Raw genomic sequence first — 55173 nt, 5'->3', positions numbered from 1 at the left:
GCCACGCGGGCGCCTTCGGCTTCGCCGCGCACCACCTTGATCAGGTCCTTGCGGCGCTCTTCGGTCAGCATCGGCATCGGCACGCGGATGATCTCGCCCATCGAGGCCGGATTCAGGCCCAGATCGCAATCGCGGATAGCCTTTTCGATCTTGGCCAGCATCGGTTTTTCCCACGGCTGCACGCCGATGGTGCGGGCATCGATCAGGGTGACGTTGGCTACTTGATTGACCGGCACGTCGCTGCCGTAATAGTCAACCATGACATGATCCAGAATGCCGGTATGGGCGCGTCCGGTACGAACCTTGGCCAGGTCGTTCTTGAACGCTTCCTGCGTCTTCTGCATTTTTTGTTCGGCCGATTTTTTGATTTCGTTAATCATGTCGCACTCCCGGAATACTTCAAATGACAAGGCGAAAACGGCCATTGCCGTTTTCGCCCTCAGCAATTTTCAAACTCAGCAGTGTACCAGCGTGCCTTCGTCTTCGCCAAGCACGACGCGGCGCAGCGCGCCGTTCTTGAAGATGCTGAACACCTTGATATTGAGGTGCTGATCGCGGCACAAGGCGAAGGCGGTGGCATCCATCACCTTCAGGTTCCGCGAGATCGCCTCGTCGAAAGTCACGCTCTGGTAGCGGACCGCATCGGGATTCTTTTTCGGATCATCGGTATACACGCCATCCACCTTGGTGGCCTTCAGCATGATGTCGACGTTCATTTCCATGCCGCGCAGCGCGGCGGCGGTATCCGTGGTGAAGAAGGGGTTGCCGGTGCCGGCGGCGAAGATCACCACTTTGCCCTCTTCCAGGTACTGCATCGCCTTGCCGCGAACATAGGGCTCGGCGATCTGCTGCATGGTCAGAGCCGACTGCACGCGCGCGATCAGGCCAACCTTGGTCATCGCATCCTTCAACGCCAGCGCGTTCATCACGGTGGCCATCATGCCCATATAGTCCGCCGTCGCGCGATCCATGCCCGCCGCCGCCGGCGCCACGCCGCGGAAAATATTGCCGCCGCCGATCACAATGCCCACTTCAACGCCCAGACCCACCACTTCTTTGATCTGGCCCACGATCTGCTCGATGGTCGAGCGGTTGATGCCGTAGCTGTCATCCCCCATCAGGGCTTCGCCGGAAAGTTTCAACAGGATGCGTTTATAGGCGGGAGCTTGGCTCATGATGTCCTCGGATTGGCGGTTATGGTGTGTTCAGTTTGCAAAACGGCACCCTGCAGGCAGGGTGCCGTTGGTAAAGCGGTAAGTCGAAACTTACAGCTTGGCAGCCGCAGCCACTTCAGCTGCGTAGTCTACTACTTTCTTCTCGATGCCTTCGCCCACTACGAACATGGCGAACGCCTTGACCGAGGCTTTTTGCTCGGCCAGCAGCTTCTCGACGGTCACATCCGGGTTCTTGACGAAAGGCTGACCCAGCAGGGTCACTTCGGCCAGGAACTTGTTGATGCGGCCTTCAACCATCTTGGCGACGATATCAGCCGGCTTGCCGGACTCGGCAGCCTGGGCGCTGTAGATCTTGCGCTCTTGATCCAGGGTTTCGGAAGAAACCTGATCCTTGGACACGCAGATCGGCTTGGAGGCGGCGATGTGCATGGCCACGTCCTTGCCCACGCTTTCGGCGCCGGCGTAGTCGACGATCACGCCGATCTTGGCACCGTGCAGGTAGGTGGCGATCGCGCCTTCGGTCTGGTAGCGAACGAAACGACGGATGGTCATGTTCTCGCCCAGCTTGGCGATGGCAGCCTTGCGGATGTCTTCCACGGACACGCCGTCGACTTCCACTGCGGACAGCGCTTCGACATCAGCCGGATTGGCGATGACGGCAGCCTTGGCGGCGGCGGCGGCCAAAGCCAGGAAGGTCGGATCCTTAGCGACGAAGTCGGTTTCGCAGTTCACTTCAACCAGGGCGCCAACGCCGGCTTCCACGTGGGAGCCGATGATGCCTTCGGCGGCCAGGCGGCCAGCCATCTTGGAAGCCTTGTTGCCGGACTTGATGCGCAGGATTTCTTCAGCCTTGGCCGCGTCGCCTTCAGCTTCAACCAGAGCCTTCTTGCACTCCATCATGCCGAGGCCGGTGGCCACGCGCAGATCCGAAACCATTTTTGCGGTGATTTCCGCCATCTTGCTACTCCTGAATGATTTAGATTACGTGAATGTTCGGGTCCAAAAAAAGGGGCTTTCGCCCCTTTTCTGCTTACTCGGCCTGGGCCGTCTCAGCAGCTGCGACGATCTCTTGCAGAGAGTTCGCGCGACCTTCCAGTACCGCGTCGGCGATGCCGCGAGCGTACAGACGGATGGCGCGGGAGGAGTCGTCGTTGCCCGGAACCACGTAATCGATGCCGTCCGGGGAGTTGTTGGTATCAACAACGCCGATAACCGGGATACCCAGTTTCTTGGCTTCGACAATGGTGCCCTTCTGGTAGCCAGTATCGATAACGAAGATGGCGTCCGGCAGGCCCTTCATATCCTTGATACCGCCCAGCGAGCGTTCCAGCTTGTCAACTTCGCGTTGCAGGTCCAACAGTTCTTTCTTGTTGTAACCGGTGTCAGCGCCTTCCAGGATGGCACGCTTCTCTTCAAGACGCTTGATGGACTGCTTCACGGTCTTGTAGTTGGTCAGCATGCCGCCGAGCCAGCGGTGATCAACAAACGGCATGCCAGCGCGGGCAGCTTCTTCACGGACGATCTCACGCGCCTGACGCTTGGTACCAACAAACATTACGGTACCCTTGTTGGCGGCCAGACGACGCACATATTCCTGGGCGCTGATGAACAGCGGCAGAGTCTTTTCCAGGTTGATGATGTGGATCTTGTTGCGGCTGCCAAAGATGTACTGAGCCATCTTCGGGTTCCAGAAACGGGTTTGGTGGCCGAAGTGAACGCCGGCCTCAAGCATTTGACGCATGGTAACGTTGGTGGACATGCAAAAACTCCTAAAAGGGTTAAGCCTCCATCCGCGCAGACAACCCTGAAGGCTTCAGCCTTCGGGCACCCTTTGGCGCGGATGTGCGTAGTTTTGGATTAACAATTCCCCGCCAACACGGTGGGGAACACGAGATTGTAGCATTCCCGAATAGCCTGACTCAAGCCTTTCCCTCGCCCTCAGCGGCCCGCCGCCGCTTGCGCAGCCTGTTGCGTGCCGCCCACGCCACAAACCAGACAGGCAGCACGCCCAGAAAGAAGAACACCGCCGCGCCGGCAGCCACGCTGCGCTGCCCCGCAGCCAGCATCAACACCGCGTACAACCATCCCATCAGAACTATGATCAGCGCCATGGATTAAAACATTCGTTTGAAATTCAGGACAAATACATCAACAATGAAGCGTCATTGTAAACCACCCGCTCCCGCTTCCATGCAAACCGCCATCACCCGCCTGTTCGGCATCCAGCTCCCCCTGCTCTGCCCCGGCATGAGCTACATCGCCACCCCGGAACTGGTCGCGGCGGTCAGCAACGCCGGCGGCCTGGGCATACTCGCCACCGGGCCACTGACCGCCGAAGCCACCCGCGCCGCCATCCGCCGCATACGCGAGCTCACCGACAAGCCCTTCGGCATCGGCTGCACGCTGATGATGCCCGGCGCGGCCGACAACGCCAAAGCCGCGCTGGAGGAGCAAGTGCCGGTGATCAACTACTCGCTGGGCAAAGGCGACTGGATAGCCGAAGCCGCGCACCGCTACGGCGGCAAGGTGCTAGCCACCGTAGTGACGGAAAAACACGCCAAATCGGCCGAAAAATGCGGCGCGGACGCCTTGCTGGTCACCGGCCACGAGGCTGCGGCCCACGGCGGCAGCGTGACCTCGCTGGTGCTGATTCCCGCCATCCGCCGCGCAAGCTCGCTGCCCATCGTCGCGGCGGGAGGCTTCGCCGATGGCGCCGGCCTGGTGGCGGCGCTGGCCCTGGGCGCCGATGCGGTGGCCATGGGCTCCCGAATGGCCATGACCCGGGAAAGCCCGGTCCACGCCTCCACCAAGGACATGGTGCTGCAGCGCGGCGTCAGCGATACGCTGTACTCGAAGAATTTCGACGGCCTGTGGTGCCGGATGATGGACACCCCCGCCGCGCGCCGCGCCTGCCGCAAGCCGCTTGGGCTGATCCCCGCCGCCTTCCGCGCCAGCCGGATGGCGCGCCGGATGGGCATGCCGGTGATGAAGGTGGCGATAGGCGGCATGCTCAGCCAACCGCAAGCGCTGCGCCAGTTGGCACTGTTCGGCGCCGCCACCGAATCCATCCGCCTGGCGATACAGGAGGGAAACCATGAAAAAGGCGTGCAATTGATCGGCCAGGCTCAAGGACTGATCGACGATCTGCCCAGCGTGGCCGAATTGTTCGACAGAATCATGTCCGAGGCGCGAACCTGCCGGGAGCGCGTCGCAGGTTTCTAAGCTTCTGCGGCAAAACAGCCCGCCGATTTCTCGACGGGCTGTTCGACTTCAACATGCAGGGAAGCTTACTTCCACAGCTTCCACCACGGCATCTCTTCGACCGTCCACGACTTGCTCAGGTACTGGCTCTGCGGATAGTTGAGCGCCAGCACGCGGCGCGCGTCGTCGCGCAGCTTCGGCAGCTGCAGCTTGTCGTAGGCCGACACCATGATGGCCAGCGCCTCTTCCGGATACTTGGTGTTGGAGTAGTCCTTGACCACGCCCTGGGCGCGGTTGGCCGCGGCCAGATAGGCGCCGCGCTTCATGTAGTAGCGCGCCACATGCATCTCGTTGCCGCCCAGCGCGTCCACCAGGCGGATCATCTTCGCCTTGGCGTCCGGAGCGTAGGTGCTGTTGGGGAAACGGGTAGTCAGCTCGCGGAAAGCGGAGAAGGCCTCGCGGGCGGCGCGCGGATCGCGCTCGCTCATGTCCTGGCCAGCCCATTTGGCGAGCAGGCCGGAATCATCGTTGTAATACACCAAACCCTTCAGATAATAGATGTAGTCGATGTTCGGATGTGTAGGATGCAGCTTGATGAAGCGATCGGCGGAGGCGATGGCCAGCTCGGGCTCGCCGTCCTTGTAATGGGTGTAGGCCAGGTCCATTTGGGCCTGCTGCGCGTAGCGTCCGTAGGGAAAACGCGCTTCCAGCGTTTCATACAGCTTGACTGCGCGGGTATAATTGCCGCTGTTCAACTCATCGTGAGCTTCCGAATAGAGCTTCTCCACGGTCCAACCGCGCGTTTCGTCGTAGGTTTCCGTGGTTGCACACCCGGCAAGCCCCACCATCACCAACATAGCTGCAACAACGTATCTTTTCATGACTGATCCTTACATTGACCCGGACGATTATAGCGACATCTCGGAAAACGAGGTATCCGCCACGCAACTTCTTGAGGTGCCGCTCTCGCTGTGCGGCGAACGGCTTGACGCCGCGCTCGCCAAATTGCTGCCCGATTACTCCCGCAGCCGGCTGACTCAATGGGTCAAGGACGGGCTGGTGAAGGTGGACGGCCAGGTGGTCGCGCCCAAGACCAAGATGCTCGGCGGCGAGAAGCTGGAGGTGACGCTGCAGCTCACCAATGAGGAAATGGCCTTCCAGCCCGAGCCGATGGATCTGCCCATCGTGTTCGAGGACGACCACATCCTGGTGATCAACAAGCCCTCCGGCCTGGTGGTGCATCCCGCCTCCGGCAACTGGAGCGGCACCCTGCTCAACGGCCTGCTGCACCACTGCCCGTCGCTGGCCAACGTGCCGCGCGCCGGCATCGTCCACCGCCTGGACAAGGACACCTCCGGCCTGATGGTGGTGGCCAAGACCGTGCCGGCCCAAACCGAGCTGGTCCGCCAGATGCAGGCCCGCACCGTCAAACGCGTCTACCGCGCCATCGCCGACGGCGTGGTGCCCTTCGACGGCACCATCGACGCCAACATCGGCCGCGACCCGCATAACCGGCTGAAAATGGCGGTGCTGAAATTCGGCGGCAAACCGGCCATCACCCACCTGCGGGTGCTGGAGCGCTTCGCCAGCCACTCCTATGTGGAATGCAAACTGGAAACCGGCCGCACCCACCAGATCCGCGTCCACATGCGCGAAGCGGGCCACCCGCTGGCCGGCGACCCGGTCTACGGCAATCCGCGCCACAAGATGGACGAGGATGCCGCCGCGGCGGTGAAGGCGCTGGGCCGCCAGGCGCTGCACGCCTTCGCGCTGGCGCTGATCCACCCGGCCACCGGCGAAGAGCGCAGCTGGAAGGCGCCGCTGCCCGACGACTTCCGCGCGCTGCTGGACCTGTTGCGCGGTGACGGCGCGGCGACGGACGACGAAGCCTTCGTCCATGGAGACGGCAGCGACGAGAACGATGACGACTGGGACGACGACGACGACGATGACAGCGACGTCGAGGTGATCTATGCCCGATAAGGACTGGATCGAGGCCGACTGGCCCGCCCCATCCCAGGTCCGCACGCTGGTCACCACGCGCAACGGCGGCGTCAGCCAGCCGCCCTACGCCAGCCTGAACCTGGGCGCGCATGTCGGCGACGACCCGGAGGCCGTGGCGGCCAACCGCGCGCGGCTGCGCGATGAGCTGCCCGCCGAGCCGGCATGGCTCAACCAGGTGCACGGCATCATCGCGGCCGACGCGGCAACGATCGGCGACGCCGCGCCTGATGCCGACGCCAGTTTCGCCCGCGCGCCGGGCGTCGTCTGCGCGGTCATGACCGCCGACTGCCTGCCGGTGCTGCTGTGCGACGAGCAGGGCCGGGCGGTGGCCGCGACCCACGCCGGTTGGCGCGGGCTGTGCGACGGCGTGATCGAGGCGACCGTGGCCGCGATGGACTTGCCCCCATCGGAACTGATGGCCTGGCTGGGCCCGGCCATCGGCCCGGACGCCTTCGAAGTCGGCCCGGAGGTGCGCGAAGCCTTCGTCGCGAAAAACGCCGAGGCCGATCAGGCCTTCGTCGATATCGGCGAAGGAAAATACCTGGCCGACATCTATGCGCTGGCGCGGCAGCGGCTGGAAAAGCTGGGAGTATCCCGCATCCATGGCGGCGACTTCTGCACCGTGATCGACCGCGATCGCTTCTTCTCCTACCGCCGCGACCGCGAGACCGGCCGCATGGCTTCGCTGATCTGGCTGGAAGACTGACCCCGCCCGCCCCGCCGCCCGGCGGGGCCCTCCCTCCCCGCAATTGACCCCGCAGCCCAATGCGAACAACATAGGCCGACGCATTCACGCAACGGAACCGCCCCTATGGATATCGCCATCGTCACACTGGACTGTTTCAACGAGCTGGACTCCATGATCGCCGCCGGCATTCTTGGCCGGATGAGCCCGCAGGGATGGAACGTGCGCATCTGCTCTCCAGCGCCCTTCGTCCAATCCCGCAGCGGCACGCGCGTGGAGCGCCAGGAAGACCTGTCCTACGCCAATCGCGCCGACGCGGTGTTGATAGGCAGCGGCTGGCGCACCCGCGACTGGGTGGCCGACGACGCGATCATGAGCCAGCTGAGGCTGGACCCGTCCCGCCAGCTGATAGGCTCCCAATGTTCGGGCGCGCTGGTGCTGCATCGGCTGGGCCTGCTCCCTGACGGCGTCGCCTGTACCGACGGCATGACCCGGCCGATGCTGGAACAACTTGGCATCCGCGTGCTGTCCGCAGCTTTCCGGGTTGCCGGCAATATCGCCACCGCCGGCGGCTGCCTGTCCTCGCAATATCTGGCGGCCTGGGTGCTGCTGCGCCTGGCCGGCGAGGCGAAAACCCGCGAGATCCTGTCCTACATCGCGCCGGTCGGAGAAGAAGACGCCTTCGTTCAGCACGCGCTGTCCATCGTCGCCCCCGCCTCCGAGCCCGCCCTCCGATGAAGATCGCATCGCTGGCGGGGCTGGCGCCTGAAGACCTTCACCCCTGTTTTCTCGACGCCTTCAGCGACTACCTGGTGCCCGCCCAGCCCGGCCTGCCGCAGCTGGCCGCCATGTTGCGCCGGCGCGGCTGGGCGCCCGAACTGAGCGCCGGCGCCTGGCTGGATGGCAGCCTGGCCGGGTTCTGGCTATGCGCGACGCCTGAGATCGATGGCGAACGGGAAGGCTATTGCATCGCCGCCGGGGTCACGCCCGCCGCGCGGCGGCGCCACGCGCTGACCGATATGGCGGGGTTGGTCAGCCGGCTGCTGGCCGCCCACGGCATCCGCCGCCAGCGCCTGGAAGTGATAGACGGCAACCAGCGGGCGCGCGACGCCTACGCCTCGCTGGGCTTCGCGCCGCTGCGCAAGCTGGACTGCTACCAGCTGACGGCGCAGGTTCAGACCCGCCGCGCATGGCCGGTGACCATTCATTCGGCCCACGATCCGGCGCGATGGCCGGCGCCCGACGCCCTCTCCTACCCCCAGGCGGTGCCCAATCGGCGCGAATCGTTGCTGCGGGCTGACCCGCCGCTGCGCTGGCTGACCGTCGACCTCGACGGACAAAGCCTGGGCTCGCTGCTGATGTCGCCGGACGGCGAGGTCGCCGAGCTGCAGGTGGATCCGGCCTTCCGCCGCCAGGGCGTCGCCAGCCAGTTGCTGCTGGCCGCGCAGGGCTTGAGCGCCTGCGGCCGGCTGGGTTTCAACAACGTCGACAGCCGCGACCTGCCCCTGGTTTCCCTGTTGCTGCGCCACCAGGCCGTCTACCGCCTGTCCCAATGGGAAATGGCGCTTTCCGCTGCGCGCTAGCCGGCGATTCCGCCAGCGGGTGTTAAAATGACAATACGGATTGTTTTCAATCAGTCATTTTCGCCGCTCCCCAGCGGACGGCGCGCGCAACCCCGCCACGCCGGCGCACCGCCGGCGCGCGCAAACATCAGGATCTGCCGCATGACCCCGCAGCAACAGACCGAATGGCAGCAACGCCTGATCGCCTTGCTGGAAAGCCAGCCGCCGGACGACGACGGCGCCCATGACCTCAGCCACCTCCATCGCGTCTGGGCCGTCGCGCGCAAGCTGCTGGTCCACTACCCCGAGGCCGACCCCATCGTCGTCATGGCCGGCAGCTACCTGCACGACCTGGTCAACCTGCCCAAAAACCATCCTCAACGCCAGCTCGCCTCGCACTGGTCGGCCGAGCGCGCGCGCCAGTTGCTGGCCGACAGCGGCCTGTCCGGCGCCCAGCTGGACAACCTGGCCCACGCCATCGAGGCGCACAGCTACTCCGCCGCCATTCCGCCTCGCACCTTGGAAGCCAAGATCGTGCAAGACGCAGACCGGATGGACGCGCTGGGACCGGTGGGCCTGGCCCGCATGTTCTACGTGTCCGGCCGCATGGGCCGCGCGCTGGCCCACCCGCTCGACCCGATGGCCGAGCAGCGCGGCCTGGACGACCAGGCCTGGGCGATCGACCATATCGACGTCAAGCTGGCCAGGCTGCCCGGCATGATGCAGACCGAGGCCGGACGCGACATGGCCGAGCGGAAGCTGGAGTGGCTGATCCACTTCCGCGACGAGTTCTGCCGGGACTGGATGGCCCGCTGAGAAAACCGCCTGGAGCGCGCCGCCATGCTGATCGAAAAACTGCCTCGCAACACCCAAGGCCGGGACTGGGCAGTCGGCGACGTGCATGGCTGCTTCGCCCAGCTGTCCCGCCTGCTCAAGATCGTCGCCTTCGATCCCGCTCGCGACCGGCTGCTGTCGGTGGGCGACCTGGTGGATAGAGGGCCGGACAGCCCGATGGTGACGGAATGGCTGGCCCAGCCCTGGTTTTACGCGGTGCGCGGCAACCATGAGCAGATGGCGCTCGACGCGATGCGCAACCCTCTGGAGGATCAGGAGCGCCATCTGCGCAATGGCGGCCGCTGGCTGGCCGAACTGAGCCCGGCCGAGCTGGACGCCTGCGCCGCAGCCCTGTCCCGGCTGCCGCTGGCGCTGGAAGTGGAGGTAGAGGGAGGCAAAATCGGCGTGCTCCACGCCGATTGCCCCGGCAACGACTGGACCGCGCTGGCCGCCCGCCTGGAGGCCGGCGATCTCGACGAGCAGGACCGCGACGCGCTGCTGTGGTCCCGCGAGCGCGCCCGGAACGGCGGCGCCGGCACGGTGGCCGGCATCGATCTGGTCCTGGCGGGCCATACGCCCCAGCCTGACGCCGTTCTCTACGACAACGTGATGCATCTGGACACCGGGGCCGTCTACGGCGGCAAGCTCACGCTGTTCTGTCTTCAGGATTTCGTCGAGGTGTCGCTGCCCTCCGGCTTCGACCATCTGGCCCGATTCGAACTGCATGAATTAGACGCCAGCCTCGCCCGCCGCTAGAATGCGCGCTCAGCAGACCAAGGACACGACAATGGCCGAGCGCAACAAGAAAACCGCCGCCCCGAAACCGGGACAACAGCAACGCCGCGTGCAAGAGCAGCGCAACGCCCAGGCCGAGGAAGCTTGCCGCCAACTGGTCGGACTGCTGGAAACACTGGCGGAGGAAGGCCGGCTGGACGGCCAGGAGACCGCCGCCCAGTATCTGAACTCCACCCGCGCCTACTATCGCCGCATCCGCAACGGCAAGGTGATGGGCCCCGCCGACTTCACCGCCGCCGCAGATGTCTGCGCCAGCGTCCGCCGCGCGCTGGCCGCGCTGGACCCATCGCTGGAGTTTGCCGGCCTGCCGCAAGCCGACGGGCTGCGGGAGGCGCTGCGCCAGGGCGCGCTGGTGATGGAGGAAATGAAGCGCATCAAGGCGGGGAAAGCTGGCTGAGCGTCCTCCCTCATGCCATGATGAAGGCATCCCCAAACCACCCGCCTCCATCGCCATGTACAAGCACACGCCCCAGTTGCGCATCGCCCGCCCGGTCGGCAATCTCAACCTCAGCAAGGCGATGTATTGCGAAGGCCTGAATCTGCAGCAGTTGGGCAGCTTCAAGGATCATGAAGGTTTCGACGGCGTAATGCTGGGCCTGCCCGGCGCCGGCTACCATCTGGAATTCGTCGTCAGCCATCGCCACCCGGCGCACCCCAGCCCGACAGTTGAAGATCTGCTGGTGCTCTACCTCCCCGACCACGCCGAATGGGAGGCCGCCTGCGCCTGCATGCGCGCAGCCGGCTTTGCCCAGCAGCCCTCGGCCAATCCTTACTGGAACGTCCACGGCGCCACATTCGTCGACCACGACGGCTACCGCACCGTGCTGCAAAACACGGCCAGCCCCGTCTAAGAGGTGGCCAAGCGCCGCCGGCCGGCCCGCGAAAACGAGGCCCTCTCCGCGTCCTACTTAGACGTCTGGGCCTCTAGCTTTTCCAATAGCCCCGCCTTGCGCATTTTCTCGATGACCTTGTTGAATTCGGCGACCCACCTGTCCGCTCCCGACGCCTTGGAAAATCCAAACGCGGCGTAGGACAGCTTGCCGATCGGCACATCGGAAACGCCTATCGCGTCAGCGACGCCCTGCTGATTGACCAGATACTTCCCGACGTTGGAGTCTATGGTGGCGAGATCGATGCGGCCTGAATCCATCATCTTCATCAAGGTTATGGAATCCGCCGCCCGTTCGATCGGATGAGCGGACTCGAATATCGCCTCCATATCCTTGTCGACGACCGAGCCGATTTCCATTCCCAGGTGATGATCTTTCAAAGCCTGATAATCGGTCCAATCCACCCGGCCGCGGAATGCGCTTTTTTTATAAAGAAAACAGTTGTATTGCCGCATGACGGGCAAGGAGAACGCCATGAATTGCTCCCGCTCAGGCGTCTTGTATAGCGGAAGAATGCCATCCACCAGGCCATCCTTGGCCGCGCTCAGGCAACGCTTCCAAGGCAGTATCTTGACCGCGACCAGAATATCGAGCTGCTTGCCGATATCCTGCAGCAATTTCACCTTGATGCCGCCGCTGGCCGCCTCGCCGAACTCGCCTATCGCATACGGCGGATATTTGTCGTAGCACAGCGTCAGCTTTCGGCCTTCCGCGTGCGACATCCCGGCAAAGAGCACAACAACCGATAGCAGCGCATATCTGTACGCCATACACCTCCCACCGATTCCACTGGGATGCCGGCTGCGGCTGGCTGGAAAATCGCCGCCGCAAGCAAAAACCATCCATCTTCAGGCAAGCCAGTCAAATCACTCTCTCCCTGGCGCCCCCATCCAGGCGGGACAAACGCCTTAGCATCGATCCAGGCCGCGGCGATGACGTGAAAATAAAAGACAATATACTTGCCCGATATCAATTTCGCCGCCGTCCCCGGCTTGCTACCCTGACTGCGCGCAATGCATCGAGAGAGAGTAAACATGCCGTATCTATGCCTGATCCTGGCCGCCTGCTTCTGGGGCGGAAACTACGTCATCGGCCATATCCTGGTGGAAAGCATGGACCCGATATTCCTGTCCGCCGCGCGCTGGCTATTGACCGCCGCCCTGTTGCTGGCCCTATACCGCCGTCAGGTCGCGGCGCAATGGCCGGCAATGAAGCGCTCCATGGGCACCGTCGTGTTTCTGGCGCTTTGCGGCCAGGTTTTATTTCCCATCACGCTATATATCGGCCTGCAATACACATCTTCGCTGAATGCCGCCATCTATCTATCCACCACGCCCGCGCTGGTGCTGATCATCAACAAGATATTCTTCAAGGAAAGAATAGCGCAGCAAAGCATATGGGGCGTCGTTCTCAGCTCGATCGGAGTCGCCTATCTGGTTCTTCAGGGCAACCTTACCCATGCGGAAGCGCTGCGCTCGCTTAACCGCGGCGACCTTTGGACCATGGGCTCCGCCATCAGCTGGGCCCTGTACTGCGCCTTCCTGCGCATCAAGCCCAAGGAAATAAATGGCAATGCCTTTGTCGCCGTCAGCGCGACCATCGGCGCCATCGCCTTGCTGCCCATTCTGTTTTTCAGCCTGGGCGGAAAAATGCCCGCCATCGCCGATGGCCATTGGCAATATGGCCTGATCGCCGGCGTGGCCTACCTGGTCATCTTCCCTTCCTGGCTGTCCTATTTGCTTTGGAACAAGGGCATCCTCGCCATCGGCTCCACCCGGGGCGAAATCTATTCCCACCTGATACCGCTCAGCGGCGGCCTGCTCAGCATAGTCTTCCTGCAGACGCCCACCCATCCATTCCATCTGATCAGCGCCTTGTTGATCGCCGGCGGGATCGCGCTGTGCTCGTTGGCCAAGCATGGCCAGGCCTCGCCCGTGCCGCAGCCTGGCCGATGACGCCGGACGCAGGCTCGCCTCGAGCCCCTAGTCCGCCACCGCCTCGCCCTCCTGCTGCAGCCGCCACATTTCAGCGTAGCGGCCGCCCTGTTCCAACAGTTCGCGATGGCTACCCTGTTCCACCACCCGGCCGGCGTCCAGCACCAGGATGCGGTCGGCGTCGACGATGGTGGACAGCCGGTGGGCAATGATCAGCGTGGTACGGTCGGCGGAGATGGCGGTCAGCTCGCGCTGGATCGCCTTTTCGGTGCGCGAATCCAGCGCGCTGGTGGCCTCGTCGAAGATCAGTATCGGCGGATTCTTCAGAATGGTGCGCGCGATGGCGACGCGCTGCTTCTCGCCGCCCGACAATTTCAACCCGCGCTCGCCGACCATGGTGTCGTAGCCGTCCGGCAGACTGCTGACGAAATCATGGATATGGGCGGAACGCGCCGCCTCGATCACCTCGTCACGCGTCGCGCCGGGCTTGCCGTAAGCGATGTTGTAATAGACGGTATCGTTGAACAGCACGGTGTCCTGCGGCACGATGCCGATATGGGCGCGCAGCGAATCCTGCGTCAGCGCGCGGATGTCCTCGCCGTTGATCCTGACCGCGCCTGACGTGGCGTCGTAGAAGCGGAACATCAGCCGCGACAGCGTGGACTTGCCGGCGCCGCTGGCGCCGACCACCGCCAGCGTCTGGCCTGCCGGGATGGCGAAGTCCACATCATGCAGGATCTGCCGCTTGGATTCGTAGGCGAAGCCGACCCGCTCGAAACGTATCGTCGCGGCCCGGGTGGCCAAGGCCTTGGCGTCGGCAGAATCCGCCACCTCCAAGCCCACGCCCAGCAACTTGAACATCCGCTCGATGTCGGCCAGCGAATGCTTGATCTCGCGGTAGACGAAACCCAGGAAGTTCAGCGGCGCGTACAGCTGGGTGATGAAGGTGGCCACCAGCACCACGTCGCCCACCGTCATCCGGTGCGCCGCCACGTCGCGCGCCGCCAGCACCATCACCAGCGTGACGCCGATGGCGATGATGGCCGCCTGGCCGGCGTTCAGCAGCGAAAGCGATACCTGGTTCTTGATCGCCGACGCCTCCCAGGCCTCCAGATTGCGGTCATAGCGCTTGGACTCGTATTCCTCGTTGTTGAAGTATTTGACCGTTTCGTAATTCAGCAGCGCGTCTATCGCCTTGGAGTTGGCCTTGGAGTCCAGGTCGTTCATCGTGCGGCGGTAGACGGTGCGCCATTCGGTGACCAGCAGCGTGAACCCGATATAGAAACCGATGGTGCCCAGCGTCACCACCGCGAACTCCCACGAGTAGCGGTGCAGCAAAATGGCCGACACCATGCCGATTTCCAGCAGCGTGGGCAGGATGTTGAACACGGTGAAATTCAGCAGAAAGCCTATGCCCTTGGTGCCGCGCTCGATGTCGCGGCTCATGCCGCCGGTGTGCCGCTCCAGGTGGAAGCGCAGCGACAGCTTGAACAGGTGGCGGAACACATTGCGCGCCACGCTGCGCACCGCGCCCTGGATCACGCGGGCGAAGATCGCGTCGCGCAGTTCGCCCAGCACGCCGGACAGCAGCCGCGCCACGCCGTAGCCGGTCAGCGCCAGCACCGGGATGGCCAGCAGCGTGGCCGGCACCGACAGCTGGTCGACGATGTCCTTCAAGTACAAGGGCACCGTCACCGCCGCTACCTTGGCCAGCACCATGCAGGCCAGGGCCAGGGAAACTCGCCACTTGAACGCCCACAGATAGGGCAGCAGGGTCTGGATGGTTTGCCAATCGTTGCGGCCGGACGGCACCGGGCCGCTATGGGTGATACGCATAAATAAGGTTTGCCTGTGACTAAGACCTATCCCAAAGTGAAATAGCACTTCACTTCATAAAGGGGCGGACATCATGTGGATTCTGTTGCTGGAAGCGCTGGGAGCGGGCGGGCTCGCCACCTTCATCGTCTGGTGGACCTGGCCGCGCGACGACAAGGACCCTTCCTGTAAAAGCGATTAGTGCAGCACCCGCGGCGCCACCAGCGTCATTTCGGGAATGGACGCCTCGAAACGCTGGCCGTCGTCCGCCATCATCTGGTAGACGCCCTTCATGCTGCCGTACGGCGTGGTGATATGCGCGGCGCTGGAATATTCGAACACCTGGCCGGGATCGAGATGCGGCTGCTCGCCCACCACGCCCATGCCGCGCACTTCCTGCACCTGCTGGTTGGCGTCGGTGATGATCCAGTGGCGGCTGATCAGTTGCGCCGGCTCGCTGCCGGTATTGGTGATGCGGACGCGATAGGCGAACACATAGACATCATTGGCGACGCTGGACTGGTCCGCCACGTATTGCGGCTCCGCCCGCACCTCCATCTGGTAGAGTTTGTCGGCCATTTCGGCTTCTCCTGATTGATCTTGGTTTTCATTTTATCCGGCCAAACCGCTTTTGGCGCGGTAGAATGCCGGGCATTCCTCGTTTATCGATGTCAGAGCAATCGCCATGCGCACTTTCCGTATCGCCCCCAGCATTCTGTCCGCCGATTTCGCCCGCCTGGGCCAGGAAGTCAGCGATGTCATCGCCGCCGGCGCCGACATCATCCACTTCGATGTGATGGACAACCACTACGTCCCCAATCTGACCATGGGCCCGATGTTCTGCGAAGCCATCCGCCCCCACAGCAGCGCCCCGATCGACGTCCACCTGATGGTGAAGCCCGTGGATGCGCTGGCCGCCGCCTTCGCCAAGGCCGGCGCGGACATCATCACCTTCCATCCGGAAGGCTCGGAACACATCGACCGCACGCTGGGCCTGATCAAGGACGCCGGCTGTAAGGCCGGCCTGGTGTTCAACCCCGCCACGCCGCTCTCTTACCTGGACCACGTGATGGACAAGCTGGACATGATCCTGATCATGTCGGTGAACCCGGGCTTCGGCGGACAATCGTTCATTCCGCACGCGCTGGAAAAGATCCGGCAGGTCCGTCAGCGCATCGACGAATACACCGCCAAGCGCGGCGGCGAAATCTGGCTGGAAGTGGACGGCGGCGTCAAGGTGGACAACATCGCCCAAGTGGCCGCCGCCGGCGCCGACACCTTCGTGGCCGGCTCCGCCATCTACGGCCAGAAAGACTACAAGGCCGTCATCGACGCGATGCGCGCCGAGCTGGCCCGCGTCCAGGCATGAGAGCGCGGCTGGCCTCCGCCACCATCAAGGGGTAAAGCAATGCATGCATTCATCGTCACCGGCGCCTCGCGCGGCCTGGGTTACGCCATCTGCGAAACGCTGCTGAGCGACGGCTATTTCGTCGTCGGCATCGCCCGCAACGCCGGCCCAGCGCTGGAAGGGCTGGCCGCCCGCCATCCGGAGCGGCTGCTGGCCGTCAACGCCGACCTGGCAGACGCCGCGCAGGCCGCCGCCTCGGTCCACACGGCTTTGCAGCAGTTGCCGCTGCCGGAGTGCGCGACGATCACGCTGATCAACAACGCCGGCGTGGTGACGCCCATCGCCCAGGCCGGCCATTATCCGGCCGACGAGGTGGTGAAAGCTGTCGCCGTCAACGTCACCGCGCCGCTGCTGGCGACAGACGCTCTGCTGTCCGCCACCGATCATCTGCCGGCGCGCCGCCGCATCCTGAACATCTCCTCCGGCGCCGCCGCCAAGGCCTACCCGGGCTGGAGCGTGTACTGCGCCACCAAGGCCAGCCTGGATCACTTCAGCCGCAGCGTGGCCGTGGAGCAGGAAGGCAAGGCCAATCCGGCGCGCATCGTCGCGCTGTACCCTGGCGTGGTGGACACCGACATGCAGGGCAATATCCGCGCCAGCGACGAGGGCCAGTTTCCACAGAAGGCCCGCTTCGACGCGCTGAAGTCCGACGGCGCGCTGAGCAGCCCGGGCGACGCCGCGCGCAAGATCGTCGACTATCTGGTTTCGCCAGCCTTCGGCCAGTTGCAAGTCGTCGACATCCGCGAGCTCTAGGCACTCCGCATCACCCATTCCGCCGCGGCCCGCCGGCCGCGGCAGCAAAGCAGACATATGAATCTCAAGCACATCAAAGCCGTCGCCTTCGATCTGGACGGCACCCTGGTCGACTCCATTCCCGATCTCGCCGACGCCGCCAACGCGATGCGCGAGCACCTGGGCCTGCCGCCGCTCGATCCCGAACGGATCAAGAGCCACGTCGGCGACGGCATCGCCAGCCTGGTGCACCGCGCCATCACCGACGAGCGCCACGCCGAGGCCGACGGCCCGCTGTGGGAGCGCGGCTACCGCTTCTTCGTCCAGCGCTACAGCGAGCGTCTGGCGGTCCGCACCACGGTCTATCCCGGCGTGCTGGACGGCCTCGCCCTGCTGCGCGCCCTCAAGCTGCCGCTGGTCATGATCACCAATAAATCCGAACGCCTGGCCGTGCCATTAACCGAGCAACTGGGCCTGCGCGACCTGTTCAGCCTGATCCTCGGCGGCGATACGCTACCGGAGAAGAAACCATCGGCGCTGCCGCTGCTGCATTGCTGCCAGGTGCTGGGGATTCAGCCGCAGGAACTGGCGATGGTGGGCGACTCCGCCAACGACGTGGCCGCCGCGCGCGCAGCCGGCAGCGCGGCCATCGCCGTCAGCTACGGCTACGCCGACGCGTCCACGCTGGGCGCGGACCTGACGGTAAACAGTGTTGCCGAGCTCTACGATTTGATGAAGAATGACTGAATCCCGTCAACCCTGAAGGAACTCAAACGCCCATGGCCTTTCTTCCCTGCCCCGCCAGCTGGCGATGGCGTCGCCCGGACCACGCCCCGCACGACCCCGCCCAAACTGACAAGACACAGGAAGAACCGCATGCAAGCGCAAGAGTTTGACCAGCTGGCCGCCGCCGGCTACAACCGCATCCCCGTCACCCAGGAACTGCTGGCCGACCTGGACAGCCCGCTGTCCATCTACCTGAAGCTCGCCAACCAGCCGTACAGCTACCTGCTGGAATCGGTGGTGGGCGGCGAGCGCCACGGCCGCTATTCCATCATCGGCCTGCCGGCCGACACCCGCTTGCGCGTCAACAGCCAGCGGGTGCAGGTGGAATGCGGCGACAAGGTGATAGAGCGCCACGACGGCGACCCGCTGGCCTTCATCGAAGCCTTCCAGCACCGTTTCCGCATCCCGGAGTTGCCCGGCCTGCCGCGCTATTCCGGCGGTCTGGTCGGCTACTTCGGCTACGACACCATACGCTATGTGGAGCGTCGCCTGGCCGACGTCCAGAAACCGGACCCGGTGGGCACGCCGGACATTCTGCTGATGCTGTCGGAAGAAATCGCCGTGGTGGACAACCTGTCCGGCAAGCTCTACCTGGTGGTTTACGCCGATCCCGAAGTGCCCAACGCGCTGCAGAAAGCCAAGGCGCGGCTGGCCCAGCTGCGCGCCAAGCTGCGCGAGCCGCTGGCCATCCCGCTGTCGCTGCCACAGCCCCATGAAGGCGAGGCGGTATCGGAATACGGAGAGGACGCGTTCAAGGAAGCCGTGGCGTCCTGTCAGCGCTATATCCACGACGGCGACATCATGCAGGTAGTGCTGGCCCAGCGCATGCAGCAGCCCTACCACGGCTCGCCGATCGCGCTGTACCGCGCGCTGCGCAACCTCAACCCGTCGCCGTACATGTTCTTTTATCACTTCGACGACTTCCACGTGGTGGGCGCGTCGCCGGAAATCCTGGTGCGGCGCGAAGGCGAAACCGTGACCGTGCGTCCGATCGCCGGCACCCGCCCCCGTGGCCATAGCCGCGAGCACGACGAAGCGCTGGCGGCCGAGCTGCTGGCCGATCCCAAGGAAATCGCCGAGCACGTGATGCTGATGGACCTGGGCCGCAACGATGTCGGCCGCGTCGCCGACATCGGCACCGTGAAAATCACCGACAATATGGCGATCGAGCGCTATTCCCACGTGATGCACATCGTGTCCAACGTGGAGGGCCAGGTGGACCGCAAGATCAGCAATATCGACGTGATCAAGGCCACCTTTCCGGCCGGCACGCTGTCCGGCGCGCCCAAAGTGCGGGCGATGCAGATCATCGACGAGTTCGAGCCGACCAAACGCGGCGTCTACGGCGGCGCAGTGGGCTACCTGGGCTTCAACGGCGACATGGATCTCGCCATCGCCATCCGCACCGCGGTGTTGAAGAACGGCATGCTCTACGTGCAGTCCGGCGCCGGCATCGTCGCCGACTCGGTGCCGCAATCGGAATGGCAGGAAACGCAGAACAAGGCGCGCGCGGTGCTGCGCGCCGCTCAAATGGTGCGGGACGGGCTGGACGCCTGACCTTTCCAACCCAAAACGCCGGCTCATGCCGGCGTTTTTTTACGCACCCAGGTCCCTGCCCACCCGCCAGGACAAGGGCAGCGTCAGCAGCAGGAAGGCCGACAGCGCCAGCATCGCCGTCGGCACGCCGGCGAGATCGCCCAAACGGCCGAACAGCACCGGCGACAATGCGCCGCCGCCTATCGTGCCGGTGTAGAACAAGGCGAACGCATGTTCCCGCCCGCTGACATCGGCCAGCTCCGGCACCGTGCCGTACAGCACCGACGAAGTGCCGTTCAGCGCCAGGCCCAGCAAGGGCAGCATCGCCATGGTTCCAAACAGCGGCAAAACCAGGCTGGCCGCGATCAGCAGCGCGGTCATCCCCTCGGTCAGCCATACCGTCCTGACCATGCCGACGTGCGCGCCCAGATAGCCGCAGAACAGCTTGCCGAACGCGCCGCCGACGAACAACAGCGACAGCGCCAAACCGATGCCCGCCGTACCCGCCCCCTTGCTCTGCAGCAGGAAGGGGAGAAAAGTCAGAAAGCCCATCCGCGCCGCGCTGTCTATCGCGCCGGTGGCCAGCAAGGCGCGCAAGCCGCCGCTCGAGCCCTTGCCCGCCGCGCGCGCCGCCGACTTTGCCGCGGCGCTTGGCAAACGGTCCGGAACCAGTCGCCACAGCAACCCGGCCGCCGCCAAGCCCAGCAAACCCATCAGGCTGACGCTGAGCCGCCAGCTCGCCACCGTCAGCAGCAAGCCTGTCAACGCCGGGATCAGCGTCTTGCCGATATCGCCGGCGAAATTGTATTGCGCCAACGCCTGCCGCGAGCCGCCGCCCGCCTCATGGCTGTCCGCCACCAGCGAAGACGCCAGCGGATGCTGGACGCTGGCGCCCAAGCCGCCCAGCGCCAAGGCCAGCAGCAGGACCGCCAGGCCGCCCGCCTGGCCGGCCAACAGATAGGCCATGCCCGCCAGCGCGGTGCCGCCAACCAGCATGCGCTTGCGTCCCCAGCGCCTGGCCAGCCGGCTGGCCAGCAGCTGGAAGCCGGCCATCGCGCCGGAATACGCGCCGCGCAGCAGGCCAACCATCGCGTAGCCGATACCGAATTGCGCCTGCCAGATGGGCAGCAGCACGTAGACCAGGTCAGTTAGGCCGTCGTGGACCGCGTGGGCGCCGCTTGCGGCCAGCAGCGCGCGGCGGCGCAAGCGCACGTCCTCGCTTGCTGCAGCGGCGCGCAGGACGGCAGGTTTGGGATCATTCATGAGGCGACGCTTCCATTTTGATGCCGACCATTCTATCGCCGATAAACACGAACGTCATATTGGCAATGCGAGGCTGCCTGGAGTTTCAAGCCAACGCCGCCTGCTCTGTCCGCTCTCAACGGCCACTCTCCTTCCCGCCGCCTCATCGAGCCCTCCTGGGATTTGCCATGGCGGACATTTCATATCCATGGGTATGCAATGTATAGTAGGTAGCAAATTGATACTAATGATTCATCATGGCGCTGAAAAACCTGCAGGAAACCACCTCGGCCAGCACCTGTCCGATGCTGCAATTCGTCGACCTGATCGCCGGCAAATGGGCGATCCCCATCCTCTACCGCCTGATCGTAATGGATCGACCGGTGCGTTTCGGCGAACTGCAGCGCGCGGTCGGCACCATCACCCAGAAGGAGCTCACCCGCCAGCTGCGCGCCTTCGAACAGCGCGGCCTGGTGCGGCGCACGGTTTACGCCGAGGTTCCGCCCCGCGTCGAATACCAGATCACCGCGCTGGGCAGCACGCTGCAGCAACCGCTGCAGCAACTGGCGGGCTGGATGGAGCGCTATGGCGACCAGCTGAACCGCAGCGCCAAATAAGCATCCGCGACACCGAGGGGCAAAGCCGGATTCCGGGGGTGACGGCGACGGCCGACTATGGGGTATAGTGTTGGCAACCCACCCTCCGAGCAATGTCCATCGCTAGCCAGCGAAACTGGGGGTATGAACGGGGGTATCAAATAGCCGGCAATACTATGAATTCAGCAAAATCAAGGAATTAAGCCAAACATGCTATTGATGATCGACAATTACGATTCCTTCACCTACAACCTGGTGCAGTACTTCGGCGAGCTGGGCCAGGACGTGAAGGTGTTCCGCAACGATGAAATCACCCTGCAGCAGATCGAAGAACTGAAGCCAAAATACCTGGTGGTCTCCCCCGGCCCCTGCACGCCCAACGAAGCCGGCGTATCAGTGCCGGCCATCCTGCACTTCGCAGGCAAGCTGCCCATCATGGGCGTATGCCTGGGCCACCAGGGCATAGGCCAGGCTTTCGGCGGCAAGGTCGTCCACGCCAAGCAACTGATGCACGGCAAGGTGTCGCCGGTCAGCCATCTGGACAAAGGCATGTTCCATGGCCTCCCCAATCCGGTCACCTGCACCCGCTACCACTCGCTGGTGATCGAACGCGAAACGCTGCCGGACTGCCTGGAAGTCACCGCCTGGACCGACGACGGCGAGATCATGGGCGTGCGCCACAAGACGCTGCCCATCGAGGGCGTGCAGTTCCACCCGGAATCCATTCTCACCGAGCATGGCCACCGCATGCTGGACAACTTCCTGAAGGAATTCGCCTGATGCGATTGACGCCGCTGCTGCTCGGCGTCCTGCTGGCCTCCCCCGCCTGGTCCGGCGCGCTGGACGATTGCGAGCAAAGCAAGGCCGACAGTCCCGCCGTCGCCGCCTGCCTGCAGCAACGGCACGGCGAAACTGGCCGCCAGCTCACCGCCCAGGAAGACAAGGCGCTGGACGCGATGCGCAAGCTGGACGCCGCCACCGACGGCCGCTTCCACGCCGCGCGCGAACTGCGCCGCGCCCGCCAGTCCTACCGCGACTACCGCCGCCAGCACTGCGACTGGGTGGAAGCCAGCTACGCCAGCGGCAACGGCGCGGCCCGCGCCCGGCTGGCCTGCGAAATCGACCTCGACACGCAAAGGCTGGCCGACCTCGCCCGCCACAGCTGATAGGAAATCCACATGATCACCCCGCAAGCGGCGCTGAACCGCCTGATCGACGGCAACGAACTGTTCTACGAAGAAATGCTGGCTCTGATGCGCCAGATCATGCGCGGCGAACTGACGCCGGCGCAAACTTCCGCCATCCTCATCGGCCTCAGGGTCAAGGTGGAGTCGGTGTCGGAAATCGCCGCGGCCGCCACCGTGATGCGCGAATTCTCCACCCACGTGCCGGTGTCCAACCGCAACCATCTGGTGGACACCTGCGGCACCGGCGGCGACAAGTCCCACACTTTCAACATTTCCACCACCGCGGCCTTCGTCGCCTCGGCCGCCGGCGCGCGCGTAGCCAAGCATGGCGGCCGTTCGGTATCGTCCAGCTCCGGCAGCGCCGACGTGCTGGAGCTGCTAGGCGTCAACCTGCAACTGACGGCTGAGCAAGTGGGACAGTGCCTGGACGAGATCGGCCTGGGCTTCATGTTCGCGCCCAACCACAACAGCGCGATGAAACACGTGGCGCCGATCCGCAAGGAACTGGGCGCGCGCACCATCTTCAACATCCTGGGGCCGCTGACCAATCCGGCCGGCGCCGACAACCAGTTGATGGGCGTGTTCCACCCCGATCTAGTGGGCATCCAGTCCCGCGTGCTGAAGCAACTGGGCAGCAAGCACGTGATGGTCGTCCACGGCAGCGACGGCCTGGACGAATTGACACTGTCCGGTCCCAGCATGGTGGCGGAACTCAAGAATGGCGAGATACTGGAATACCAGCTGGAGCCAGGCGAATTCGGCCTCGCCGCCTGCGAGCTGAAAGACCTGCGCGCCAACACCGCCGAACAATCCCGCGATCGCCTGCTGTCGGTATTGGACGGCCAGCCGGGACCCGCCCGCGACATCGTGCTGTTCAACGCCGGCGCGGCGATTTACACCGCCGATATCGCCCCAAGCCTGGCCGACGGTGTTACCATGGCGCGCGAAGCCTTGGACAGCGGCAAAGCCAAGCAGAAATTACAGCAGTTGGTCGCCTTGAGCCAGAAGCTCGGCGGCTGACTCCCCAGCGGGGCGGCGCACCTCCGCCCTCCAACCTCATATCGCGTCAAAGCCATCATGAACAAAATATCCAAAGATATCTTCAAAGCGTATGACATCCGCGGCATCGTCGGCAAAACCCTGACCGCCGCCGTCGCGCGGCAAATCGGCCAGGCCGTGGCCTCGGAAGCCATCGCCCGCAAGGTCAAGGCCATCGTGATCGGCCGCGACGGCCGCCTGTCCGGCCCCGAGCTGAGCGAGGCGCTGGCCGAAGGCATCCGCGCCGCCGGCGTGGACGTGATCGATGTCGGCCGCGTCGCCACCCCGATGCTGTACTTCGCCGCCCACCAGCTGGGCACCCTGTCCGGCGTGATGGTGACCGGCAGCCACAATCCGCCCGACTACAACGGCTTCAAGATGATGCTGGCCGGCGATACCCTGGCCGGCGAGGACATCCAGAAACTCTATCAGCGCATCGTCGACGGCGACCTCGCCGAAGGCGAAGGCGGCTACGGCACCGAAGACATCGCGGAAGCCTATCTGGAACGCATCACCTCCGACATCAAGCTGGAACGCCCGCTGAACATCGTGGTGGACAGCGGCAATGGCGTCGCCGGCGCTTTCGGCCCGCTGCTGTACCGCCGCCTGGGCTGCAAGGTGCGCGAGCTGTTCTGCGACGTGGACGGCAATTTCCCGAACCACCACCCGGACCCGGCCAAGCCGGAAAACCTGAAGGACCTGATCGAGGCGCTGCAGAAGACCGACGCCGAGATCGGCCTGGCCTTCGACGGCGACGGCGACCGCCTGGGCGTGGTCACCAAGGACGGCAACATCATCTGGCCGGACCGCCAGCTGATGCTGTACGCGGCCGACGTGCTGGACCGCAATCCCAAGGCCAAGGTGATCTTCGACGTCAAGTCCACTCGCCTGCTGAAGCCCTGGATCAAGAAGAACGGCGGCGTGCCGGTGATGGCGCGCACCGGCCACAGCTTCATCAAGGCCAAGATCAAGGAAACCGGCGCGCTGCTGGCCGGCGAAATGAGCGGCCACGTGTTCTTCAAAGAGCGCTGGTACGGCTTCGACGACGGCATCTACACCGGCGCCCGCCTGCTGGAAGTGCTGTCCCGCGTCGAAGATCCGAGCGAACTCTTGAACGCGCTGCCCAATGCCGTCTCCACTCCCGAGCTGAACCTGAAGATGGCCAAGGAAGGCGAGAACCACGCGCTGATCTCCAAGCTGCAGGAGTCCGCCAAGTTCGACGGCGCCGAAGAGGTGAACACGCTGGACGGCCTGCGCGTAGAGTACAAGGATGGCTTCGGCCTGGCCCGCGCATCCAATACCACGCCGGTGATCGTGCTGCGCTTCGAAGCCGACACCGAGGAGGCGCTGGAACGCATCAAGGGCGACTTCCGCCGCGTGCTGGCCACCGCCACCGACGCCAAGCTACCGTTCTAAAGCAGGACCGGGCCGCCCGGCGGCCCATGAACTACGCTGTCAGGGGACATGGTGCATCCATGTCCCCGTTGCATTGAAAGGAAACCCATGTACCAACTGGCCGCCAGCCACTTCACCACCGCGCGCGACCTGCTGCGCTTCGCCGTAACGCGATTCAACGAGGCCGAGCTCACCTATGGCCACGGCACCCACAACGCGCACGACGAAGCGGCCTACCTGATCCTGTCCGCGCTGCAACTGCCGATCGATGCGCTGGAGCCCTATCTGGACGCTCGGTTGCTGCCCGAGGAAGTGGAACGCGTGGTGGAGCTGATCCGCCGCCGCGCCGAGGACAAGGTGCCGGTTGCCTACCTCACCAACGAAGCCTGGCAGGGCGAGTTCAACTTCTATGTCGACGAACGCGTGCTGGTGCCGCGCTCCTTCATCTACGAACTGCTGGGCGAGCCGCTGGCGCCGTGGATCGAGCACCCGGAACTGGTGCACCGCGCGCTGGACCTGTGCACCGGCTCCGGCTGCCTGGCCATCCAACTGGCCAGCCACTATCCGGACGCTGAGGTCGACGCTGTCGATATCTCGCTGGACGCGCTGGAAGTGGCTGCGGTCAACGTCGAGCACTACGGCCTGCAGGACCGCGTCAACCTGATCCATACCGACATGTTCGAGGGGATTGAGGAAAAATACGACCTGATCATCTCCAACCCGCCCTACGTCGACGCCGAATCGGTGGAGGAGCTGCCGGAAGAATATCTGCACGAGCCGGAAATCGCGCTCGGCTCCGGCGAAGACGGCCTGGACGCCACCCGCGAAATCCTGCGCCGCGCGCCGGAATTCCTCAATGAGCGCGGCGTGCTGCTGGTGGAAATCGGCCACAACCGCGACATGCTGGAAGAATGCTTCCCCACCCTGCCCTTCATGTGGATGGAAACGCAGAGCGGCGATGGCTTCGTCTTCCTGCTGACGCGCGAAGACATCGTCAACGCCGGCATCTGATCAGATTGCAAAGCCGCCAAAACCAAAGGTTTGGCGGCTTTTTCACGCTCTATTTCGCCACTTCTTGCCAAAAGCAAAAGACCCAGGCAAAAAAAAGGCCCCATTCAGGGGCCTTTTTGATAGCAGCAATGATTAGAGCGGCTGAATGCCGGATGCTGCCGGACCTTTTTGGCCCATGGCTCGGGTGTAGCTCACTTTTTGGCCTTCATGCAGGGATTTGAATCCATCAGCGCGAATTTCAGAAAAATGAGCGAACAGATCATCGCCACCATTGTCAGGGGTGATGAAACCAAAACCTTTTGCGTCGTTGAAAAATTTAACGGTACCGGTTTCCATAATGTACTCCTTGTGTCGGTAAGGGCATGAAATTGCCAAAGGCATGATAATCAAGGAATAGATAAGGAAACAATGAAGACCAATTAGGTGGGCAACGAGGTATCGATAGATATGACGCTTGAAAATCTTGCAGGTCGATTTTGCACAGATTACTTTTCAATTGTCAACGAAATTTGTGATCTTGAAAAATGTAGGCTGGCCGCATCCACGACGAATTGCATAAATAACTTTGAAATCCATTCAAACAGACTAGGCCTATTTCCTTAACCTAGCAAGCTCATATTTGAGCCCTTTTATTTATGACGTTTACCAATCCCTCCATGATGTCGCTCTGCTTATTCCATGCCACGGATAGCGCTATTTGGGGTCGTAACCACCTAGCGATGTCTACGATGGTAGATCCAAGCCAACTTGTGGCGCGTGTTGATGCGCTCAAGAAACAAGCAAGCACTACCAGTAGTGGAGCGGCATTGGCATGACAAAGCAGGGGCAAATCTGTGGAAACAATCACAGATAGAAAATAAAATTCATTTCTTATCAAACAGTTAAAAACTGCCCATTTGCAGAAGCTACCAGCCGCTCTTGCCGTCCTCCCTGGGCCGATAGGGCTCAAAGTGCTTATCCAGATGACTGACGAAAGCCCGGACTTTCGCCGACAGGTTGTTCTTCATCGGATAGACCGCGTGAATGTCGGCTGCCGGAAGCCGCCAGTCTCCTAGCACTTCCCGCAGCCGTCCCGAGCGCAGATAAGGCGCGACATTCCACTCCGAGCGCAGCAATATCCCCAGCCCCCGCAATGCCCAGCTGACCGCCGCTTCTCCATCGTTGGTCGAGACCGTCCCGCGAACCTTCACATTGGCTTGCGCGGCCCCTGAATGCAGGTGCCAGGCGCCGTAGGTCTCATCGCTCTCCCGGATCACGATGCAGCGGTGGCGCTGCAGGTCCATCGGGGAAGCCGGGACGCCGAAACGTTCCAGATAAGCGGGCGATGCACATAGCAGACGGCGATTGCTGGCGATTTTCCTAGACGTGGTTCGAGCATCCGGCAGGTCGCCGAAGCGGATGCAGACATCGAATCCTTCTTCGATCAGATTAGCCGGCCGGTCCGACAGGGATAGCTGAACGTCGACATCGGGATAAATCTCGACGAAATCCGCGATGGCCGGGGCGATGAATTGCCGGCCGAAACCGAAAGTCGCATTGACGCGCAACAACCCTTTCGGGACGGATTGGGCGCTGGCAAGCCTTTGCTCCAACTCCTCCAGCTCCCCAAGAATCTTTTTCCCCTCCGCCAGATACAACTCGCCCTCATACGTGACGGCCGTCCGTCTCGTCGTGCGGTTCAGCAACCTGATGCCGAGCCTAGCCTCAAGATTGGCCAAGCGCCGGCTGACGGCGGCGGTGGACACGCCAAGCTCTTGCGCCGCCCCGGACAGGGTGCCCGCCTTCACGACTTCCAGGAAAAAAGCGACGTCGGATACGGAGTTCATTTTTGCGTTCAAGTTAAAAACAGTTTGATATTTCAATTATTGTACAGAAATTTGCAATCCACTAACTTGCCTCCAAAGGAAGCCGACTCGCTTTCAGGCTCACCGGGAGACAGAAGTGGCCGCATTGCAAACCCCATCCAAAACGCTTTATCAGAAGCTGGTCGAAACCCACACGGTGGCGCAGTTGGATCCCCAGAACGTGCTGCTCTACGCCGATCTGCACATCATGAACGAATACACCAGCCCGCAAGCGTTCGCTGGCTTGGCCGAGGCCGGCCGTAGCGTCTTGCGGCCCAGCCAGAACGTGGCGGTGGTCGACCACATCATTCCCACCCACCCGGTGGCGATTCGCGTCATTGAGGAACCGAACTCGGCCTTGCAGGCCTCGAATCTAAAGAAGAATTGCGGCCTCCACGGCATCCCGCTGTTCGATGCCAACGACCGTTTCCAGGGCATCGAGCATGTGATCGCGCCGGAACTGGGCATGATTCGCCCGGGCATGGTCGTCCTCTGCGGAGACAGCCACACCACGACCTATGGCGCGTTGGGAGCCTTGGGCTTCGGGATCGGCACTACCGAGGTCGAACATGTATTGGCAACCCAAACCCTGGTATATCGCCTCGCGCAAACCATGCGCATCCATATTGCCGGCCGCCTGCCGTCCGGCACCACCGCCAAAGACCTGATCCTGCTGATCACCAACCGGATCGGCGCGCATGGCGCCCGCGGCTATGTGGTCGAGTTCTGCGGCGAGGCCATTGAATCGCTGACGGTGGAAGCGCGGATGACGCTGTGCAATATGGCGGTCGAGGCCGGCGCACGCGGCGCCCTGATCGCGCCGGATGCGCTGACGCTTGACTACGTCGCAAGCCATTGTCCAGACCTGGCCGGCGCGATGCTGGAGGCCGCAAAAGCGGACTGGCGCGCCCTGCGCAGCGATGCCGGCGCCCGCTTCGACCTTGAGCTTGAATTCCAGGCCAGCGAGGTTGAACCCTATGTGACATGGGGCACCAGCCCCGATCAATCCATCCCGATCTCCGGCCGCATCCCCATTGTCTCGTCCGCCCCGGAGGGCGCTGGCCGGCTCACCATGCAGCGGGCGCTGCGCTATGTCGGGCTGGCCGAAGGCGCCCAACTGGAAGGCTTGCCCATCCAGCGCGTCTTCATCGGCTCTTGCACCAATGCCCGCATCGAAGATTTGCGCGCCGTCGCAGAGATAGTGCGCGGACGAAGCGTGGCCCCTTCGGTGCGCGCCATGATCGTGCCGGGCTCCGGCGAAGTACGCCGCCAGGCCGAACAGGAAGGGCTGGCGCGGCTGTTCATCGAAGCCGGCTTTGAATGGCGCCAACCCGGCTGCTCGATGTGCCTGGCGATGAACGACGACATCCTCAGCCCCGGCGAGCGCTGCGCCTCCACCACTAATCGCAATTTCGAAGGCCGCCAAGGCCGGGACGCGATCACCCACCTGATGAGCCCGGCGATGGCCGCGGCGGCGGCCGTGACCGGACGCATCACCGACGTCCGCAAATTGGGAGCGCAAGCATGACCATTCAAAGCCGCATCGAAGGCATGGCCGCACCTCTGCCTATCAGCAATCTGGACACCGACCAGATCATGCCTAAGCAATTCTTGCGCCGCATCGACAAAGCGGGCCTGGCCGACGGTCTGCTATACGACATGCGCTTCGACCCGGATGGGAAACCCCGGCCCGAATTCGTTCTCAACCGGCCGGAATATGCGGCGGCCAAGATCCTGGTCGCCGGCCCCAATTTCGGCTGCGGATCCAGTCGCGAACATGCGGTCTGGGGCTTGCGGCAATACGGCATCCAGGCGGTGATCGCTCCCAGCTTCGGCGAGATTTTCTATTCGAACGCGATGAACAACGGCCTGTTGCTGGCGGCGCTGAATGAGGCCGATGTCGAAGCCATTCTGGTCGATGTCTCCAGGCCGGAAAACAGCCAGTTGGTGATCGATGTCGCATCGATGAGCGTGCGAAGCAAGAGCCTGACGGCGTCTTTCTCGCTGTCCGAGCGCCATCGCCGGATGTTTCTGCAAGGCCTGGACATGATAGGCGCGACTTTGGCCATGCAAGACCAGATCCATGCTTTCGCCGCCAAGCATTGGCAGCAACGGCCATGGCTGAAAGACATCGCCTCCACGACAAAAAACCGTTTGGCGTAAGCGGGGCGCCCTGCCAGGCCACCGGCCCGGCGGCGCCATCACGCAAATAAGAGGAGACAGAAATGCAGATAGAGGAAACCGTTACAAACCAGCCGGCCGGCAACGGATTCTGGAGCAAGTTGATGGCCATGCGCATCGGACCGCTGCCCTTGCCGCTTTATCTGTCGCTCGCCGCCATCGTTGTCGCCGCGGCCATCGCGCATCGCCTGCCGAACGACCTGATCGGCGGCCTGGCCGTCATGATGTTGTCCGGCTTTCTGCTGGGGGAGCTGGGCAAAAAGATTCCTGTGCTCAAGCATATCGGCGGCTCGGCCATCCTCTGCTTATTCGTCCCCTCGGCATTGCTGGGATACAAACTGTTTGACCCCGACATGCTGAAAGCCCTGACCACGGCGATGAAGACCGCCAACCTGCAATACCTCTACATTTCATGCCTGGTGGTCGGCAGCATTCTCGGCATGAGCCACAAGGTTTTGGTGCAAGGCTTTTTGCGGATGTTCATCCCGCTGCTGGTGGGAACATTGGGAGCGGTGGCCGCCGGAATAGCCGTCGGCCTATTGTTTGGCTACACCCCTTGGCACACCTTCTTCTACATCGTCATTCCCATTCTTGGCGGCGGCATCGGCGAGGGCATCCTGCCCCTTTCCATCGGCTATGCCGAAATCACTCAAATCCCGCAGTCGCAGATAGTCGCCACGCTGATCCCCGCGGCCCTGATCGGCAATGTCGTCGCCATCTTGCTGGCCGGCCTGCTCAATTTCTATGGCAAGAAACGGCCGCGGCTCAGCGGCAATGGCATGCTGGTTAAAACGGGAGAGGATAAAGACTTGCTGGCTGCGCGGCATGAGGCGCCGATCAATTTGAGCTTGATGGGAAGCGGCTTGCTCCTGACCTGTTCTTTTTTCACTCTAGGGTCTTTATTGGCTCCGATAACCGGCATCCCGGGACCGATCCTGATGATTGTCACAGCCGCCCTGGTCAAGGTGAGCAAGGTGATGCCGACGCAAATGGCGCTGGGCGCCTACCAGATGTATCAGTTCATGACGAGCAATCTGACCTACGCCATCCTGGTTGGATTGGGCACCCTCTTCGTTCCGTGGAGCCAGATGGTCGCGTCCGTCACCCCCGGGTACTTTCTGCTCTGCTCGCTGATCGTGCTGGCCATGGTGGCCAGCGGCTTCGGCATCGGCTTCTTGCTACAGATGTATCCCGTTGACTCAGCCATTGTCACCGCATGCCATAGCGGCCTGGGCGGCACCGGCGATGTGGCGATCCTGTCGGCCGCCAACCGGATGGACATGATGCCCTTCGCCCAAATCTCGACCCGCATCGGCGGAGCGGCCATGATCGTGCTGGCCACGCTGCTGATGAAGCTTCTCCACTAGCAATCCACCTAAAAGGAGACCGTGGCCGCCCAGGAAGGTCTTGCCCTCGGTCTCTCGTCAGATGACAACCGCGCCGCTCGTTCACGACCAGTCCGGCTTCAACACCATCAGGAAATACACCGCCAGCATCGCGCAGAAGGCCGGATAGCCCAGACACTCCCAGATCCGGGCGAAACGCCAGTAGCGCGCCGGCAAGGCCTGGCCGGCCTCCGCCGCGTCGCGGGCCATGCCCGCCATCCGGATTTGCAGCCATACCACCGGCAGCCAGCACGCGCCGGCGAACAGAAACAAGCCGATCGCCCACGCCAGCCAGGACATGGTTAACGGCCAGCCGGCCTGATGCACCAGCCACAGCCCCGACAAGGGCTGGAAAACCACTGCCGGCGTGGTGAACCACCAATCGGCCCGCACCACCAGCCTCGCCACTTCGGCCTGCGCCGCCACCTTGCCGCCGCGATTGGCGAAGAACATGTAGAAAGCCGAACCGAAACCGGCGCCCACCATCAGCGTGGCGGACAGGATATGCAAGGTTTTGACGATCAGATAAGCATTCATTGCGTTTCTTCCCGGTTTGCGCCCAGCCACAGCAGCATCGCCAGAATGGGCAGATTTTTCACCAGCGGCGCGAAAGGGTGCAGCCAGTTTTCCGGCAAGACCACCGCCACCACCACGCTGTAAAACAGCACGACCAGGGCCTGCGACCGCCACGCCCAGACGCTGGGCCGCCAGGCTATCCATGCCGCGAACGACACGTCCAGCGCGCAGGACGCAAGAAACAACGGCCCCAGCGCAGCCTGCGGCAGCCCCAGCCGCGCCAGCATGGCGATCGATTCATCCCAGGCCGTCAGCGGCGGCTGCACGCCGCTCCACAGCCACAAAGCGGCCAACGACAGCTCCACCATCCGTCGCGAGGCTTTCATACCACCTCCCCGAATTGCCTGAACGACAGCGGCGAACGGCCGAGCAGCGCGGCGAAAGCGGCCGGGTCGGCGGTCGAGCCTTGGCGCAGCATGCGCAGGCTATCGCGGTCCAGCAGACTGCCCGGAATGCGGCCGCAGCAAGAGGCCAGGCCATCCGCCAGCCAGCCGGGCAGGGCCTGGACCCGCTCTACCGACCCCAGGCCCTGCAAGCTGCGCAGCCGCCGCAGATAATCGGCCAGCGTCGCCTCCTCCCCGCCGACGAAATCCACCGCGCCGCGAATCCTGCCTTCGATCAGCCGATGCAAGCCTTCGGCCACGTCAGCCGCCGCCACCGGCTGGATCAGTTGCCGGCCGCCATCGGGCAAAAACCATAACGGCAGCCGCGCCAAGCGCATCAGCAGGCGGCTGCTGACGCCATCCGCGCCATACACCAGCGAAGGTCTCGCGACAGCGGCATCCAGCCCGCCATCCAGCAGCGCCGCATCGCCCCTGCCCTTGCTGGCCAGAAACAGCGTGGCGGCATCCGGCGCGGCGCCCAAGGCCGACAATTGCACCCAACGCCGGACGCCGTATTTTTTCGCCAATCCGGCCAGACGCAACGGGCCATGATGGTGAACAGCCTCCAACCCGCCGGACCGCCCTTGACGAAATGCCCCGGCCAGATTGGCGACCGCCTCCGTCCCGTCCAGCCAGGCGGTCCAATCCTGATCCGGGCGCGCCAGATCCAATTCGGCGCGGGACGGCGCCGACAGCTCATGTCCCGCCTCGATCAGCCTAGCCGACAGTCTCCGGCCGATAAACCCGTTGCCGCCCAGCAGCAGTATCTTCATTGCGACGCTCCGGCATGATCGGCGATGGCTGACGGCGCCGATTCAGCAGCCTTAGGCCGGCTGAAAGCCACCTGGCGCCACACCAGCCGCACCAGCGCCAACAGCTGCGCCACCACACCGATCAACGCCCACTTCAAGATTTCGCGAATATCCAGCCACAGAGACGCCGACGCCTGCTCAGGCGCCAGCAACAACACCGTCAGCAATGGCGTGGCCAACACCAGCAACAGAAAAGTCCGGCTCCAGAACGGCGCGCCCTCGCCGCTCTCGCACAGGGCTAGCGTGACCTGCCGCAAAGGATCGGCCAGCAAAAACCAGCACAACATGCTGCAAAACGCCGGCACCAGAATCATGGCGATGACGAATCCGCTCATGGCAATCTCCTTTATTTCTGAAATTTCTGTCAAAACAGAAATTAATGGTCAAAAAATTTTACTTATTCCAAGCCAGACGGCTGGCCAGCGCTCGCATCCGCGCGGGCGCCTTCCCGGCTCGGCGCCTCACTCGTCTGTTTCCGGCTTGCCTCGGCCCAGCAGTTTCTGAATGCCAGCCCCCATCTTCAACACCTTGCTCAGCGTGGAGGTGGATAGCCTCAACATCTCGCGCGTCCAGGCGGTCAAGGTATCCATGAACTGCCAGGTATTCTTGATCCGCTGCTGAGCCAGCGGGCTTTCCAGGGAAAAGTCCGGGCTGTCCATGCATTCCCGCAGCACCTGTAAGGTCGGTTCGATCTCGCGCCGCTGGCGTTCGGCGACGATGATGCGGAACAACTCCCAAACATCGCCGGAGGTCTCGAAATGGTCGCGCCGATCGCCCAACACATGGGCGTTGCGGATCAGTTTCCAGCCTTGCAGCTCCTTCAGGCTGTTGCTGACATTGGAGCGGGCGACGTTCAGCGTCTCCGCCAGCTCCTCCGCGCACATCGCGCGGCCGCTGATGAACAGCAGCGCGTGAATCTGGGCGACAGTGCGATTGACGCCCCAGCGGGTGCCCATCTCGCCCCAGTGGAGCACGAATCTTTGGCTTACAGGTGTCAGTTCCATGCTTGATAAGATATTAATTTCTGAAATTTCTGTCAATAGAGAAATTGATCGGCTGTAAAAAGGCATGGCTACCGCCATGCCCTGTCCGCTAGCTGGCCAGCGCCGCCGGTTCCGGCGGCGCGGCAAGCGGCTCTCTCAACAAGCGCAGTTTCAGGTTGGCCAGGTAATCCGCCCTGCATTGCCGCAAGATGTAATCGCGGTAATTTTTCTGCTTCAGATCCTCCCAGGCTTGCTGGCGTCCTTGCCGCGAACGCTCCTCCGCTTCAAGCGCCATGTTCGCATCCACCGGCAGGTTGGCGTCCGTCAACAATGTGTAGCCGTAACGCTCCATATAGGGACGGCAGGCGGTTTCGATGATTTCGATTTCGCGCATCGACAGCTGCTGCTTGAACTTGTCGGCGTGGGCGATGATGGGCGGGAAGTGATTGGACGACCACAGCGCCGAGCGCTGCGCGATCTGCGCCGCCTCGGCCGAGCCGCGGATGTCCAGCATCTGCGGCATGAAGGCGATGCCGAAGAAATCGCACACCTGGCGCAGCGCCGTCTGCTGGTCGGTCAGGAAATCCTCGTAGCGTATGGTCAATACCTTGTCCGGATGTTCAGCCAGCAGCCTGTCTGCCGCCTGGTAGGCCGCGAGCCAGGTCCGCACATTGAGAATGGTGTCGAAGTCGTGGATGATGGCGCGGTTGATCGACGCCACCTGGGCGCGCGGATCGCGCACGACATTGAGGAAACGCATCTGCGGCAGCAGTTCCAGCAACTCGGCGGCGTAATGAACATTGTCCAGCGACTTGTCCATCACCACGCGGGCTTGATGGCGCTCTCCCACCCGCAGCAGCAGCTCCCAGGCCACCTTGTGCACGCTGCGCGTCTGTCCGGACAGCACTTCGAAGATCTCCACTGGATCAAACACCACGTCCGGCCACTTCACCATGCTGACCGCTTGCAGGCCCACCACGTCCACCACCAGCTGGAAGTAATTGCGGTCATCGGACAAATCGCCGTACAAGGGCAGCAGCGGCATAAAGTCGACGATGTGCAGCGGATAGGGCGAATAGAAATCCGAGTTGAAATTGAGCCTCAGCCTCAAGGCGTGGCTGCCGCAACGCCTCAACGGGATCATCAGCACCGGCAGCGGCCGGTCCTCATCAGATATGATATTCATGGCTGACCTCCTCCATCGCCGCCGGGCTGCAACAGTGCAACACCATCCCGAACAACCGGCTCACGCACTCGTCCACGCTCAGCGCGCTGGTGTCCAGCGCCAGCGCCGCCTGCTCCGGCGCTTCATAAGGCGCAGAGACGCCGGTGAAATGCGCGATCTGTCCGGAACGGGCCTTGGCATACAGGCCCTTGCAATCGCGGCCCTCGCACACCGCCAGCGGCGTGCTGATGTAAACCTCGGCGAAACGGCGCTCGCCGACGATGTCCCGCGCCATTTCGCGGTCGCCGCGCAGCGGAGAGATGCAAGAACAGATCACGATCAGGCCGGCGTCGTTCATCAGCCGCGCCACCTCGGCCGCCCGGCGCAGGTTTTCCCGGCGGTCCTCCTCGGTAAAACCCAGATTGCGGTTGATGCCATGACGCAGATTGTCCCCGTCCAGCACCACTGCGGAGAAACCGCCGCCCACCAGCCTCGCTTCCAGATCGTAGGCGATGGTGGACTTGCCCGCGCCGCTCAGCCCGGTAAGCCAGACAGTCATCGACGCATGGCCGAACAAGCGCTGTCGATCCACCAGGCGGATTCGTCCGCCGGTGCGAAAAACATTGGCGGGCACGCCCGCCTGAGTGGAAACCTCTCCCATCTGCCGCCTCCCTCGGTGATCGCGTGCGCTCCACGAGAGGACTCGATCCCACGATGATCACATATCGGATAATCTGGTCATAGCGCCTAACCGAGGTGGGAATCCAGTACAAAGCACTGACCTAGTATTTGCACGGACAATTCAATGCATATTGAAGATCAGTCGGTCATTCCATTTAATTAACTTGCAGATTCCTGCAGCCACTCTGCTCAATAGCCAGCTCGTCCTCTCGCGGACCAAGGCGGGCAAAAACTGGAAACAGCCCCAGAAACGGAATGCGCATGCGGCACGCAAACATTCTGAAGCTGCTTTCAACATCGCGCCGCCGATGGTCAGCAGTGCCTAGAATTTGATGCCCGCGCTGATCATCGCCAGGCTGCGGTCCTGCAGCGTGTTGTAGTCGCCGCCCGCCGTCTTCAGATACAGCAGCTCGAACTGATAGCGCTTCCGGTATTCCGCCTGCAGCCGCCACAGCGCGCTGCGCCTGCCCTCCATGAACTGGCCATCGTGCGAATAGCCTTTGACGTCGTAGGCCAGCGCCAGTGACGGCATCAGATCCAAGCCGGGCAACGCGCCGTAATAGCGCTCTTCCAGCTTGGTGCGCCATCCCCAGGCATTGGCGGTGACGAAACCATCCAGCGCGCAGCTTGGCCCCGTGCCGTTACAGGAGGGCGTGGCCGCGCTGGGCGCCTGTCCGAAGCCCACGCGGCCGTAACGCATCACATAGGCGTCCGGCAAGCCGGACAGATGCTTGATGCCGGCTTCGGCCGACAGTTTGGCGTCTCCGCCCAACAGCCGTCCCAGCGCTTTGGACGCGCCCAGCGTGAGCTGGCTGCTGCCGAAGGTATCGTAACCGCGCGCCAGGTAGCCGGCCGGGGTGGCCGCCAGATAGCCCAGCGGCCCGCTTCCGGCCAGCACGCCATACAGGAAATCGGAACCGTTCCACGCCACCGGCTGGTTGGGCCGATAAGTGAGCTCGCTGTACACCCCGGTGCCATCCGGCAAGCGGGTGCGGAAATTGACGCCGTACATGTGGATGTTGTCCGGATAGGCGCGCAGGAACTGGCCGGCGATTCCAGTGGGAACAGCCCGCCCCTGATTCGCCGCCGCCGGCAGAAAGACGCCGGGGCCGGTGCGTATCATCTGGTTGAAGCTCATCATGCTGGCCTGGTTGGAGTAGAACAGCCCCAGCAAGCCGATATTGTCGAACAGGTAGCTGAGGCTGAAGCCGAACTGCCCGCCGTACGGTTTGTCGTCCGCCGCCCGCTGGATATAGTCCAGCGGGTTGGCCAGCGACTGCTGGTCGGTGGTAACGACCTTGCCCTTGAGTCTGCTAAGCAGCGTGCCGTTCAAGGTCAGCGCGTTGCAGCCCGGCTGGGCGTAATCGCTGCCGGAGTAGAAAGTGCCGCAAGCGGGATAAGCGTTGGGCTCGAACTTGAACTGGTAATAGCCGTCCATCGTCAGTTTGGACGTGGCCTTCAGCTTGGCGTAGAACGCCGGCGCGGGGATATTGACCATTTCCGGGATGGTGCCGGAGCGGCCCAGCGCGTTGAAATCCATCGCATTCACCTGCTGGATGCCGCCAAGAATGGTGGTGGGCGTGATCCACGGGATCACCTGCTGCCCCAGCCTCAACAACAGGGAAGCATCGCCCAAGCTGTAATCGCCATACACGTAGGCGTCATCCAGCGCCACGCCGCTGAAGCGGCCCAGCTGGGTGAACTTGTCGTCGTTCAGCGCCGCGCCGGGCGCATAGCCGTTGGGCGAGTGCCCATGCGGCACCCCGTGGTGGATCAGGCCGTAGTCATACCAGGCCTTGGCGCTGACGAACGCTCCGCCGCTTCCATTGCGAAGATCGCCTTGGGCGTATCCCTGCCAGGATTCGGATATCAGATCGCCGCGCCGATAGTTGAGATCGCCGTCGTTCAAGGTGTCCATCGCGTTGGCGTGGTTGGTGAAAACATCGTTGGGATTCTCCGTCCGGTAGACGCTTCCTATCGCCATCGCGCCCTTGGTTTCCAGCGTCCAGCCATCCAGATCGAAACGGTATCCATCCCCCAGGCCTGAAGGCAGCGTGCTGACCGTGATCTCGCCAGCATGGCCGGCGCCGGCCAGCAGCATCAACAACAGCGACTCGCATCCGTGCATCCGCTTCATCTTATTGTCTCCTCGCGCTTATTGTCGCCGCGGCGCCGCCCCCCGGCGCCGCGCGGTCCCGCTAACGCAGATACGTTTCGGCAAGCCGCGCCCAGTAGCTGGCGCCAAGGCTGAGAATCTCGTCGTTGAAGTCATAGCCGGGGTTGTGGATCATGCAGCCGCCCTTGCTGCCGACGCCGTTGCCCAGCACCACATAGCAGCCGGGCACTTTCTCCAGCATCCAGGAGAAGTCGTCCCCACCCATCGCGCCGGCCGGCAGCGGCACGATAGCCTGCGGACCGACCATCGCCTCCGCCACTTCGCGCGCGATGCGCGTCTCCTCCGGCGTATTGACCAGCACCCGAGTGACAGGCGTCCACTCGATCTCGGCCGTCACGCCGAAGCTTTGCGCCTGCAGACTGACCAGCTCCCGCAGCCGGCTTTCTATCTGCTGCTGGATGGCCGGGTTGTAAGTGCGCACCGTCAGTTCCAGCCGGGCGCAGTCGGGAATCACATTGCTGGCGCTGCCCGCCTGCGCCGAGCCGATGGACACCACCGCGGGCTGGTCCGGCGGCAAATTGCGGGAGACGATGGTCTGCAGCGACAGGATGATGGAAGCCATCGCCACGATGGGATCGACGCAGGTGTGCGGCATGCCGCCATGGCCGCCCTTGCCGGTCAGCTTGATGGTGACGATATCGGCCGACGCCGCCAGCACGCCGGGCTGGACGATGAAACTTCCCACCGGCAGTGTCGGCCCGTTGTGCAGCGCGAACACCGCGTCGCAGGGAAAGCGCTCGAACAGCCCTTCGGCCATCATCCGCGCCGCGCCGCCCTGCCCCTCCTCCGCCGGCTGGAAAATGAGGTTCAGCGTGCCGTCGAACTGTCGGGTATCGGCCAGATGGCGCGCCGCCGCCAGCAGGATGGCGGTATGGCCGTCGTGGCCGCAGGCATGCATCTTGCCGGGCAGCTTGCTGGCGTACGGCAGGCCGGTGTCCTCGTATATCGGCAGCGCGTCCATGTCGGCGCGTATGCCCAGCCGGCGCTCGCCCGAGCCGCAGCGCAACTGGCCGACCACTCCGGTGCCGCCGAGCCCCGCGGTCACCTCGTAACCCCAGGCGCGCAGCGATTCCGCCACCAGTTTGCCGGTGGCCACCTCTTCGAAACCCAGTTCCGGATGCGCGTGGATGCTGTGCCGGATGGCGATGAACTGCTCTTCGCGCTGTTTGATCGCGGGGATGACCCCTGGCAGATTGGGCATGTGTCGACTCCGTTTCCATGAGGTGGGAAAAACGGCGTCGGGCGAGGACAATCCAGGCGGGGCGCCGCTTTGACCTCAGTCTATGAAGGACGCGCCAGGGGATAAGGAGCTAGAACCGCCAATAAACAGGCAAATATCGCCAGCCCTTGAAAAGAGCCGCCTTGACGAATATCAAGGCGCCAGAAAAGCAAACAGCATAGACATGACAAACATGACATGCATTTGAACTTGATTTTACGGGCCGGTTTCGCCAAGGTTAAAGCGGATATCGCCAAGGCTGACCGATATGAATGCCTGCATAGACCTGCTTTGTCTGCCGAATTGCCTCAGCGGGACGCTGTTTTCCGCCATAGACGTGCTGCATGCGGCCAACAAACTGTGGCATCTTCACCACCCCAGGCGGAAAACGCCGCCATTCAGCTGGCGGCTGCTCGACAGCGACGGCTCGGAGCAGCCGCTACCCGCATGGCTGCCGGCCTCTCCCGCCCGTCCGGCCGCCGCGCGCTGCGCTTTGCTGGTGCCCGGGCTGGACATGGACAGCGTGCCGCAATTGAAGCAGCAGCTGGATCGGGCCGACAAGGCGCTGCGGCTGATCGCCCTGCGCCATGCCGCCGGCGACGTCATCGCCACCAATTACAACGGCGCCGCGCTGCTGGCCCGCGCCGGCATCCTGGACGGCCGCAACGCCACCATCACCTGGCTGATCGCCGGCTGGTTCTCCAGCAGCCACCCAAGAGTGAAGCTGTTGATGGACAGGCCGGTCACTCAGGACAGCGGCGTGTTCTGCAGCGGCGCGCCGGCCGCGGCTACCGAACTGGTGCTGGAACTGGTGCGCCATTTTGCCGGAGACGAACTGGCGCAGCGCTGTACCAACGGACTGTTGTACCTGCCGGCCAGGTTCGAGCAATCGGCCCAGACGCTGTCCGCGTTGAGCACGCCCACCCGGGACAGCGTGGTGTTCAAAGCGCGGCGCTGGCTGGAGCAACACGTGGCCGAACCTTATAGCCTGGGCAGAGTGGCGGCCGCCGTCGCGGTCAGCAGCCGCACCTTATTGCGCCATTTCCGCGAAGTGGCCGACATGACGCCGCTGGACTACCTGCAACAGCTGCGGGTGGAGCGCGCCAAGCTGCTGCTGGAAGTGACCATGCTGGATCTGCCCGGCATCGTCGAGCAATGCGGCTACGACGACCCCTGCGCTTTTCGCCGCCTGTTCCGCCGCCAGACCGGGCTGACGCCCGCCGCCTATCGCCGCGCCTACGCTCTGCGGGCCTCGCGGCGCAGATGGCGCGCCGACGACGCGATGCCGCAGCCAGAGATCGGCCAACCCAGCCAGGTCCGCGCCTGAATCCATCGGGAAGCCCTGCCGCCTATGGCTTCCCATGCCAACCCAGGATCAAGGCGTCACATGCATATAGGGCGTGGTGGTCAACGTGGCCGAGATCGCGCAGCCGCCAGCCAAAGGCGCGGCCGACAGCGAAATCGTGGTCTCGCTGCCGCTGTCGCCTATCTGCCCGCCGACCAGGCTCGGACCGCACTGCCCGCCCAGGATGGGCGTGTTGACGTTGACCATCACTTGGTCGATCGTCAGCTGGTTGAACGAGGTCACCTTGCCCACCCATGGCGCAGCCGCCGTGGCGCTGGCCTTGATCATCCTGCACACTGGAATGCCCTTGAACGCGGCGCTGGTGATCAGGATGTTGCCGGCGCCGTCCACCGTGCCGCTGAACACGGCGGTGCAGTCGACATCCACGCCCGACTTGCTGACCACCGCCGGCCCCACTGCGGAAAACGGGATCGCCGCCCCTCCCGCCCCCGGCGGCGTAATGGTCGCCGCGCCGGCGGTGGAGCACACGCCCAAGGCCAGCGCGCACGCGCCAGCCGCCAGAATCCTGTCATGCATCTTAGTCATCGCGTAATCCAATCTTGTTTTGGTTTAAGACGCGCCCCGCCTCTGCGAAGCGCCGCGGCAGAATAAAATGACAAAGGCATTTCAACCATTGATAAAGATCAGCCGCGCCGCGCCTTCACCCGCGCGCCTGGCTCTAAGGAGGAAAGCGACGGGAGGCTTGACATCCGGGCTGGACAATCGCCATGCTGTAGACATGAAAACCTTCCAGTGCCATCGCCACCACCACGTTCTTACCAAGAGCGCGGTGCCGGTGCGCGCAGGCCTGGGGGGAGACGGAAGCTGATTTCCTCTACCCAATCAGCCCCCGCACAAACCGGCGCCGCAAGGCGCTTTTTTATTTGCCGCGCGCTCCGCGCGAATTCTGAAAGGAAAGCATCATGACCATGGTTCGAGGCACCCGCATCGTCAGCGGCCGCGAGGCCGCCGCTCTTCGCCAACTGGAAAGCCGTTTCCGGAGCTGGCTTCATTGACGCTGGCGCGGAAGAAACCATCCTGCCCGCCTTATGGGGACAGGACACTTTCGTCGCCAAGGCCGGCGGCAGCGAAATACTCGGGCAGATGTGGGCTTTTCCAGACCGCAAAGGCCGCGCCTGCTGCCTGATACCGGAAGCCACCGCGCTGTTTCAGGAAAGAAGCCGGATGTTTTTGAACGGCAGGCGCGAGGCCGGATTTTTCTATGCCGCGCGCTGCTATCGCTACGAGCGGCCGCAAGCCGGCCGCTATCGGGAATTCACCCAGCTGGGCTATGAATATCTTGGGCCTAATCCCGCCGCCGCGTTTGAGCGCAGCCTCACGCTGTGCCGCAGCTTTCTGGACAGCCTGGGTTTGCGCTACGAGCTGGACGGCATGGCCAAACGCGGACTCAGCTACTATCTGGGCGGGGAGGGATTCGAAATGCGCGTGCCGGAACTGGGGGCGCAGAAACAGGTGGTCGGCGGCGGCGCCTATCGGGAAGGCGCCGGCTTCGGCATAGGACTGGAGCGGCTGGCGCTCGCGCTGGAGGCGCAAAACATCCAGCCATGACGGCGTAAAAAAGGCCGGGCGCATGCCCGGCCTTGGCAAGCATGATCAGCCGCCCGTGCCGCCCACGGTCAGGCCGCCGTCTATGCGCAGCGTAGGCTGGCCGACGCCCACCGGCACGCTCTGGCCCTCCTTGCCGCACACGCCCACGCCCTGGTCCAGCGCCAGGTCGTTGCCTATCATCGACACGTAGTTGAGCACTTCCGGACCGCTGCCGATCAGCGTGGCGCCCTTGACCGGGTAGGTCAGCTTGCCGTTCTCGATGCGCCAGGCCTCCGACGCCGAGAACACGAACTTGCCGCTGGTGATGTCCACCTGGCCGCCGCCGAAATTCACCGCGTACAGGCCATCCTTGACCGAGGCGATGATTTCCTGCGGATCGCGCTCGCCGGCCAGCATATAGGTGTTGGTCATCCGCGGCATCGGGATGCTGGCGTACGACTCGCGGCGGCCATTGCCGGTGGGCGCCACCTGCATCAGCCGCGAGTTCATCGCGTCCTGCATATAGCCCTTGAGAATGCCGTCCTCGATCAGCACGGTTCGCTGGGTGGCATTGCCCTCGTCGTCGATGGCCAGCGCGCCGCGGCGGCCGCCCATCACGCCGTCGTCCACCACCGTCACGCCCGGCGCGGCCACGCGTTCGCCCATCTTGCCGGAGAACGCCGAAGTGCCCTTGCGGTTGAAATCGCCCTCCAGGCCGTGGCCGATCGCCTCGTGCAGCAGCACGCCCGGCCAGCCCGGCCCCAGCACCACGGTCATCTGGCCGGCCGGCGCCGGGCGGGAGTCCAGGTTCACCAGCGCCTGCTTGACCGCCTCGCGCACGTAGCGCTCCACCACTGCGTCGTCGAAATAGGCAAGGTCGAAGCGGCCGCCGCCGCCGGCGGCACCCTGCTCGCGCCGGCCGTTCTGTTCGGCGATCACCGACACCGACATCCGCACCAGCGGGCGCACGTCGGCGGCGCGCACGCCGTCATGGCGCGCGACGTAAACCACGTCGTACTCCATCGCCAGGCCGGCCATCACCTGGATCACGCGCGGATCGATCGCCTTGGCCAGCTTTTCCACCTTCTCCAGCAGCGCCACCTTGGCGGCGGCCTCCAGGCTGTGACAGGGATCGATGGACGGATACAGCGACTTCGGCTTGCGCTTTTCCACCGCGCCGGCGCTGCCGTCGCCGCCGGCGTTGCCGATCGCGCGCACCGCCTCGGCCGCGCGGGTGAGCGCGTCCTGGTTGATGGCATCGGAATAGGCGAAGGCCGTCTTGTCCCCGGCGACGGCGCGCACGCCGACGCCCTGGTCGATGCTGAAGCTCCCGGACTTGACGATGCCCTCCTCCAGGTGCCAGCCCTCGTTGCGGGTGTACTGGAAGTAAAGATCGGCGTAGTCGATGGCGTGGTGGCGCATGTGCGCCAGCGTGCGCTCCAACGCGGCCTCGTCCAGTCCGTAGGGTTTGAGCAGCAGTTCATCTGCGGCGGTGAAGGCGTCTTGCATATCGTTCTTTCAGCGTATGGCCCGGTGCGCCAGAGCCGGCAGGCGGCCCCGCACCGAGTGTATCAATTCGGGATCGATCTCGGCGGTGACCACCCCTTCGCCGTCCGGCAGCTCGGCGAGGATGCGCCCCCACGGGTCGATGATCATCGAGTGGCCGTGCGTCCGCCGGCCGTTTTCATGCGTTCCGCCCTGGGCGGAGGCGATCAGGTAACACTGGTTTTCTATCGCCCGGGCCCGCAGCAGCGGCTCCCAGTGCGCCTCGCCGGTGGTGGCTGTGAACGCCGCCGGCAAGATCAACAGGTCGAACGGCGCCAGCATCCGGAACAGCTCCGGGAAGCGCAGGTCGTAGCAGATGCCGAAGGCGATGTCCGCCAGCGGCGTCTCCGCCTTGGTCGGCGTCGCCCCCGGACGTATGGTGTTGGACTCGCAGTAGCTCTCGCCCTGCCCGGTGAAGCCGAACAGGTGAATCTTGTCGTAGCGCGCCGCCACCTCTCCCTGCGGATTGTAGAGCAGGCTGCTGTTGAGCACCTTGCCCTCTTCCTCGCAAAGCAGCGGAACGGTGCCACCCAGCAGCCACAGGCCGTGGCGGCGCGCCATGTCCGACAGCGCCTGCTGGATGGGGCCGTTGCCGAACGCTTCGCGCAGGTCCACCTTGTCGGTTTCCTTGGCGCCCATCAGGCAAAAATACTCCGGCAGCACCGCCAGGCTGGCGCCGCGCGCGGCGGCCTCGGCCAATAATTGGTCGGCGCGCGCCAGATTGGCTTCCAGGCCGCAGCCGGACACCATCTGCACGGCGGCGGCGACGAACTTCTGCTTCATGGTTTCTTCCCCTTGATCTGGACCGGATCGCCGACGTTCACCCGCTTCACCTGGGGATCCTTCAACGAACCGCTCACCTCGTATTCAAGCGACAGTATCTTGCCCACCGGATCCTGCAAAACCTTCTGCGCGGCCAGGGTGGCGATGCCCACCACGGGATTGAGCAAGGCCGCGCCGGCCGCCAGCGCCACGCTCTCGGCCACGTGCGGCACCACCTTCACTTTCAGCGCCTGCGTCTCGCTGGCCAGGTCCACGCTGCCGGCGATATTGACTTCTGCGGACGGGCTCTTCATTTCCACCTTGTCGGAACGGAACACGCCGTCGCGCACGCTGGCCTTCCCCTGCAGAGTATCAAAGGCGAAGCCGTCGCTGAAGACGTCGGTGAAATCCAGCCGTATCCGCCGCGGCAGCGACTGCAAGCTCAGCGCGCCCAGCAGCCGCGCCGCGCCCGGGTCCACCTTGGCGAAGCGGCCGTTCTTGAAGTCGAGTTCCATCTGTCCGGACAGGTGGGCGGCGTCCAGATCGCTCAAGCCGCCCGGCCAGCTCAGTTGCCCCGCCAGCCGGCCCTGGCCGTTGCGGAACACATCGCCCTGGCCAAAGCGGGCCAGCAATTTGCCGGCATTGCTCACATCCAGAGCAAAACGGCTGTCGACGCGCCCCGCGCCCTGCTCGTCCACCTGCATGCTGCCGGTCAGCGTGCCCTCGGGAGAAACCAGCTTCAACGGGTCCATCCGCCACACGCTGCCGTCGCGGCGCGCCATCATGTCCAGCTGGCCGATGCTGCGGTTCTGCAACAGCAGCTCCCCTATGTGCACCTTCATCGCCGGCAACTGCTGCTTCAGCGACGACGGCGCGGCCCCGCTTTCGGCGCGCAGCGGCCAATTCAACGCCAGCCGGCTCAGGTCGGCATGCAGCTGGCCGCCGCCGTCGGCCAGGTAATCCACCTCGCCCACCGCTTCGCGCGAGCGCAATTGCGCGCTCCATTGCCCGCCTTGTCCGCGATGGGACACCCGGGCGCTGACCTGGTGCAAGGTGAAACCGGCGGCGGACAGCTCCGGCGTGTCCACATCCACCGTCAACGGCGCGCCGGACTGCGCGCCGCCCTTGCCGCCCGCTTCCAGCTTGGCGGCCCACGGCAGCCAATCATCCAGATCGATGCGCGGCTGTTGCAGCCTCAGCGCCAGTCCGCTGGCGGGAAACTCCCCGGGCTGGCGCCCTATGCCCAGCGCGCCGGCCTGCAACTCGCCGTCCCCGCCCAGCCGCAAGCGCCCGGCCAGCAAATCAGCCAGCTGGAATTCCAGCCGCATGGCGCCGGCGAAGCGCGCCGGCGCCGGCTTCAGTTGCAGCTGCAATGGCAGCGCCGCCGCCGCCGTCTTGCCGAACGGCTTGGGCGCGTCCAGCGACAATCCCTGCAGGCTGGACGTCAGTTGCAGGCTCTCCAATCCATCGCGGACCACGAACTGCCCGTCGAAACGGGAGCGGCCGCCGGCCAGCGGCGCGAGAGACGGCAGATACTGCTGCAGCACCGCTCGATTGTCGGCGTCGCCGGCAATCTCGAAACGCATGCGCTTGTCGGCGCCGGTATGGGCCGCCAGCCGGAACGGGCCACCGAAAGCCCTCAGCTGCAATCCCTTGCTGTCCACGCCGCGCTCGGTGAAAGTCAGCCGCCCCTGCGCCGCGTCAAGCTCCGGCAGCGGCAAGCCGCCCAGCTTCAGAGAGTTGCGCTGGAAATCCAGATCGCCGCGCACGCGGGTGGAGTCGCTGCCGGCCAAGGGCACGTCCAGTTTCAGTTTCAGCGCCGCCGGACCGCTGGCGCGGATGCGGCCGGTAAAGCCGCCCAGCCAGCCGTCCACCGGACTCTTGGTGGTGAAGGCCAGCATGCGGTCCAGCCGATCCTCCACCTTACCGTCTATCTTCAGCCACGGCACATCCGCGCCCAGCTGGTCTATCTCCGCCGTCACCTCGCGCAGCGGCACGCCCACCGTGGTCGCCCGCTGCGCCAGCACCTGCATGCCCTCATTATGGAAGCGCAGCTTGGCGTCGATATCGTCTATCGCCGGCCAGCCTTGCTGATACAGCAGCCTGGCCTTCTCGATATCCGCTTCGACCAGGAACTCTCCACCCTTGCCGCCGGCGAAGGGAAACTTGTCCAGATCGCCAGACAGCTTCATCTTCAGATTGCGCGCCACGCCATCCTGCAAGCCTTGGCGCAGCCAGCGGGTCGTATGCTCTCCGACGTGATGCGGCAGATAGGCCGCGATCCGGGCCGCCTTGACCTGCTCGATGCTGGCGCTCAGATCCACGCTGCCCGAGCCTTCGCCCGCGTGGCGGTAGCTGCCGCTCAACTCGCCGCTCAGATCCGCGTTGGCGAAAGCCACCTTGTGGAAATCGATGTCCAGCCGGCCTTGCTTCTGCTTCCACTCCACATCGGCGGACAGGCGGTCGAAAGGCAGAATCTGGGCGAATACCGCCGGATAATTGACTTCGGCCTTGCCGGTGTCCAGCGCCAGCCGGCCGCCGGCTTCGCTGAACTCGATGCGCCCGGACACGCCGGACACGCCCGGCAAATCCGCGAACGGTTGCCAGCCCAGCGCCTCGAAACGGGTCTTCACCTTGAAACTGGAAGGCGCTTCCGCCGCGCCCTGCCAGGCCAGCGTCACATCATGCAGCGCGCCGCGCGGCGAGAAGCGAGCGAATAGCGGATTGGCGTCCACGCCCAAGGCGTGGATGAGGGGCGTCAGATGGCCGACATCGACATTGTCCAGCGTCAGCTCACCACCGCCTTTCGCGCCAGGCTGCCATTGCCCCTTGATCGAGGATTTGTCGAAAGCGAGCCCGGTGACGCTGGCAAGGGTCAGGTCGCTGGCGACGATCTTGTAGCTGCCGCCGGACTGCCGGTCCAGCTGCAGCTTGCCCTGCAATTGCGGCAACACCAGTTCGCGCGCGCTGGGCGGCGTGTAGGCGGCATTGCGCACGCTGACGTCGGCCTGCAGGCTGCTGACGCTGCCATCGGAGAACGACATCTCCAGCGTGCCGTCGCCTTCGCCCCGGTGCAGCACACCCAGCTCCCGCATATAGCGCGACCAGACATCGGCGCGGGCGCCGTTGAGCGCCACCTTGACCGAACCCGACCACCGCTCCCAGCCGTTGATATCGTCGCCGCGCCAGCTGGCGCTCAGCTGGAAGCCCTTGCCCAGCGTGGCCGCCGGCACGCCGGACAATTGCAGCCGGTGCCCCAGCAGATGCCGGTCCAGCGTCAGCTGGCCGCGCTGCAGGTCCAGCCGCGGCAGGCCCAGCCTTTCATCCTGCCAGCTCAGCCGGGCGTTCTGAATTTCCAGCGATGGCTGGCGCAGCAGCCAGTTGCCCAGCGCGTTGTCGCTGGACGGGCCGCTGGTGAGATCGAAACCATTCAGATAGATGACGCCGTCGGCGCCCCGCCGCAACTCCACCGACGGGCCGTCCACGCGCATCGCCAGCCTCGGCTCCCAGGTCCACAGCGAGGTCCAGGACGGCTGCACCGTCACCCGGCTCAGCGTGAGCGCCTGGCCGGACACCGGATTGGCGATGGATACGCCGGACAATTCGAACTGGGGAGCCACGTCCTGCCAATGGCCGCTCAAGCGGCCGATGCTGACATGGTGTCCAAGCGCGCCGGACAGGGTCTGCTCCAGCCGGGGCCGGTATTGGTCCAGATTGGGCAACAGCCAGTACGTAAAGGCCGCGAACGCGGCGGACACCAGCGCGCAGGCCGTGAACAGCGACACGGCCAGCACCAGCAGGCTGCGTTTGACGACGCGCAGGACGTGGATATGGGACAACGGCGACGAGGGCTTTTTCAACAATGGCAAACCGTTACAATGGCGTTAGGAAAAACACGGCGCGAAACCGGCCGCAGCCGCCCCCGGCGCGGTGAGCCGCGCCAAGCCGTCCGGAGCTATTATGCCAGCAAACACGAGCGCTGCCATTGCCCGCAGTTGCGAGTTTTCCCAATATTTGCACCGCCTTCTGGCCGCGCGGCCCGAGGAACGGAGCCGACTGGAGCAATGCCTTCATCATCCCTTTGCCATTGAGGATATGCAGGCATTCGCCGACTGGCCAGCGCTGGATGCGCCCGAGGCGCTGGCGCCGGCCCTGCGCCGCCTGCGGCAAGCGGTGATGGCGCGGCTGATCTGCCGCGATCTGGAAGGCCTGGCCTCGCTGGACGAGGTGGTCTCCACCGTCAGCCTGCTGGCCGAATTCGCCGTCCGCCAGGCGCTGGCCTGCGCCGCCGCGTCGCTGCCGCAATACGGCCAGCCCATCGGCGAGGACAGCGGCGAGCCGCAACAGCTGATCGTGGTCGGCATGGGCAAACTGGGCGGCGGCGAGCTCAACGCCAGCTCCGACATCGACCTGATCTTCATCTATCCGGAAGGCGGCGAAACCGACGGCGCCCGCAAGATCAGCAACCACGAGTACTTCACCCAGGTAGGCAAGCGGCTGATCGCGCTACTCAACGACGCCACCGCCGACGGCCAGGTATTCCGCGTCGACATGCGGCTGCGCCCCTACGGCGACTCCGGTCCGCTGGTGATGAGTTTCGCCGCGCTGGAAAACTACCTGCTCTCCCAGGGCCGGGAATGGGAGCGCTACGCCTGGATCAAGGCCAAGGCCATCACCGGCGACGCCGACGGACTGGCGCAGTTGGTCCGCCCCTTCGTCTACCGCAAATACCTGGACTACAACGCCTACGGCGCGATGCGCGAACTGCACGCGCAGATCCGCCGCGAAGTGGCGCGGCGCGACATGGCGGACAACATCAAGCTGGGGCCCGGCGGCATCCGCGAGGCCGAGTTCATCGCCCAGGTGTTCCAGCTGATACGCGGCGGCCGCGACCGCACGCTGCAGCTGCGCGGCACCCGCGCCACGCTGGACAGGCTGGCGGCGCTGCGGCTGCTGGAGCCGGCCGCGGTGGAAGAGCTGCAGGAAGCCTACGCCTTCCTGCGCAATCTGGAGCACCGGCTGCAGTACCTCGACGACCAGCAGACCCAGACCCTGCCGGAGGCTCCGGAAACACGCCAAAAAATCGCCGCCAGCATGGGCCACGCCGACTGGCCCGCCTTCATGGCCGCGCTGGATGAGATCAGGCGCAAGGTCAGCCGCCACTTCGAGCAGGTCTTCATCTTGCCGAGCGAAGACAGCGCCGACCATCCGCTGTCCGAACTGTGGCTGGACGTAGCCGAACAGAATCCCGAAGCCCGGCTGGCCGGCCTCGGCTACGCCGATCCCGCCTCCGCCGCCCGCCAGCTCACCGGACTGGCCCAGAGCCAGCGCTACCTGCAGATGCCGCTGGCCGGCCGCAAGAAGCTGGACGCGCTGATGCCGGCGCTGATCGAGGTGGCCGCGCGCTTTTCCAACGCCGACGACACGCTGTCGCGCATCATCGGCCTGATGGAGGCGATCAGCCGCCGCGCCTCCTATTTGGCGCTGCTGACCGAATACCCGCAGACGCTGCAGCGGCTGGCTTCGCTGTACTCGTCCAGCGCCTGGGTGTCCGCCTACCTCAGCCGCCACCCCATCCTGCTGGACGAACTGCTGGACGCGCGCGTGCTCTACGCCGCGCCTGAGTGGCCGCAGCTCTCCGCCCAGCTGGAGGCGCAACTGGCCCATGCCGACGGCGACGTCGAGGCGAAGATGGACGCGCTGCGCCACTTCCAGCATGCGCAGACCTTCCGGCTGGTGGCCCAGGACCTGGCGGGCATGTGGACGCTGGAGGCGCTGTCGGACGAGTTGTCGCGGCTGGCCGACCTGGTGCTGGATGCCGCCCTGCGCCACGCCTGGCGGGACATCCCCTCGCGCCACTGCGAAACGCCGCGCTTCGCGGTGATAGGCTACGGCAAGCTGGGCGGCAAGGAGCTCGGCTACGCGTCGGACCTGGACATCATCTTCCTCTACGACGACGAACACCCCGACGCCCCCGACCTGTATTCCCGGCTGGCGCGCAAGCTGTCCACGTGGCTGACCAGCGCCACCGCCGCCGGCGTGCTGTACGACATCGATCTCAGACTGCGGCCCAACGGCGCCAGCGGCCTGCTGGTCAGCTCGATCTCCGCCTTCCGCCAATACCAGGAAAACCAGGCCTGGGCGTGGGAGCACCAGGCGCTGACCCGCGCCCGCTTCGTCGCCGGCGACGCCGGCATCGGCGCGCAGTTCGAAGCCGAGCGCCACGCCATCCTCACCCTGGAACGCGATCCGGCCAAGCTGCGCGGCGAGGTGCTGGCGATGCGCCAGCGCATGCTGGATTCGCACCCTGCCCACGACGGCGACGTGAAAAACGCCCGCGGCGGCATCATCGACATCGAATTCATCGTCCAGTACCTGATCCTGGCCCACGCCAAGACCTTGCCCGCCCTCACCGGCAACACCGGCAACATCGCGCTGCTGGCGGTGGCCGCCGACGCCGGACTGATAGACCCGCAACTGGCCGAAGACGCGCGCGCCGCCTACCGGCTGTATCGCCGGCTGCAGCACGCCGCGCGCCTCAACGACAAGAAAACGGTGGATGTCGACGAACCGCTGCGGGTGGCTTATGCGCGGGGCCGGGAGCTCTGGAGACAGGTTTTCGAGCAAGCGCTCGATTTTTCCTGATCCCGGGTTCACAAGTCCGCGGGCCGCGGTATACACTGGTCCATCAACACGGCGCGGGCGCCTTGGGGCGACCCGCCGCCACACCAAGCACAACACAGGAGAAGACTGAGATGTCGATGGCTGATCGCGACGGATATATCTGGTATGACGGCAAACTGGTGGACTGGCGCGACGCCACCACCCACGTGCTGACCCACACCCTGCACTACGGCATGGGCGTGTTCGAAGGCGTGCGCGCCTATGAAACCCCGAAAGGCCCGGCGATCTTCCGTCTGCAGGACCATACCGAACGCCTGTTCCGCTCCGCCAAGATCCTGGGCATGGCCCTGCCGTTCAGCCCGGAACAAATCAGCCAGGCCCATCTGGACGTGGTCAAGGCCAATGATCTGAAGTCCTGCTATTTCCGTCCGATGGCCTTCTATGGCTCCGGCAAGCTGGGCGTGGCGCCGATGAAGAACGACGTGCAGGTGATCGTCGCCGCCTGGCCGTGGGGCGCCTACCTGGGCGAGGAAGGCCTGGAAAAAGGCATCCGCGTGAAGACCAGCTCCTTCACCCGCCACCACGTCAACATCACCATGTGCAAGGCCAAGGCCAACGGCAACTACATGAACTCCATCCTGGCCAACAACGAAGCCACCGCCGACGGCTACGACGAGGCGCTGCTGCTGGACGTTGACGGCTTCGTCGCCGAAGGCTCCGGCGAAAACATCTTCATCGTCCGCAAGGGCAAGCTTTATACTCCGGACCTGACCAGCGCGCTGGAAGGCATCACCCGCGACACCGTGGTGCAGATCGCCAAGGAAATGGGCCTGGAGCTGATCGAGAAGCGCATCACCCGCGACGAAGTCTACAGCGCCGACGAAGCCTTCTTCACCGGCACCGCGGCCGAAGTGACCCCGATCCGCGAACTGGACCGCCGCCCGATCGGCGCCGGCAGCCGCGGCCCGATCACCGCCGAAATCCAGAAGCGCTACTTCAACATCGTCAAGGGCCTGGACGCCGAACACGAACACTGGCTCACATACGTGAAATAAAACGGGTAATATCCGCACTGCGCGCCAGCAGCGACCGGTCACAGCCGGCCTGCTGGCACATGCATTTCGGACACCCGCTTGCCGCAACAAGGAATGACCATGGCAGAACAGAAAGAAAACACCGAACGCTATATCGAAGTCACCCAGCACGACCTGCCGCTGCACTGCCCGATGCCGGACATGAAGGCGTGGAACTCGCATCCGCGCGTCTACCTGCCGGTGCACAAGACCGGCGAAGCCCTCTGTCCGTACTGCGGCACCAAGTACAAGCTGGTCGGCCCCGTCGGCCACCATCACTGAGCCCGCAGCCGGCCTCGATGGCAAAGGGTGTGGCCAGAGCCACACCTTTTTTGCTTGCCGCCGCCAAACCCAAGCCGCGCTGAACCGAGCAGCCGGCTTGGGTTTGGAACCGGAAATACCGCATGAAGAAGAAAATCCTGGTCATCGGCCCCTCCTGGGTCGGTGACAGCGTGATGGCCCAGCCGCTGTACCGCCGCCTGCATCAGCGCCACCCTGGGCTGGAGCTGCACGTGTTCGCGCCGGCCTGGACCTTGCCGCTGCTGGCGCGGATGCCGGAAGTGGCCCAGTCCCACCTCAACCCCTTCGGCCACGGCGCGCTGCGTCTGGTCGAACGCTGGAAGGTGGCCCGCCACCTGGCGCGCGAGCGCTTCGATCAGGTGATCGTGCTGCCCAATTCGCTGAAATCGGCGTTGATTCCGCTGTTCGCCGGCATCCCGCTGCGCACTGGCTTTCTCGGCGAATCGCGCTATGGCCTGCTCAACGACGCCCGCGAGCTGGACGAGCAAGAACTGCCGATGATGGTGGAGCGCTTCTGCGCGCTGGCGGAAGGCCGCAATCAGCCGCTGCCGCGCCCCATTCCCAATCCGCAGCTGATCGCCACCCCATCCGTCCAACGCCAGGCCGCGGCCAAGCTGGGCCTGGATGTTTCGCGGCCCATCGCCGCCTTCTGCCCCGGCGCGGAATACGGTCCGGCCAAGCGCTGGCCCGCCCGCCACTTCGCCGAGCTGGCCAAGCGCTTCCAGGGCGCCGGCTACGCGGTGTGGCTGTTCGGCTCAGCCAAGGACAAGCAGATCGGCGACGACATCGCGCGGCTGGCCGGCGGCGCCGCCGTCAACCTGTGCGGAGCCACCGGCCTTGACGAAGCGATAGATCTGATGGGACTGGCCAAGCTGGCCGTGTGCAACGACTCCGGGCTGATGCATGTGGCCGCCGCGATGGACAAGCCGCTGGTGGCGCTGTATGGCTCCTCCAGCCCCGACTTCACGCCGCCGCTGTCTCAGCGCGCGGAGATCGTGTCGCTGAATCTGGACTGCAGCCCCTGTTTCGAGCGCAGCTGCCCGTACGGCCACACCGACTGCCTGGAAAAAATGCAGCCGGAACTGGTGTGGCAGGCTGCGCAGCGGCTGCTCCCCTCCCTCGTCCCCCTCGCACAGGACTGACATGAGCGCCGTGGAATCCACCCGCCCTCCCGAAGAAAACAGCCGGCGCATGGAGCTGATCCGCGCCGCAGCCATCCTGTTCCGCGATCAGGGCTACGAACGCACGACGGTGCGCGACCTGGGCAGCGCCGTCGGCATGCAGTCCGGCAGCCTGTTCTACCATTTCCGCACCAAGGAGGAGATCCTGGTGGCGGTGATGGCGCTGGGCATCACCAGCACCACCGAGCAACTGGCCACCGCCCTCGCCGCCGCAACCGACACGCGCGAGAAGCTGGCCGCCCTGTTCCGCGTGCATCTCCATTCGCTGCTGGGCGACAACCAGGCGGCGCTGGAGGTCATGCTGTACGAATGGCGCAGCGTCTCGGAGTCGGCCAAGCCCGGCCTGGTGGTGTTGCGCGACCGCTACGAAACGCTATGGCAGCAGGTGCTGGACGAGGCCGCTGACGCCGGCATGGTCAAACAAGACACCCGGCTGCTGCGCCGCACGCTGCTGGGCAGCCTGCATTGGACCGTGCAATGGTATCGGCGCGACGGCGAGCTCGATGTGGATGCCCTGGCCCAGCGGATGTTGCAACTGGTACTGTTCGACTAGACAGGAAAAAACCTTATCAAAATAAGAAAAATGTTCTAATATCAGCGATATAGGAACATTGGGACCCTAGCCATGGCAAATATCGCGAGCGTAGGCTACCCCGCCGCGCAAACGCTCTATGCCGGGCAAAACACCCGGCAAGTGCAGACCTCGCTGGACAACGGCCAAACCGCCGTTCAACAAGCCACCAGCGAACCGCAAACCCAGACCGCTGTCCGGCAAAACCCGGATTCGGCCCGGGTGGAGCAACAGCTGCAGCAGCAACTGACCAGCGGCCAGGCGCAGCAGGCTGCCCAACAGGCTGCCGCCGCCCAGCAAGCCACCGCGACCCAGCAAACCGCCGCGGCATCCACCGCAGCCGCGCCCGTGAGCAGCGCCACGCTGGCCACCGCGCCGCAGCCGGCAGCGGCCGCAGCGGCCGCGCCGGCCGTAAACGGCAATCCTCCTCCCGCTGCAGCCAACAACGCTGCGGCCGGCGCCGGCAACAACGCCGCCGCCAATAACAATGTCACCACCCAGGCCCCGGCGGCTACGCAGAATACGGCGCAGGCATCTGCGACGCAGCAGCAGCAAACCGCCCAGACGCCCCCGGCGCCGACGCCAGCCCAAACCGCGACCGAGCCCGCGGCTCAAGCCACCCAGCCGGTCGAGCAGGCCCAACGGCGCAACAGCAGCGGCCAATTGGCGGTATCGCAATACCAGACCAACCAGTCCTTGCTGCAGCCCAGCGTATCCAGCACCAATATCTCCACCACGGCCTGATCCGCCGCGCAGGACAAAGACAAAACCCCGCGTTTGCGGGGTTTTGTCTTTTCGGCATCCGTCCGTCAAAACGGACCAGCGCCGGCCATCTCCGACAATGCGAGGCGCTCATCCGGCTTCAACGCATTCTCTCGACATTGAAAATCTCTACCCGTCCACGCCCTGCCCGCTTGGCGCTCAGCAAAGCCTCATCCGCCTGTCTGATCAGCGCGTCCCCGGTAAACGCATGGCCGACAAAGCCGACTGAGG

Annotated in this window: 57 protein-coding genes (2 of these 57 cut by a window edge); 31 read left to right on the top strand and 26 right to left on the bottom strand. The window is 64.2% G+C overall.

Going from position 1 to position 55173, the window contains the following annotated elements:
• From frr to ACX17K_RS00790, 5 genes are all read right to left on the bottom strand, one after another.
• Positions 1–380: the 5' portion of a ribosome recycling factor gene (gene frr / locus ACX17K_RS00810; protein ID WP_347372181.1), read on the bottom strand. 178 nt of this gene lie to the left of the window's left edge; 380 of the gene's 558 nt are visible here — the first part of the coding sequence; it begins with the start codon at positions 378–380; its stop codon lies beyond the left edge, outside the window.
• Between the two features lie 75 nt (positions 381–455).
• Positions 456–1175 carry a UMP kinase gene (gene pyrH / locus ACX17K_RS00805; RefSeq protein ID WP_343478650.1) on the bottom strand — a complete coding sequence of 240 codons (720 nt, stop codon included), beginning with the start codon at positions 1173–1175 and terminating at the stop codon, positions 456–458.
• Between the two features lie 90 nt (positions 1176–1265).
• Positions 1266–2132, bottom strand: a complete 867-nt coding sequence (gene tsf / locus ACX17K_RS00800) for a translation elongation factor Ts (RefSeq protein ID WP_231153985.1) — start codon at positions 2130–2132, stop codon at positions 1266–1268.
• A 73-nt stretch (positions 2133–2205) separates the two neighbouring features.
• On the bottom strand, positions 2206–2934 hold the full coding sequence (gene rpsB / locus ACX17K_RS00795; protein WP_021477860.1) for a 30S ribosomal protein S2: 729 nt from the start codon (positions 2932–2934) through the stop codon (positions 2206–2208).
• Positions 2935–3094: 160 nt separating this feature from the next.
• Positions 3095–3286 carry a hypothetical protein gene (locus tag ACX17K_RS00790; RefSeq protein WP_493773278.1) on the bottom strand — a complete coding sequence of 64 codons (192 nt, stop codon included), beginning with the start codon at positions 3284–3286 and terminating at the stop codon, positions 3095–3097.
• Positions 3287–3329: 43 nt separating this feature from the next.
• Here ACX17K_RS00790 and ACX17K_RS00785 point away from each other — a divergent pair, with 43 nt between their 5' ends.
• Positions 3330–4397, top strand: a complete 1068-nt coding sequence (locus ACX17K_RS00785) for an NAD(P)H-dependent flavin oxidoreductase (protein WP_493773277.1) — start codon at positions 3330–3332, stop codon at positions 4395–4397.
• 65 nt (positions 4398–4462) lie between these two features.
• Here ACX17K_RS00785 and ACX17K_RS00780 read toward each other — a convergent pair whose 3' ends face one another.
• Positions 4463–5257 carry an outer membrane protein assembly factor BamD gene (locus ACX17K_RS00780; protein ID WP_104947080.1) on the bottom strand — a complete coding sequence of 265 codons (795 nt, stop codon included), beginning with the start codon at positions 5255–5257 and terminating at the stop codon, positions 4463–4465.
• Between ACX17K_RS00780 and rluD the strand changes: the two genes are divergently transcribed.
• The 8 genes from rluD (at position 5256) to ACX17K_RS00740 (ending at position 11107) form a co-directional block, all read left to right on the top strand.
• Positions 5256–6359: a 23S rRNA pseudouridine(1911/1915/1917) synthase RluD gene (gene rluD / locus ACX17K_RS00775; RefSeq protein WP_493773276.1), complete on the top strand. Its 1104-nt coding sequence runs from the start codon at positions 5256–5258 to the stop codon at positions 6357–6359. The genes ACX17K_RS00780 and rluD overlap by 2 nt on opposite strands.
• Positions 6349–7086: a peptidoglycan editing factor PgeF gene (gene pgeF, locus ACX17K_RS00770; protein WP_493773275.1), complete on the top strand. Its 738-nt coding sequence runs from the start codon at positions 6349–6351 to the stop codon at positions 7084–7086. The genes rluD and pgeF overlap by 11 nt, the downstream gene beginning before the upstream one ends.
• A gap of 105 nt (positions 7087–7191) precedes the next feature.
• Positions 7192–7803, top strand: a complete 612-nt coding sequence (locus ACX17K_RS00765) for a type 1 glutamine amidotransferase family protein (RefSeq protein WP_493773274.1) — start codon at positions 7192–7194, stop codon at positions 7801–7803.
• On the top strand, positions 7800–8648 hold the full coding sequence (locus tag ACX17K_RS00760; RefSeq protein WP_493773273.1) for a GNAT family N-acetyltransferase: 849 nt from the start codon (positions 7800–7802) through the stop codon (positions 8646–8648). Before ACX17K_RS00765 ends, ACX17K_RS00760 begins: the two co-directional genes overlap by 4 nt.
• 141 nt (positions 8649–8789) lie before the next feature.
• Positions 8790–9443, top strand: a complete 654-nt coding sequence (locus ACX17K_RS00755) for an HD domain-containing protein (protein ID WP_493773272.1) — start codon at positions 8790–8792, stop codon at positions 9441–9443.
• A gap of 24 nt (positions 9444–9467) precedes the next feature.
• Positions 9468–10217 carry a metallophosphoesterase gene (locus tag ACX17K_RS00750; protein ID WP_493773271.1) on the top strand — a complete coding sequence of 250 codons (750 nt, stop codon included), beginning with the start codon at positions 9468–9470 and terminating at the stop codon, positions 10215–10217.
• Between the two features lie 31 nt (positions 10218–10248).
• The gene (locus ACX17K_RS00745) at positions 10249–10653 is read left to right on the top strand and encodes a hypothetical protein (protein WP_493773270.1); all 405 of its coding nucleotides are present in this window, start codon (positions 10249–10251) and stop codon (positions 10651–10653) included.
• A gap of 55 nt (positions 10654–10708) precedes the next feature.
• Positions 10709–11107 carry a VOC family protein gene (locus tag ACX17K_RS00740; protein WP_021475406.1) on the top strand — a complete coding sequence of 133 codons (399 nt, stop codon included), beginning with the start codon at positions 10709–10711 and terminating at the stop codon, positions 11105–11107.
• Positions 11108–11160: 53 nt separating this feature from the next.
• On the opposite strand, the gene ACX17K_RS00735 is transcribed toward ACX17K_RS00740, so the two are convergent.
• On the bottom strand, positions 11161–11916 hold the full coding sequence (locus ACX17K_RS00735; protein WP_493773269.1) for a substrate-binding periplasmic protein: 756 nt from the start codon (positions 11914–11916) through the stop codon (positions 11161–11163).
• A 264-nt stretch (positions 11917–12180) separates the two neighbouring features.
• On the opposite strand from ACX17K_RS00735, the gene ACX17K_RS00730 reads away from it, so the two are divergent.
• Complete coding sequence (locus tag ACX17K_RS00730; RefSeq protein WP_493773268.1) at positions 12181–13101, top strand: DMT family transporter; 921 nt, start codon at positions 12181–12183, stop codon at positions 13099–13101.
• A 27-nt stretch (positions 13102–13128) separates the two neighbouring features.
• Here ACX17K_RS00730 and ACX17K_RS00725 read toward each other — a convergent pair whose 3' ends face one another.
• Together ACX17K_RS00725 and apaG are read right to left on the bottom strand one after the other, a co-directional pair.
• The gene (locus ACX17K_RS00725; RefSeq protein ID WP_493773267.1) at positions 13129–14916 is read right to left on the bottom strand and encodes an ABCB family ABC transporter ATP-binding protein/permease; all 1788 of its coding nucleotides are present in this window, start codon (positions 14914–14916) and stop codon (positions 13129–13131) included.
• 177 nt (positions 14917–15093) lie between these two features.
• On the bottom strand, positions 15094–15474 hold the full coding sequence (gene apaG, locus ACX17K_RS00720) for a Co2+/Mg2+ efflux facilitator ApaG/CorD (RefSeq protein WP_021475402.1): 381 nt from the start codon (positions 15472–15474) through the stop codon (positions 15094–15096).
• A 106-nt stretch (positions 15475–15580) separates the two neighbouring features.
• On the opposite strand from apaG, the gene rpe reads away from it, so the two are divergent.
• The 4 genes from rpe to trpE all read left to right on the top strand — a co-directional run bounded on the left by rpe (position 15581) and on the right by trpE (position 19378).
• The gene (gene rpe / locus ACX17K_RS00715; RefSeq protein WP_021475401.1) at positions 15581–16264 is read left to right on the top strand and encodes a ribulose-phosphate 3-epimerase; all 684 of its coding nucleotides are present in this window, start codon (positions 15581–15583) and stop codon (positions 16262–16264) included.
• A 39-nt stretch (positions 16265–16303) separates the two neighbouring features.
• The gene (locus ACX17K_RS00710) at positions 16304–17056 is read left to right on the top strand and encodes an SDR family oxidoreductase (protein WP_493773266.1); all 753 of its coding nucleotides are present in this window, start codon (positions 16304–16306) and stop codon (positions 17054–17056) included.
• Positions 17057–17113: 57 nt separating this feature from the next.
• Positions 17114–17782 (top strand): phosphoglycolate phosphatase, encoded by a 669-nt coding sequence (locus ACX17K_RS00705; protein ID WP_231153972.1) that lies wholly within the window; start codon positions 17114–17116, stop codon positions 17780–17782.
• A gap of 129 nt (positions 17783–17911) precedes the next feature.
• Positions 17912–19378: an anthranilate synthase component I gene (trpE, locus tag ACX17K_RS00700; RefSeq protein WP_493773265.1), complete on the top strand. Its 1467-nt coding sequence runs from the start codon at positions 17912–17914 to the stop codon at positions 19376–19378.
• A 39-nt stretch (positions 19379–19417) separates the two neighbouring features.
• Here the strand turns inward: trpE and ACX17K_RS00695 are convergent, their stop codons facing one another.
• Entirely contained in the window at positions 19418–20620 is a 1203-nt protein-coding gene (locus ACX17K_RS00695; RefSeq protein WP_493773264.1) for an MFS transporter, read from the bottom strand.
• Between the two features lie 236 nt (positions 20621–20856).
• On the opposite strand from ACX17K_RS00695, the gene ACX17K_RS00690 reads away from it, so the two are divergent.
• The 6 genes from ACX17K_RS00690 (at position 20857) to prmB (ending at position 25826) form a co-directional block, all read left to right on the top strand.
• Complete coding sequence (locus ACX17K_RS00690) at positions 20857–21216, top strand: winged helix-turn-helix transcriptional regulator (protein ID WP_493773263.1); 360 nt, start codon at positions 20857–20859, stop codon at positions 21214–21216.
• A 189-nt stretch (positions 21217–21405) separates the two neighbouring features.
• On the top strand, positions 21406–21975 hold the full coding sequence (locus ACX17K_RS00685) for an aminodeoxychorismate/anthranilate synthase component II (RefSeq protein ID WP_166441555.1): 570 nt from the start codon (positions 21406–21408) through the stop codon (positions 21973–21975).
• The gene (locus ACX17K_RS00680) at positions 21975–22361 is read left to right on the top strand and encodes a lysozyme inhibitor LprI family protein (RefSeq protein ID WP_493773262.1); all 387 of its coding nucleotides are present in this window, start codon (positions 21975–21977) and stop codon (positions 22359–22361) included. Before ACX17K_RS00685 ends, ACX17K_RS00680 begins: the two co-directional genes overlap by 1 nt.
• Positions 22362–22373: 12 nt before the next feature.
• Positions 22374–23402 carry an anthranilate phosphoribosyltransferase gene (trpD, locus tag ACX17K_RS00675; protein ID WP_493773261.1) on the top strand — a complete coding sequence of 343 codons (1029 nt, stop codon included), beginning with the start codon at positions 22374–22376 and terminating at the stop codon, positions 23400–23402.
• Between the two features lie 57 nt (positions 23403–23459).
• A complete protein-coding gene (locus tag ACX17K_RS00670; RefSeq protein WP_104947063.1) occupies positions 23460–24836 on the top strand; it encodes a phosphomannomutase/phosphoglucomutase in 1377 nt (458 codons plus the stop codon).
• Positions 24837–24923: 87 nt separating this feature from the next.
• Complete coding sequence (gene prmB / locus ACX17K_RS00665; RefSeq protein WP_493773260.1) at positions 24924–25826, top strand: 50S ribosomal protein L3 N(5)-glutamine methyltransferase; 903 nt, start codon at positions 24924–24926, stop codon at positions 25824–25826.
• Positions 25827–25958: 132 nt separating this feature from the next.
• Here the strand turns inward: prmB and ACX17K_RS00660 are convergent, their stop codons facing one another.
• A complete protein-coding gene (locus ACX17K_RS00660) occupies positions 25959–26162 on the bottom strand; it encodes a cold-shock protein (RefSeq protein ID WP_021476955.1) in 204 nt (67 codons plus the stop codon).
• Between the two features lie 569 nt (positions 26163–26731).
• Positions 26732–27652, bottom strand: a complete 921-nt coding sequence (locus ACX17K_RS00655) for a LysR family transcriptional regulator (protein WP_493773259.1) — start codon at positions 27650–27652, stop codon at positions 26732–26734.
• A gap of 115 nt (positions 27653–27767) precedes the next feature.
• On the opposite strand from ACX17K_RS00655, the gene leuC reads away from it, so the two are divergent.
• The 3 genes from leuC to ACX17K_RS00640 all read left to right on the top strand — a co-directional run bounded on the left by leuC (position 27768) and on the right by ACX17K_RS00640 (position 31218).
• Positions 27768–29198, top strand: coding sequence for a 3-isopropylmalate dehydratase large subunit (leuC, locus tag ACX17K_RS00650; RefSeq protein ID WP_493773258.1), 1431 nt, complete (start codon positions 27768–27770; stop codon positions 29196–29198).
• Positions 29195–29833 (top strand): 3-isopropylmalate dehydratase small subunit, encoded by a 639-nt coding sequence (gene leuD / locus ACX17K_RS00645; protein ID WP_493773257.1) that lies wholly within the window; start codon positions 29195–29197, stop codon positions 29831–29833. The genes leuC and leuD overlap by 4 nt, the downstream gene beginning before the upstream one ends.
• A 62-nt stretch (positions 29834–29895) precedes the next feature.
• A complete protein-coding gene (locus ACX17K_RS00640; protein ID WP_493773256.1) occupies positions 29896–31218 on the top strand; it encodes a 2-hydroxycarboxylate transporter family protein in 1323 nt (440 codons plus the stop codon).
• An 81-nt stretch (positions 31219–31299) separates the two neighbouring features.
• Here the strand turns inward: ACX17K_RS00640 and ACX17K_RS00635 are convergent, their stop codons facing one another.
• The 9 genes from ACX17K_RS00635 to ACX17K_RS00595 all read right to left on the bottom strand — a co-directional run bounded on the left by ACX17K_RS00635 (position 31300) and on the right by ACX17K_RS00595 (position 39213).
• The gene (locus tag ACX17K_RS00635) at positions 31300–31773 is read right to left on the bottom strand and encodes a DUF2269 family protein (RefSeq protein ID WP_493773255.1); all 474 of its coding nucleotides are present in this window, start codon (positions 31771–31773) and stop codon (positions 31300–31302) included.
• Positions 31770–32138 (bottom strand): DoxX-like family protein, encoded by a 369-nt coding sequence (locus ACX17K_RS00630; RefSeq protein ID WP_493773254.1) that lies wholly within the window; start codon positions 32136–32138, stop codon positions 31770–31772. The genes ACX17K_RS00635 and ACX17K_RS00630 overlap by 4 nt, the downstream gene beginning before the upstream one ends.
• Positions 32135–32968, bottom strand: coding sequence for a complex I NDUFA9 subunit family protein (locus ACX17K_RS00625; protein WP_493773253.1), 834 nt, complete (start codon positions 32966–32968; stop codon positions 32135–32137). Before ACX17K_RS00625 ends, ACX17K_RS00630 begins: the two co-directional genes overlap by 4 nt.
• Complete coding sequence (locus ACX17K_RS00620; protein ID WP_343478627.1) at positions 32965–33342, bottom strand: hypothetical protein; 378 nt, start codon at positions 33340–33342, stop codon at positions 32965–32967. The genes ACX17K_RS00625 and ACX17K_RS00620 overlap by 4 nt, the downstream gene beginning before the upstream one ends.
• Before the next feature lie 126 nt (positions 33343–33468).
• The gene (locus tag ACX17K_RS00615) at positions 33469–34011 is read right to left on the bottom strand and encodes a GbsR/MarR family transcriptional regulator (RefSeq protein ID WP_115617002.1); all 543 of its coding nucleotides are present in this window, start codon (positions 34009–34011) and stop codon (positions 33469–33471) included.
• An 88-nt stretch (positions 34012–34099) separates the two neighbouring features.
• A complete protein-coding gene (locus tag ACX17K_RS00610) occupies positions 34100–35176 on the bottom strand; it encodes a sulfotransferase family protein (protein ID WP_493773252.1) in 1077 nt (358 codons plus the stop codon).
• Positions 35160–35816 (bottom strand): adenylyl-sulfate kinase, encoded by a 657-nt coding sequence (gene cysC, locus ACX17K_RS00605; RefSeq protein WP_493773251.1) that lies wholly within the window; start codon positions 35814–35816, stop codon positions 35160–35162. The genes ACX17K_RS00610 and cysC overlap by 17 nt, the downstream gene beginning before the upstream one ends.
• 342 nt (positions 35817–36158) lie before the next feature.
• The gene (locus ACX17K_RS00600) at positions 36159–37973 is read right to left on the bottom strand and encodes a DUF1302 domain-containing protein (protein WP_493773250.1); all 1815 of its coding nucleotides are present in this window, start codon (positions 37971–37973) and stop codon (positions 36159–36161) included.
• A gap of 61 nt (positions 37974–38034) precedes the next feature.
• Entirely contained in the window at positions 38035–39213 is a 1179-nt protein-coding gene (locus ACX17K_RS00595) for a M20 aminoacylase family protein (RefSeq protein WP_493773249.1), read from the bottom strand.
• 286 nt (positions 39214–39499) lie between these two features.
• Here ACX17K_RS00595 and ACX17K_RS00590 point away from each other — a divergent pair, with 286 nt between their 5' ends.
• Positions 39500–40558 carry a GlxA family transcriptional regulator gene (locus tag ACX17K_RS00590; protein ID WP_493773248.1) on the top strand — a complete coding sequence of 353 codons (1059 nt, stop codon included), beginning with the start codon at positions 39500–39502 and terminating at the stop codon, positions 40556–40558.
• Between the two features lie 48 nt (positions 40559–40606).
• Here ACX17K_RS00590 and ACX17K_RS00585 read toward each other — a convergent pair whose 3' ends face one another.
• Positions 40607–41122, bottom strand: coding sequence for a PraA/PraB family alkane oxidation protein activator (locus tag ACX17K_RS00585; RefSeq protein ID WP_493773247.1), 516 nt, complete (start codon positions 41120–41122; stop codon positions 40607–40609).
• Positions 41123–41587: 465 nt separating this feature from the next.
• On the opposite strand from ACX17K_RS00585, the gene ACX17K_RS00580 reads away from it, so the two are divergent.
• Positions 41588–42145, top strand: a complete 558-nt coding sequence (locus tag ACX17K_RS00580) for an ATP phosphoribosyltransferase regulatory subunit (protein WP_493773599.1) — start codon at positions 41588–41590, stop codon at positions 42143–42145.
• A gap of 45 nt (positions 42146–42190) precedes the next feature.
• Here ACX17K_RS00580 and tldD read toward each other — a convergent pair whose 3' ends face one another.
• From tldD to ACX17K_RS00565, 3 genes are read right to left on the bottom strand one after another with little or no spacing between them, the layout of a single operon-like run.
• Positions 42191–43633, bottom strand: coding sequence for a metalloprotease TldD (tldD, locus tag ACX17K_RS00575; protein ID WP_021475371.1), 1443 nt, complete (start codon positions 43631–43633; stop codon positions 42191–42193).
• Between the two features lie 9 nt (positions 43634–43642).
• Complete coding sequence (locus ACX17K_RS00570; RefSeq protein ID WP_493773246.1) at positions 43643–44452, bottom strand: carbon-nitrogen hydrolase family protein; 810 nt, start codon at positions 44450–44452, stop codon at positions 43643–43645.
• Entirely contained in the window at positions 44449–48291 is a 3843-nt protein-coding gene (locus tag ACX17K_RS00565; RefSeq protein ID WP_493773245.1) for a YhdP family protein, read from the bottom strand. Before ACX17K_RS00565 ends, ACX17K_RS00570 begins: the two co-directional genes overlap by 4 nt.
• Positions 48292–48391: 100 nt before the next feature.
• On the opposite strand from ACX17K_RS00565, the gene glnE reads away from it, so the two are divergent.
• The 6 genes from glnE to ACX17K_RS00535 all read left to right on the top strand — a co-directional run bounded on the left by glnE (position 48392) and on the right by ACX17K_RS00535 (position 54924).
• Entirely contained in the window at positions 48392–51076 is a 2685-nt protein-coding gene (glnE, locus tag ACX17K_RS00560) for a bifunctional [glutamate--ammonia ligase]-adenylyl-L-tyrosine phosphorylase/[glutamate--ammonia-ligase] adenylyltransferase (protein WP_493773244.1), read from the top strand.
• Between the two features lie 110 nt (positions 51077–51186).
• A complete protein-coding gene (locus ACX17K_RS00555) occupies positions 51187–52110 on the top strand; it encodes a branched-chain amino acid transaminase (RefSeq protein WP_046155762.1) in 924 nt (307 codons plus the stop codon).
• A gap of 99 nt (positions 52111–52209) precedes the next feature.
• Positions 52210–52410 carry a zinc-finger domain-containing protein gene (locus ACX17K_RS00550; protein ID WP_021475366.1) on the top strand — a complete coding sequence of 67 codons (201 nt, stop codon included), beginning with the start codon at positions 52210–52212 and terminating at the stop codon, positions 52408–52410.
• Positions 52411–52532: 122 nt separating this feature from the next.
• The gene (gene waaF / locus ACX17K_RS00545; RefSeq protein ID WP_493773243.1) at positions 52533–53570 is read left to right on the top strand and encodes a lipopolysaccharide heptosyltransferase II; all 1038 of its coding nucleotides are present in this window, start codon (positions 52533–52535) and stop codon (positions 53568–53570) included.
• A 1-nt stretch (position 53571) separates the two neighbouring features.
• Entirely contained in the window at positions 53572–54162 is a 591-nt protein-coding gene (locus ACX17K_RS00540) for a TetR/AcrR family transcriptional regulator (RefSeq protein WP_493773242.1), read from the top strand.
• Positions 54163–54234: 72 nt separating this feature from the next.
• Positions 54235–54924 carry a hypothetical protein gene (locus ACX17K_RS00535; RefSeq protein ID WP_493773241.1) on the top strand — a complete coding sequence of 230 codons (690 nt, stop codon included), beginning with the start codon at positions 54235–54237 and terminating at the stop codon, positions 54922–54924.
• 118 nt (positions 54925–55042) lie between these two features.
• Here ACX17K_RS00535 and ACX17K_RS00530 read toward each other — a convergent pair whose 3' ends face one another.
• Positions 55043–55173 carry the end of a GGDEF domain-containing protein gene (locus ACX17K_RS00530; RefSeq protein WP_493773240.1) on the bottom strand. Its footprint extends 922 nt past the window's final position, so only the last 131 of its 1053 coding nucleotides appear in the window; its start codon lies beyond the right edge, outside the window — the gene reads right to left on this strand; its stop codon occupies positions 55043–55045.

The sequence above is a fragment of the Chromobacterium sp. INPA-IVC genome, from assembly GCF_059047085.1.
Note: the sequence above shows the minus strand (reverse complement) of the source record. Positions and strands in the feature narration are given on the sequence as shown.

What these genes read in the sequence shown, in the direction of transcription:
- ACX17K_RS00710 (WP_493773266.1), top strand. Translation starts at nt 16,304, where the DNA reads ATGCATGCATTCATCGTCACCGGCGCCTCGCGCGGCCTGGGTTACGCC.
- ACX17K_RS00610 (WP_493773252.1), bottom strand. Translation starts at nt 35,176, where the DNA reads ATGAATATCATATCTGATGAGGACCGGCCGCTGCCGGTGCTGATGATC.
- prmB (WP_493773260.1), top strand. Translation starts at nt 24,924, where the DNA reads ATGTACCAACTGGCCGCCAGCCACTTCACCACCGCGCGCGACCTGCTG.
- ACX17K_RS00555 (WP_046155762.1), top strand. Translation starts at nt 51,187, where the DNA reads ATGTCGATGGCTGATCGCGACGGATATATCTGGTATGACGGCAAACTG.
- glnE (WP_493773244.1), top strand. Translation starts at nt 48,392, where the DNA reads ATGCCAGCAAACACGAGCGCTGCCATTGCCCGCAGTTGCGAGTTTTCC.
- rluD (WP_493773276.1), top strand. Translation starts at nt 5,256, where the DNA reads ATGACTGATCCTTACATTGACCCGGACGATTATAGCGACATCTCGGAA.
- ACX17K_RS00600 (WP_493773250.1), bottom strand. Translation starts at nt 37,973, where the DNA reads ATGAAGCGGATGCACGGATGCGAGTCGCTGTTGTTGATGCTGCTGGCC.
- ACX17K_RS00640 (WP_493773256.1), top strand. Translation starts at nt 29,896, where the DNA reads ATGCAGATAGAGGAAACCGTTACAAACCAGCCGGCCGGCAACGGATTC.
- ACX17K_RS00785 (WP_493773277.1), top strand. Translation starts at nt 3,330, where the DNA reads ATGAAGCGTCATTGTAAACCACCCGCTCCCGCTTCCATGCAAACCGCC.
- rpe (WP_021475401.1), top strand. Translation starts at nt 15,581, where the DNA reads ATGCGCACTTTCCGTATCGCCCCCAGCATTCTGTCCGCCGATTTCGCC.
- ACX17K_RS00705 (WP_231153972.1), top strand. Translation starts at nt 17,114, where the DNA reads ATGAATCTCAAGCACATCAAAGCCGTCGCCTTCGATCTGGACGGCACC.
- ACX17K_RS00535 (WP_493773241.1), top strand. Translation starts at nt 54,235, where the DNA reads ATGGCAAATATCGCGAGCGTAGGCTACCCCGCCGCGCAAACGCTCTAT.
- ACX17K_RS00755 (WP_493773272.1), top strand. Translation starts at nt 8,790, where the DNA reads ATGACCCCGCAGCAACAGACCGAATGGCAGCAACGCCTGATCGCCTTG.
- ACX17K_RS00630 (WP_493773254.1), bottom strand. Translation starts at nt 32,138, where the DNA reads ATGAAAGCCTCGCGACGGATGGTGGAGCTGTCGTTGGCCGCTTTGTGG.
- ACX17K_RS00615 (WP_115617002.1), bottom strand. Translation starts at nt 34,011, where the DNA reads ATGGAACTGACACCTGTAAGCCAAAGATTCGTGCTCCACTGGGGCGAG.
- ACX17K_RS00730 (WP_493773268.1), top strand. Translation starts at nt 12,181, where the DNA reads ATGCCGTATCTATGCCTGATCCTGGCCGCCTGCTTCTGGGGCGGAAAC.
- ACX17K_RS00550 (WP_021475366.1), top strand. Translation starts at nt 52,210, where the DNA reads ATGGCAGAACAGAAAGAAAACACCGAACGCTATATCGAAGTCACCCAG.
- tldD (WP_021475371.1), bottom strand. Translation starts at nt 43,633, where the DNA reads ATGCAAGACGCCTTCACCGCCGCAGATGAACTGCTGCTCAAACCCTAC.
- ACX17K_RS00735 (WP_493773269.1), bottom strand. Translation starts at nt 11,916, where the DNA reads ATGGCGTACAGATATGCGCTGCTATCGGTTGTTGTGCTCTTTGCCGGG.
- ACX17K_RS00680 (WP_493773262.1), top strand. Translation starts at nt 21,975, where the DNA reads ATGCGATTGACGCCGCTGCTGCTCGGCGTCCTGCTGGCCTCCCCCGCC.
- ACX17K_RS00660 (WP_021476955.1), bottom strand. Translation starts at nt 26,162, where the DNA reads ATGGAAACCGGTACCGTTAAATTTTTCAACGACGCAAAAGGTTTTGGT.
- trpD (WP_493773261.1), top strand. Translation starts at nt 22,374, where the DNA reads ATGATCACCCCGCAAGCGGCGCTGAACCGCCTGATCGACGGCAACGAA.
- ACX17K_RS00620 (WP_343478627.1), bottom strand. Translation starts at nt 33,342, where the DNA reads ATGAGCGGATTCGTCATCGCCATGATTCTGGTGCCGGCGTTTTGCAGC.
- ACX17K_RS00725 (WP_493773267.1), bottom strand. Translation starts at nt 14,916, where the DNA reads ATGCGTATCACCCATAGCGGCCCGGTGCCGTCCGGCCGCAACGATTGG.
- cysC (WP_493773251.1), bottom strand. Translation starts at nt 35,816, where the DNA reads ATGGGAGAGGTTTCCACTCAGGCGGGCGTGCCCGCCAATGTTTTTCGC.
- ACX17K_RS00745 (WP_493773270.1), top strand. Translation starts at nt 10,249, where the DNA reads ATGGCCGAGCGCAACAAGAAAACCGCCGCCCCGAAACCGGGACAACAG.
- tsf (WP_231153985.1), bottom strand. Translation starts at nt 2,132, where the DNA reads ATGGCGGAAATCACCGCAAAAATGGTTTCGGATCTGCGCGTGGCCACC.
- pgeF (WP_493773275.1), top strand. Translation starts at nt 6,349, where the DNA reads ATGCCCGATAAGGACTGGATCGAGGCCGACTGGCCCGCCCCATCCCAG.
- ACX17K_RS00695 (WP_493773264.1), bottom strand. Translation starts at nt 20,620, where the DNA reads ATGAATGATCCCAAACCTGCCGTCCTGCGCGCCGCTGCAGCAAGCGAG.
- ACX17K_RS00635 (WP_493773255.1), bottom strand. Translation starts at nt 31,773, where the DNA reads ATGAATGCTTATCTGATCGTCAAAACCTTGCATATCCTGTCCGCCACG.
- ACX17K_RS00585 (WP_493773247.1), bottom strand. Translation starts at nt 41,122, where the DNA reads ATGACTAAGATGCATGACAGGATTCTGGCGGCTGGCGCGTGCGCGCTG.
- leuD (WP_493773257.1), top strand. Translation starts at nt 29,195, where the DNA reads ATGACCATTCAAAGCCGCATCGAAGGCATGGCCGCACCTCTGCCTATC.
- ACX17K_RS00740 (WP_021475406.1), top strand. Translation starts at nt 10,709, where the DNA reads ATGTACAAGCACACGCCCCAGTTGCGCATCGCCCGCCCGGTCGGCAAT.
- ACX17K_RS00625 (WP_493773253.1), bottom strand. Translation starts at nt 32,968, where the DNA reads ATGAAGATACTGCTGCTGGGCGGCAACGGGTTTATCGGCCGGAGACTG.
- ACX17K_RS00690 (WP_493773263.1), top strand. Translation starts at nt 20,857, where the DNA reads ATGGCGCTGAAAAACCTGCAGGAAACCACCTCGGCCAGCACCTGTCCG.
- waaF (WP_493773243.1), top strand. Translation starts at nt 52,533, where the DNA reads ATGAAGAAGAAAATCCTGGTCATCGGCCCCTCCTGGGTCGGTGACAGC.
- rpsB (WP_021477860.1), bottom strand. Translation starts at nt 2,934, where the DNA reads ATGTCCACCAACGTTACCATGCGTCAAATGCTTGAGGCCGGCGTTCAC.
- ACX17K_RS00760 (WP_493773273.1), top strand. Translation starts at nt 7,800, where the DNA reads ATGAAGATCGCATCGCTGGCGGGGCTGGCGCCTGAAGACCTTCACCCC.
- apaG (WP_021475402.1), bottom strand. Translation starts at nt 15,474, where the DNA reads ATGGCCGACAAACTCTACCAGATGGAGGTGCGGGCGGAGCCGCAATAC.
- ACX17K_RS00570 (WP_493773246.1), bottom strand. Translation starts at nt 44,452, where the DNA reads ATGAAGCAGAAGTTCGTCGCCGCCGCCGTGCAGATGGTGTCCGGCTGC.
- ACX17K_RS00765 (WP_493773274.1), top strand. Translation starts at nt 7,192, where the DNA reads ATGGATATCGCCATCGTCACACTGGACTGTTTCAACGAGCTGGACTCC.
- ACX17K_RS00750 (WP_493773271.1), top strand. Translation starts at nt 9,468, where the DNA reads ATGCTGATCGAAAAACTGCCTCGCAACACCCAAGGCCGGGACTGGGCA.
- ACX17K_RS00595 (WP_493773249.1), bottom strand. Translation starts at nt 39,213, where the DNA reads ATGCCCAATCTGCCAGGGGTCATCCCCGCGATCAAACAGCGCGAAGAG.
- ACX17K_RS00590 (WP_493773248.1), top strand. Translation starts at nt 39,500, where the DNA reads ATGAATGCCTGCATAGACCTGCTTTGTCTGCCGAATTGCCTCAGCGGG.
- ACX17K_RS00670 (WP_104947063.1), top strand. Translation starts at nt 23,460, where the DNA reads ATGAACAAAATATCCAAAGATATCTTCAAAGCGTATGACATCCGCGGC.
- ACX17K_RS00655 (WP_493773259.1), bottom strand. Translation starts at nt 27,652, where the DNA reads ATGAACTCCGTATCCGACGTCGCTTTTTTCCTGGAAGTCGTGAAGGCG.
- ACX17K_RS00685 (WP_166441555.1), top strand. Translation starts at nt 21,406, where the DNA reads ATGCTATTGATGATCGACAATTACGATTCCTTCACCTACAACCTGGTG.
- ACX17K_RS00540 (WP_493773242.1), top strand. Translation starts at nt 53,572, where the DNA reads ATGAGCGCCGTGGAATCCACCCGCCCTCCCGAAGAAAACAGCCGGCGC.
- ACX17K_RS00790 (WP_493773278.1), bottom strand. Translation starts at nt 3,286, where the DNA reads ATGGCGCTGATCATAGTTCTGATGGGATGGTTGTACGCGGTGTTGATG.
- trpE (WP_493773265.1), top strand. Translation starts at nt 17,912, where the DNA reads ATGCAAGCGCAAGAGTTTGACCAGCTGGCCGCCGCCGGCTACAACCGC.
- ACX17K_RS00780 (WP_104947080.1), bottom strand. Translation starts at nt 5,257, where the DNA reads ATGAAAAGATACGTTGTTGCAGCTATGTTGGTGATGGTGGGGCTTGCC.
- pyrH (WP_343478650.1), bottom strand. Translation starts at nt 1,175, where the DNA reads ATGAGCCAAGCTCCCGCCTATAAACGCATCCTGTTGAAACTTTCCGGC.